Source organism: Xanthomonas sp. CFBP 8443 (assembly GCF_025666195.1).
In the GTDB taxonomy this organism is placed as follows: domain Bacteria; phylum Pseudomonadota; class Gammaproteobacteria; order Xanthomonadales; family Xanthomonadaceae; genus Xanthomonas_A.
Genome location: NZ_CP102592.1, coordinates 1,886,172 through 1,943,259, shown reverse-complemented (window position 1 = coordinate 1,943,259; position 57,088 = coordinate 1,886,172). Strand labels below are relative to the sequence as shown.

General features: G+C 68.8%; 48 protein-coding genes and 3 tRNA genes (1 of these 51 running past the window's edge). 6 read left to right on the top strand and 45 right to left on the bottom strand.

The genetic code is table 11. The annotated features are described in order from the left end of the window. Positions 1-1,203, bottom strand: partial view of a formylglycine-generating enzyme family protein gene (locus NUG20_RS08365; RefSeq protein ID WP_263397893.1) — the 5' portion only. 648 nt of this gene lie to the left of the window's left edge; only the first 1,203 of its 1,851 coding nucleotides appear in the window; its start codon is at positions 1,201-1,203; its stop codon lies off the left edge, out of view. Positions 1,204-1,343: 140 nt separating this feature from the next. Between NUG20_RS08365 and rnd the strand changes: the two genes are divergently transcribed. Next, the gene (gene rnd, locus NUG20_RS08360; RefSeq protein ID WP_263397892.1) at positions 1,344-2,426 is read left to right on the top strand and encodes a ribonuclease D; all 1,083 of its coding nucleotides are present in this window, start codon (positions 1,344-1,346) and stop codon (positions 2,424-2,426) included. Positions 2,427-2,708: 282 nt separating this feature from the next. Here rnd and NUG20_RS08355 read toward each other — a convergent pair whose 3' ends face one another. Continuing rightward, positions 2,709-3,113: an H-NS histone family protein gene (locus NUG20_RS08355; RefSeq protein ID WP_263397891.1), complete on the bottom strand. Its 405-nt coding sequence runs from the start codon at positions 3,111-3,113 to the stop codon at positions 2,709-2,711. A gap of 291 nt (positions 3,114-3,404) precedes the next feature. On the opposite strand from NUG20_RS08355, the gene NUG20_RS08350 reads away from it, so the two are divergent. Next, positions 3,405-3,480: transfer RNA gene (locus NUG20_RS08350), tRNA-Ala, on the top strand. Positions 3,481-3,609: 129 nt separating this feature from the next. Here the strand turns inward: NUG20_RS08350 and NUG20_RS08345 are convergent. The 5 genes from NUG20_RS08345 to NUG20_RS08325 form a co-directional block, all read right to left on the bottom strand. Next, positions 3,610-3,777: a hypothetical protein gene (locus NUG20_RS08345; protein ID WP_263397890.1), complete on the bottom strand. Its 168-nt coding sequence runs from the start codon at positions 3,775-3,777 to the stop codon at positions 3,610-3,612. A gap of 188 nt (positions 3,778-3,965) precedes the next feature. Next, a complete protein-coding gene (locus NUG20_RS08340) occupies positions 3,966-4,496 on the bottom strand; it encodes a chemotaxis protein CheW (protein WP_263397889.1) in 531 nt (176 codons plus the stop codon). A gap of 10 nt (positions 4,497-4,506) precedes the next feature. Beyond that, positions 4,507-6,171, bottom strand: a complete 1,665-nt coding sequence (locus NUG20_RS08335; protein WP_263397888.1) for a methyl-accepting chemotaxis protein — start codon at positions 6,169-6,171, stop codon at positions 4,507-4,509. 465 nt (positions 6,172-6,636) lie between these two features. Next, the gene (locus NUG20_RS08330; RefSeq protein WP_263397887.1) at positions 6,637-10,995 is read right to left on the bottom strand and encodes a DEAD/DEAH box helicase; all 4,359 of its coding nucleotides are present in this window, start codon (positions 10,993-10,995) and stop codon (positions 6,637-6,639) included. A 241-nt stretch (positions 10,996-11,236) separates the two neighbouring features. Then, positions 11,237-11,416: a hypothetical protein gene (locus tag NUG20_RS08325; RefSeq protein WP_263397886.1), complete on the bottom strand. Its 180-nt coding sequence runs from the start codon at positions 11,414-11,416 to the stop codon at positions 11,237-11,239. Between the two features lie 121 nt (positions 11,417-11,537). Here NUG20_RS08325 and NUG20_RS08320 point away from each other — a divergent pair, with 121 nt between their 5' ends. Further along, positions 11,538-11,855: a DUF3175 domain-containing protein gene (locus tag NUG20_RS08320; RefSeq protein WP_263397885.1), complete on the top strand. Its 318-nt coding sequence runs from the start codon at positions 11,538-11,540 to the stop codon at positions 11,853-11,855. 115 nt (positions 11,856-11,970) lie between these two features. After that, positions 11,971-13,341, top strand: a complete 1,371-nt coding sequence (locus NUG20_RS08315) for a sensor domain-containing phosphodiesterase (RefSeq protein WP_263397884.1) — start codon at positions 11,971-11,973, stop codon at positions 13,339-13,341. A 430-nt stretch (positions 13,342-13,771) separates the two neighbouring features. Here NUG20_RS08315 and pnp read toward each other — a convergent pair whose 3' ends face one another. The 25 genes from pnp to tpiA form a co-directional block, all read right to left on the bottom strand. Beyond that, positions 13,772-15,880, bottom strand: coding sequence for a polyribonucleotide nucleotidyltransferase (gene pnp / locus NUG20_RS08310; protein WP_263397883.1), 2,109 nt, complete (start codon positions 15,878-15,880; stop codon positions 13,772-13,774). 164 nt (positions 15,881-16,044) lie between these two features. Beyond that, positions 16,045-16,305: a 30S ribosomal protein S15 gene (gene rpsO, locus NUG20_RS08305; protein ID WP_104558665.1), complete on the bottom strand. Its 261-nt coding sequence runs from the start codon at positions 16,303-16,305 to the stop codon at positions 16,045-16,047. Positions 16,306-16,527: 222 nt separating this feature from the next. Continuing rightward, positions 16,528-17,454, bottom strand: coding sequence for a tRNA pseudouridine(55) synthase TruB (gene truB / locus NUG20_RS08300; RefSeq protein WP_263397882.1), 927 nt, complete (start codon positions 17,452-17,454; stop codon positions 16,528-16,530). A 241-nt stretch (positions 17,455-17,695) separates the two neighbouring features. Next, positions 17,696-18,100 (bottom strand): 30S ribosome-binding factor RbfA, encoded by a 405-nt coding sequence (gene rbfA, locus NUG20_RS08295; RefSeq protein ID WP_263397881.1) that lies wholly within the window; start codon positions 18,098-18,100, stop codon positions 17,696-17,698. Positions 18,101-18,217: 117 nt separating this feature from the next. Next, entirely contained in the window at positions 18,218-20,923 is a 2,706-nt protein-coding gene (gene infB, locus NUG20_RS08290; protein WP_263397880.1) for a translation initiation factor IF-2, read from the bottom strand. Between the two features lie 92 nt (positions 20,924-21,015). Further along, positions 21,016-22,527, bottom strand: a complete 1,512-nt coding sequence (nusA, locus tag NUG20_RS08285) for a transcription termination factor NusA (RefSeq protein ID WP_263397879.1) — start codon at positions 22,525-22,527, stop codon at positions 21,016-21,018. After that, the gene (rimP, locus tag NUG20_RS08280; RefSeq protein ID WP_263397878.1) at positions 22,524-23,177 is read right to left on the bottom strand and encodes a ribosome maturation factor RimP; all 654 of its coding nucleotides are present in this window, start codon (positions 23,175-23,177) and stop codon (positions 22,524-22,526) included. Before rimP ends, nusA begins: the two co-directional genes overlap by 4 nt. 207 nt (positions 23,178-23,384) lie before the next feature. Continuing rightward, positions 23,385-23,461: transfer RNA gene (locus NUG20_RS08275), tRNA-Met, on the bottom strand. A gap of 209 nt (positions 23,462-23,670) precedes the next feature. Then, the gene (nuoN, locus tag NUG20_RS08270) at positions 23,671-25,146 is read right to left on the bottom strand and encodes an NADH-quinone oxidoreductase subunit NuoN (RefSeq protein WP_263398420.1); all 1,476 of its coding nucleotides are present in this window, start codon (positions 25,144-25,146) and stop codon (positions 23,671-23,673) included. A 37-nt stretch (positions 25,147-25,183) separates the two neighbouring features. Beyond that, positions 25,184-26,686, bottom strand: coding sequence for an NADH-quinone oxidoreductase subunit M (locus NUG20_RS08265; protein ID WP_263397877.1), 1,503 nt, complete (start codon positions 26,684-26,686; stop codon positions 25,184-25,186). 20 nt (positions 26,687-26,706) lie between these two features. Then, the gene (gene nuoL, locus NUG20_RS08260; RefSeq protein ID WP_263397876.1) at positions 26,707-28,884 is read right to left on the bottom strand and encodes an NADH-quinone oxidoreductase subunit L; all 2,178 of its coding nucleotides are present in this window, start codon (positions 28,882-28,884) and stop codon (positions 26,707-26,709) included. 7 nt (positions 28,885-28,891) lie between these two features. Further along, entirely contained in the window at positions 28,892-29,197 is a 306-nt protein-coding gene (gene nuoK / locus NUG20_RS08255) for an NADH-quinone oxidoreductase subunit NuoK (protein ID WP_145700751.1), read from the bottom strand. Next, positions 29,194-29,847 carry an NADH-quinone oxidoreductase subunit J gene (locus tag NUG20_RS08250; protein WP_263397875.1) on the bottom strand — a complete coding sequence of 218 codons (654 nt, stop codon included), beginning with the start codon at positions 29,845-29,847 and terminating at the stop codon, positions 29,194-29,196. The genes nuoK and NUG20_RS08250 overlap by 4 nt, the downstream gene beginning before the upstream one ends. A gap of 9 nt (positions 29,848-29,856) precedes the next feature. Next, on the bottom strand, positions 29,857-30,345 hold the full coding sequence (gene nuoI / locus NUG20_RS08245) for an NADH-quinone oxidoreductase subunit NuoI (RefSeq protein ID WP_263397874.1): 489 nt from the start codon (positions 30,343-30,345) through the stop codon (positions 29,857-29,859). A gap of 3 nt (positions 30,346-30,348) precedes the next feature. After that, positions 30,349-31,440, bottom strand: a complete 1,092-nt coding sequence (gene nuoH / locus NUG20_RS08240; RefSeq protein ID WP_263397873.1) for an NADH-quinone oxidoreductase subunit NuoH — start codon at positions 31,438-31,440, stop codon at positions 30,349-30,351. Next, complete coding sequence (gene nuoG, locus NUG20_RS08235; protein WP_263397872.1) at positions 31,437-33,689, bottom strand: NADH-quinone oxidoreductase subunit NuoG; 2,253 nt, start codon at positions 33,687-33,689, stop codon at positions 31,437-31,439. The genes nuoH and nuoG overlap by 4 nt, the downstream gene beginning before the upstream one ends. Further along, entirely contained in the window at positions 33,686-35,029 is a 1,344-nt protein-coding gene (gene nuoF, locus NUG20_RS08230; protein WP_263397871.1) for an NADH-quinone oxidoreductase subunit NuoF, read from the bottom strand. Before nuoF ends, nuoG begins: the two co-directional genes overlap by 4 nt. A 5-nt stretch (positions 35,030-35,034) precedes the next feature. Beyond that, positions 35,035-35,562: an NADH-quinone oxidoreductase subunit NuoE gene (gene nuoE / locus NUG20_RS08225; RefSeq protein ID WP_184411164.1), complete on the bottom strand. Its 528-nt coding sequence runs from the start codon at positions 35,560-35,562 to the stop codon at positions 35,035-35,037. A 157-nt stretch (positions 35,563-35,719) separates the two neighbouring features. Then, a complete protein-coding gene (locus tag NUG20_RS08220) occupies positions 35,720-37,027 on the bottom strand; it encodes an NADH-quinone oxidoreductase subunit D (RefSeq protein WP_263397870.1) in 1,308 nt (435 codons plus the stop codon). After that, positions 37,024-37,773, bottom strand: coding sequence for an NADH-quinone oxidoreductase subunit C (locus NUG20_RS08215; protein WP_263397869.1), 750 nt, complete (start codon positions 37,771-37,773; stop codon positions 37,024-37,026). The genes NUG20_RS08220 and NUG20_RS08215 overlap by 4 nt, the downstream gene beginning before the upstream one ends. A gap of 34 nt (positions 37,774-37,807) precedes the next feature. After that, a complete protein-coding gene (locus tag NUG20_RS08210) occupies positions 37,808-38,362 on the bottom strand; it encodes a NuoB/complex I 20 kDa subunit family protein (protein WP_003467428.1) in 555 nt (184 codons plus the stop codon). Beyond that, the gene (locus NUG20_RS08205; protein ID WP_263397868.1) at positions 38,353-38,709 is read right to left on the bottom strand and encodes an NADH-quinone oxidoreductase subunit A; all 357 of its coding nucleotides are present in this window, start codon (positions 38,707-38,709) and stop codon (positions 38,353-38,355) included. The genes NUG20_RS08210 and NUG20_RS08205 overlap by 10 nt, the downstream gene beginning before the upstream one ends. Before the next feature lie 107 nt (positions 38,710-38,816). Beyond that, a tRNA-Leu gene (locus NUG20_RS08200) sits at positions 38,817-38,901 on the bottom strand. 48 nt (positions 38,902-38,949) lie between these two features. Further along, entirely contained in the window at positions 38,950-39,384 is a 435-nt protein-coding gene (secG, locus tag NUG20_RS08195) for a preprotein translocase subunit SecG (RefSeq protein ID WP_263397867.1), read from the bottom strand. 67 nt (positions 39,385-39,451) lie between these two features. Beyond that, positions 39,452-40,204, bottom strand: a complete 753-nt coding sequence (tpiA, locus tag NUG20_RS08190) for a triose-phosphate isomerase (protein ID WP_263397866.1) — start codon at positions 40,202-40,204, stop codon at positions 39,452-39,454. 111 nt (positions 40,205-40,315) lie between these two features. On the opposite strand from tpiA, the gene NUG20_RS08185 reads away from it, so the two are divergent. Next, positions 40,316-41,113, top strand: a complete 798-nt coding sequence (locus NUG20_RS08185; protein WP_263397865.1) for an SDR family NAD(P)-dependent oxidoreductase — start codon at positions 40,316-40,318, stop codon at positions 41,111-41,113. A 117-nt stretch (positions 41,114-41,230) separates the two neighbouring features. Here NUG20_RS08185 and NUG20_RS08180 read toward each other — a convergent pair whose 3' ends face one another. The 6 genes from NUG20_RS08180 to trpB all read right to left on the bottom strand — a co-directional run bounded on the left by NUG20_RS08180 (position 41,231) and on the right by trpB (position 47,355). Continuing rightward, positions 41,231-42,169, bottom strand: coding sequence for an isopenicillin N synthase family dioxygenase (locus tag NUG20_RS08180; RefSeq protein ID WP_263397864.1), 939 nt, complete (start codon positions 42,167-42,169; stop codon positions 41,231-41,233). A 115-nt stretch (positions 42,170-42,284) separates the two neighbouring features. After that, positions 42,285-43,634, bottom strand: coding sequence for a phosphoglucosamine mutase (gene glmM, locus NUG20_RS08175; protein WP_263397863.1), 1,350 nt, complete (start codon positions 43,632-43,634; stop codon positions 42,285-42,287). A gap of 142 nt (positions 43,635-43,776) precedes the next feature. After that, positions 43,777-44,667: an acetyl-CoA carboxylase, carboxyltransferase subunit beta gene (gene accD, locus NUG20_RS08170; protein WP_263397862.1), complete on the bottom strand. Its 891-nt coding sequence runs from the start codon at positions 44,665-44,667 to the stop codon at positions 43,777-43,779. Positions 44,668-45,072: 405 nt separating this feature from the next. Further along, positions 45,073-45,876: a tryptophan synthase subunit alpha gene (gene trpA / locus NUG20_RS08165; RefSeq protein ID WP_263397861.1), complete on the bottom strand. Its 804-nt coding sequence runs from the start codon at positions 45,874-45,876 to the stop codon at positions 45,073-45,075. 24 nt (positions 45,877-45,900) lie between these two features. Further along, entirely contained in the window at positions 45,901-46,134 is a 234-nt protein-coding gene (locus tag NUG20_RS08160) for a hypothetical protein (RefSeq protein ID WP_263397860.1), read from the bottom strand. Between the two features lie 3 nt (positions 46,135-46,137). Further along, entirely contained in the window at positions 46,138-47,355 is a 1,218-nt protein-coding gene (gene trpB, locus NUG20_RS08155) for a tryptophan synthase subunit beta (protein WP_263397859.1), read from the bottom strand. 95 nt (positions 47,356-47,450) lie between these two features. Here trpB and NUG20_RS08150 point away from each other — a divergent pair, with 95 nt between their 5' ends. Continuing rightward, complete coding sequence (locus tag NUG20_RS08150; protein WP_263397858.1) at positions 47,451-48,341, top strand: LysR family transcriptional regulator; 891 nt, start codon at positions 47,451-47,453, stop codon at positions 48,339-48,341. 464 nt (positions 48,342-48,805) lie between these two features. Here the strand turns inward: NUG20_RS08150 and NUG20_RS08145 are convergent, their stop codons facing one another. From NUG20_RS08145 to prmB, 7 genes are all read right to left on the bottom strand, one after another. Then, entirely contained in the window at positions 48,806-49,468 is a 663-nt protein-coding gene (locus NUG20_RS08145) for a phosphoribosylanthranilate isomerase (protein ID WP_263397857.1), read from the bottom strand. After that, positions 49,465-50,238, bottom strand: a complete 774-nt coding sequence (truA, locus tag NUG20_RS08140) for a tRNA pseudouridine(38-40) synthase TruA (RefSeq protein WP_263397856.1) — start codon at positions 50,236-50,238, stop codon at positions 49,465-49,467. The genes NUG20_RS08145 and truA overlap by 4 nt, the downstream gene beginning before the upstream one ends. 329 nt (positions 50,239-50,567) lie before the next feature. Beyond that, positions 50,568-52,589, bottom strand: a complete 2,022-nt coding sequence (locus tag NUG20_RS08135) for a type IV pilus assembly protein FimV (RefSeq protein WP_263397855.1) — start codon at positions 52,587-52,589, stop codon at positions 50,568-50,570. Positions 52,590-52,830: 241 nt separating this feature from the next. Beyond that, positions 52,831-53,856: an aspartate-semialdehyde dehydrogenase gene (locus tag NUG20_RS08130; RefSeq protein WP_263397854.1), complete on the bottom strand. Its 1,026-nt coding sequence runs from the start codon at positions 53,854-53,856 to the stop codon at positions 52,831-52,833. Positions 53,857-53,956: 100 nt separating this feature from the next. Next, positions 53,957-54,994, bottom strand: a complete 1,038-nt coding sequence (locus NUG20_RS08125) for a 2-hydroxyacid dehydrogenase (protein WP_263397853.1) — start codon at positions 54,992-54,994, stop codon at positions 53,957-53,959. Further along, positions 54,987-56,090: a chorismate synthase gene (aroC, locus tag NUG20_RS08120; RefSeq protein ID WP_263397852.1), complete on the bottom strand. Its 1,104-nt coding sequence runs from the start codon at positions 56,088-56,090 to the stop codon at positions 54,987-54,989. Before aroC ends, NUG20_RS08125 begins: the two co-directional genes overlap by 8 nt. Before the next feature lie 10 nt (positions 56,091-56,100). Continuing rightward, positions 56,101-57,027 (bottom strand): 50S ribosomal protein L3 N(5)-glutamine methyltransferase, encoded by a 927-nt coding sequence (gene prmB / locus NUG20_RS08115; protein ID WP_263397851.1) that lies wholly within the window; start codon positions 57,025-57,027, stop codon positions 56,101-56,103. Positions 57,028-57,088 lie beyond the last annotated feature (61 nt).

The window sequence follows — 57,088 nt, the reverse complement described above, 5'->3', positions numbered from 1 at the left end:
CGGCCGCGCGCCGCTGGCCTCGACGAAACGGCGGAACTCGGCCACGGTGACCTCGGTGATCGACATCGCGAAACCGCGCTCGAAGCGCACGTAGTGTTGCGGCTGCTCCGCCGGCACCGCGCCGGGCTCGGTCGCGCTGGCGCCCATGCGGAAGCCGCCGTGCGGCACCACGATCATCTGCGGCCCGCGCTCGCCGCTGCTCATGCCGTCGGTGAACACCTGGCCGGGGCGGAAGCTGCCGTAGTGGGTGGCCAGGTCGATGCGCTCGCGCAGCATCGCCGCCACCGGATCGCCCGGGTCGGCGATGCGCAACACCTCGCCCAGCTTCTCGCGCGCGGCCTTCAGCCCGGCCGGCGTGGCCAGGTCGCGCAGGCCGGCATCGCGCAGGCCGGCGATGCGCGCGGTGCGCACGCCCTCCACCCGCGCGCGCGCATCGCGCACCGTGGCGGCGCCGTCGCGGATGCGTGCGGCGCGCGCCAGCCAGCTGCCGGCTGCGGCGAAATCGGACACCGCCGCAGCCGCCTCGGCGCGCCGGATCACCGCGCTCTCCACCGCCGCCACGCCCTGCCGCGCGCGCGCATCGTCGGCGTCCAGCTGCAGCGCTTCGCGGAAGTTGGCCAATGCGCCGTTGCCGTCCTCGCCGAGCCTGCCGGCGCGCAGATCCTCCTCGCCGGCACGGTTGTAGGCCAGCACCCGCAGCGCGACCTCCACCCGCTGCTGCAGGCGCCGCACCGCCGGATCGTCGGCATCCAGCGACAGCGCCACCATCGCGATGAGGCCAGCGCGCTCCAGTGCCTGCTCCTGCTGCTCCGACGCGTGCAGCAGCGCATCGCCGAGTTGCAGCAACCGCAACCGCGCCTTGCGCAGGCCGTCGCGCGCCACCTTGTCCTCCGGCGCCAGCGCGCGGATCGCCAGGTACAGCGGGATCGCCGATTGCGGGTCCTCGAACAGGCGGTCTTCGGCCAGTGCGCGCGCGGCATCGCGCCGCGCCTGGGCCAGGCCGCCGCGATCGAGCGTCGGCAGCGGCGGCTGCCAGCGCGCCACCGTCTCCGCCGCATCCTCGCCGCCGATGGTGACGCTGGGCGCCTGCACCGGCTTGGCCGGCGCGGGCCTGGCCTGCGGCGCCGGCTTGGCAGGCGCAGGCGCGGGCGCCTGCCCGGTGCAGCCGCCCAGCAGCGCGGCCAGCAGGGTCCAGGCGATCACAGAACCGCTCGTGCGCACGCATCCTCCAAACGACATTTGCCTTCCGACGACATCCGCGCCATCGACGTCCGTACGGCCGGCGGGCCGACGTTAGGCTATTCTCGCCTGCCTGAGCAAACCCTGCATTCGACGGAAACCACGTGCCCTATTGGATCAAGCAACCCGCCGAGCTGACCGAACGGCTGGCGCAGCGCCCGGCCAGGATCGGCCTGGATACCGAATTCGTCCGCGAACGCACCTACTGGCCGCAGCTGGCGCTGGTGCAGATGGCGGTGGCCGACGAGATCCTGCTGATCGATCCGCTGATCCCCGGCATGCCGCAGGCGCTGGCGCCGTGGTTGTCGGACCCTGCCATCCTCAAGGTCATGCACAGCGCCAGCGAAGACCTGGTCGCGTTCAAGTGCGCCTGCGGCGCGCTGCCGCGGCCGTTGTTCGATACCCAGATCGGCGCCGGCCTGGCCGGCATCGGCGCCGGCATGGGCTACCAGAAGCTGGTGCTGGAGATCACCGGCGTGCACCTGGCCAAGGGCGAGACCCGCTCGGACTGGCTGCGCCGCCCGCTGTCGCCGGCGCAGCTGGAATACGCCGCCGACGACGTGCGCCACCTGTTCGCGATCCACGACGCGTTGCAGCAGCGGCTGCAGGCGCTGGACCGCAGCGCCTGGCTGCACGAGGACGGCGAACGCCTGCTCGGCACCGTGGAGCACGACGAAGGCGAGCGCTGGCCGCACCTGGGCATGCGCGCGGCGCAGTTCATGGATCCGCCGTCGCAACAGCGCCTGCTGCGCCTGCTGCGCTGGCGCGACGTACAGGCCCGGCACAGCGACAAGCCGCGCAGCTGGATCCTGGACAACGAACTGGCCGCCACCCTGGCGCGTTTCCCGCCGGACGACCGCAACGGCCTGCAGGCGCTGCTCGACAAGCATCCCAAGGCGCCGCGCAAGCTCGGCGACGCATTGTGGCAGGCGCTGACCACGCCACTGCCCGACGAAGCCGAGGCACCGCTGGCGCTGGCCGCCAGCGACGACAACAAGGCGGCATTGAAGCGCCTGCAGGACGCGGTATCCGCACGCAGCGCCGAACTGGGCCTGCCCGACGGCCTGCTGGCCTCGCGCAAGCACCTGGAAGCGCTGCTGGAAAGCGGGCAATGGCCGCAACCGCTGGCCGGCTGGCGCCGCCGCGAACTGGAAGCGACGCTGCAGCCGCTGCTGGGCAAGATCTGAAGGCATTTGTAGGAGCGGCTTCAGCCGCGACAGGCGTTACCGGTAACGCCTGTCGCGGCTGAAGCCGCTCCTACAGGGTTGGTTGCCTACGCACATCGCCCCCTGCAGCCGCGACGGTGGAGAAGATGCCGCCATCAGGCTTGGATCATTCCATGCGCCTTCCATGCACCGTTCGATTTCTCCGCCGCGGTTTATCGTGGAGAAACGCAAGCGGCGGCAATGCCGCGCATAAAACCCTCGCCCATAAAAAAGGCCAGGGGATACCTGGCCTTTTTCGCCCGATCAGTATTTGACCAGCGGGAACTTCAGATCCGGGTGGCGCGCCTTCCATTCGTTGTAGGCGGCGGTGCCTTCCCAGGCGGCGAACGCCTTCGGCGTGCGGCCACGGCCGGACCAGGTCTCGCCGGTATGCGGCAGCTGGTACTTCGGCTTGACCTCGCTGCGGCCACCGGCGGACTTGGCGCTGGCGGCCTTCGGCGCGGCGCTGGTCACGTAGGCGGCGATCTCGTTGCGCTGCTTGGCGCTGAAGAACTCGGCGAACTGCTCCAGCAGCGACAGCACGTTGGCATGCGCAGCGCTGGTCTCGCCTTCGCGCGCCTGCTTCTCCTGCTCTTCCAGCTTGCGCATCTCTTCCTGCAGCTTGGCCTTGGCTTCGGCGATTTGTTGCAAGTTGCGAACTTCCGTCATTTTTCAAGGACCCGTGAATAAAAGATTTGGAACGGACGGAATATTTCATCCGGAACGACGAAATCGTCTGACGAGGATTTCGACCTGCGATTATATCGACTCCGTTAGGCGGTTGCCCAAATGCGGCGCCGCATTCCCTACTTCGGCCGCAGCCGGACGCGGCGACGATCGCGCATGCGGCGCCCTGGCTTGCCGCCGCCTCGCGCCGCGCTTGGGACGCAGCGCCGCCGCCGATCCGCATCGCCCTCTTGGCACGCATGCCCCGGGCCAGTTAGACTACGCGTCTGATGTGGGGCGGTAGCTCAGCTGGGAGAGCGTCGCGTTCGCAATGCGAAGGTCGAGGGTTCGATCCCCTTCCGCTCCACCACTTTTCAGACGAAAGCCCCGGAGGCGACTCCGGGGCTTTTTTGTGTCTTCGGGGTGCCGCCTGCGGGATGCCAGCGCACCGTTGCCCTGCGCCGCAGGCTGGCGGACCAGCCGGTCCGCGACGTACGGCTCAGCCGGCCTGGTCGTTGCCGGACTTGGGCCCGCGCTCGTGCGCTTCGCGCAGCTTCTGGTCCTCCAGACCGGGGCGCTGCTTGGCCACCTCGTCCTGCGCCCGGTCCTGTCGGCCCTCCTGGATTCCTTGCTGCTTGCCCTGCTGCTGCTTGTCTTTGTCTGCCATGGTCCGGACCTCGCTGTGGCGGGCGCATGCCCTGTCCCGCAAACACTAGCGAGGCAGCCGTGATGCGCGTATCACGGCGCAGCCTTCGATGCGGATGACGTGCCTTCCTGCAAACAGCCGCGCGACCATGCACCGACTCTCGCGCATCGCGTCGGCGTATGCCACGCGATCGGTGCACTCTTCCGCCCTCAGGCCGCGGCCGGCAGCGCCGTCTCGGCGATGTCGTCCACGCGCAGCAGGCGCGCGCGGTCCAGCAGGATCACCAGGCGGTCCTCCAGCTTGCCCATGCCCTGCAGCAACTCCTGGCGGATGCCGCTGCCGAACGACGGCGCCGCCTCGATCTGCTGCGCCGGGATGTCCAGCACTGCGCTGACCGCATCGACCAGCAGGCCGAACGCTTGGGTGGTGCCGGCGTCCTCTGCGGTCACGATCACGATGCAGCTGCGCCGGGTGACGCGGCTGGGCGCGCGGCCGAGCCGCAGTTGCAGGTCCACCACCGGCACCACCGCGCCGCGCAGGTTGATCACGCCGCGCACGCAGGCAGGCATGGTCGGCACCGCGGTCGGCGGACGGTATTCGATGATCTCGTGGATGCCGTCGATGTTCAGGCCGAACAGTTCCTGTTCCAGTTGGAAGGTCAGGAACTGCGCCGGGACCGACGCCAGCGCCGGATCCGCGTCCAGCGGCACGGCCGCTGCGTTGCCAAGTTGTGCGCGCATGGCGTGCTCCTCAGAAGCTGGCGAACTGCGATTCGTCCGGACCCGCCGTCATCGCGTACGCCGGCTGCGGCGCACGCGGACGCACGCGCTTGGGCTCGATGCGGCTGCTGCCGAGCGCCTTGGCGCTGGGCTTGTCGGCTGCGCGCGGCGGGCGCGGTGCCTCGCCATGGCCCAGGCGGAAGAACGCCATCGACTGCTGCAGGTACTCGGCCTGCGAACTCATTTCCTCGGCGGTCGCGGCCAGTTCCTCGGACGCGGTGGCGTTCTGCTGCGTGGTCTGGCTCAGCTGCACCACCGCCGAGTTGATCTGCGCCACGCCGGAGGACTGCTCCAGCGAGGCCGCGGCGATTTCCTGCACCAGGTCGGAGGTCCGCTTGATGCTGGGCACGATGGTCTCCAGCAGGCGCCCGGCCTTTTCCGCCAGCTCGACGCTGGAACCGGCCACTTCGCCGATCTCCTGTGCGGCGACCTGGCTGCGCTCGGCCAGCTTGCGCACTTCCGCAGCGACGACGGCGAAGCCCTTGCCGTGCTCGCCGGCGCGCGCGGCCTCGATCGCCGCGTTGAGCGCGAGCAGGTTGGTCTGGTAGGCGATGTCGTCGATGATGCCGATCTTCTGCGCGATCTGCTTCATCGCCGCCACGGTGGCGACCACCGCTTCGCCGCCTTCCACGGTTTCCTTGGCGGCCTGCGCGGCCATGCCGTCGGTGATGCGCGCGTTCTCGGTGTTCTGCCCGATCGACGCGGTCATCTGCTCCAGCGATGCACTGGTTTCCTCCACGCCCGCGGCCTGCTCGGTCGAGGCCTGGCTCAGCGACTGCGCGGTGGCGCTGACCTCCTCCGACGCGCCGGCCAGGGTCTGCGCGCTGGCGTTGACCTCGCCGACCACCTGCTGCAGCTTCTCGACCATGCGCCGCATCGCCAGCAGCAACTGGCCCGCCTCGTCCTTCGAAGTGGTTTCGATCACGACGCTCAGGTCGCCGTCGGCCAGCGCATTGGCCACGTCCACCGCCTTGCCGATCGGCTTGGTCACGCTGCGGCTGATGAAGAAGCCCAGGCACACGCCGAGCAACACGCCGCCGATGATGATCGCGGTCAGCATCCTGGCGCCGCTGACATGGATCGCGCCGGTTTCCGCGCTTGCCTCGGCCGCGCGGGCTTCCTTGATGGTGGCCAGTTCGCTCATCAGCACGTCGAGCTCGTCGGAGGCGCTGCGCACCGAGGCCGACAGCGCGATGAGTTCCGGATTGGCTTCCTGCAGCGGCTCCTTGGCGACCTTTTCGATGAACTGGCCGCGATGCAGCAAGTACTGCTTCCATACCTCGTCGAAACGCGCCAGCTTGGCCTTGGACTCCGGGCTGCTGAACGAAACGCGCGCCTTGGCGACGTAATCGACCACGTTCGCGGTGTACTTGTCGATGCTGGCCAGGTGCTTGGCACGGTCCTCTTGCGTGGTCGACAGCTGCAGGTTGGAGCGCGCGCGGCCGGCGTAGATCAGGTTGATGTTGGCTTCCTTGATATTGGACAGGCCGACCAGTTCGCGCTCGTACAACTGCGTGGCGTAGTCGTTGATGCGTCCTGAATTGCGGATGCCGATCGCGCCGATGCAGGCGCCGATGGCGGCCACGATCAGGAACGCGCAGGTAAGCCTGATACCGATCTTCATATTGCCCAACATGATGTCTTCCCCGATTTGTTTGGTAACGACCGCGCCAAGACGACGCGTCCGGATGTCCTTCCCGTTGCACCCTGCTGGGCTCGGAAACGAGCATCAACGTGCGGACTGCAGCGATGCGCTGCGTAGCGCTGCATCGCCCGTTGCCTGAGAGCTATCGGCGCTCCCCGATTCCCCTTTAATCGCCACCACAAGTGCGGAATTGCGCACAGACGCGGGCGACGGCGGACCTTCGCTGAATACGGATAGGACCTTTCTGGGCGAGGCTCTTCGGTCGGCAAAGGTACGCGGCCCATGCCTGCCGCTTAGTGCCGCACTTTTCTCAACGGGAAATTACCGCCCCGGAATCCCGAAAAAAATGGTGATTTGCACCACAATAATTTGTAGACAACACGTGAAGAACCTCAATCGAACGGCATCGCGCTGCTTGTCGAGCGAGAGCGGCGATCGGGTCTCACTGCGGCGTCGTCAGCCCATGCAGGCGAGCATCGCGGCGATGGCGTCGCGCGTGCCGGACGCGACCGGCTCGCTCAGCCGTTGCCGCGCCGCGGCGCTGTCGGCGGCGCTCATGTCCTGCAACGGTTCGAAACGCTCCGCGACCCAAGTCGCCATCGGCAGCCCGTCGCGGTACAGCACGCGCGCGCCGGGCACCCGCGGCACGCGGTTGCCCGGCAGTACGCCGCCGAGCAGGTTCGCCGGGTCGGCGGCGGCGATGCACAGCCAGGCGCCATCGTGCGGCTGGCGCCGCAGCTGGCGCAGCAGGCCGATCGCCTCGGGCAGCGCGAACTGCTCGCCGGACAGCCCGCTGATGAAGCGACCGCCGCGGATCTCGCCGCGCGCCTCCAGCCGGTGATAGACGCGCAGCAGCTCGCGCCACGGCGGCAGCCACGCCGCCTCGCGCTCGAGCAGGCGCCAGCAGACCACGCCGTAGCGGCGCAGCAGGGTCCGCGCCAGGTGTTCGATGGCCTCGCCACGTACGGCCGCATCGCCGCCATCGGCAGCGCCGCGCAACAGCGCCCAGCGGCCCGCATCCTGGATGCCGTACAACGGCACCCGGCGCCGCCGCCGCGACAGCGCCGAGGGCCGCTTGGAGGCAGGCACCAGCAAGGCGCGCAGCCCGGCGTAGCTGTCGCAGTGGATGCGGCCGGCCGCCACCAGGTCCGCCAGCGCCTCTTCCAGTTCGGTGGACAGCAACCGCGTGGCGTCGGCGATCTCGTCGAAGAACGAAGCGCCGTGCGCCTCCAGGTAGTCGGCGACCTTCTGCGCGCGCGAGCCGAGCGCGACCGGCGCAGCCGCCGCCGGCAGCAGCCGCGACCATTGCGCGGCACTGCGCCGCGGCAACAACAGGATCGGGGTGCTGCGCAGCGAGCCGGCGCCGCCGGCGCTGGCCGCGGCCGGGCGCAGCCGCGTCCACAGCGTGCGTCCGGCGCTGCACAGTTCGTCCAGCCAGGCCGGGGCGTAGTCGCGTACGCGCGCCGGCAACAGCTCGCTTTCCCACAGCGCCGCCGGCGCCTCGAAGCCTTCCAGTTGCGCCAGCACGCTGGCCAGCGCTTCGGCCCCGGCGACCCGGCCTTCGCCGTCCAGGTGCTGCCAGCGGAACAGGAAACGCGCGTAGTCGCGCGGCGCGACCGGTTCGATCTCGCGGCGCAACCGGCCCAGGGTGTAGCGATGGATGCGCGCCAGCAGATGGCGCTCGCACCACTCGTCGTCGCCGGCATCGGCATTGAAGCGGCCCGGCAGCACGTAGCCGTCACTCTGCAACGCCAGCAAGGCCGCCTGCACCTCGCGCAGCGGCAGCCGCAGCGGCGCCGCCAGCGCGACCGCGGTCACCGGCCCCAGCGCAGCCAGGCGCAGGCGCAGCAGCTCGCGCAGCGCGCTGTCGCGCTGCCAGTCGTCGATCGCATAGCCGTCGGGCACGGCGATGCGCGGCTGCGCCGCGGCCTGCGGATACAGCGGCGCGACCAGCGCCAGCGACTCGGCCGCGACCCACAGCGCGGCGCCGTCGCTGCCGACGCCCTGCAACCGGGTGGCACGCGCATCGGCCGCCAGTTCCGCCAGCCAGGCCGGCCACGCGTCGTGCGCAGCGGCTTCGGCGGCGTCCAGCGCACCAAGCGCGACCAGCGCCTCGTGCATCTCGTCGCGGCTGCGCGGTTGCGGCCAGGCCTCCTCGCGCACCGCGGCGATCGCCTCCGGATCGAGCCGGCCGAGATCGTCGGCGCTGTCCGGATCCTGGTAGCGGCGGCTGTGCACGGCCTGGGTGCGGCGCTCCTCCAGCGGCGCATCGTCGAGGAACGCGTACGGCCGTGCATCCAGCGCCTCGGCCGCCAGCGGCGACGGCGCGGCAAGATCGCGCGCCAGCACGCGCACGCTGCCGTCCGCGATGCCGCGCAGCAGCTGCAGCCAGCCGTCGCTGTCCATCGCCTCGTGCAGGCAGTCGTGCAGCGTCTGCGCGACCAGCGGGTGCTCGGGAATCTCACGCTCGCCGACCAGGTTCTCGGCGCAGGCCACCTGGTCCGGGAACACTGTGGCCAGCAGATCCTCGGACTTCATCCGCTGCAGCTGCGGGGCGACCTTGCGCCCGCCGGTGAAGCGCGGCAAGGCCAGCGCGTTGGTCGCGTTCCAGCGCCAGCGCACGCCGAACAGCGGCGCCTCCAGCAGCGCCTGCACCAGCACGTCCAGCGCCGACGACGGGTGCAGGTAGCGCGCGACCTCCTCCAGCGCGAAGCTGTGCCGGGTCGACAGCGACAGCACGATCGCGTCCTCGGTGGCGGCCGCCTGCAGTTCGAAATTGAAGGTGCGGCAGAAGCGCTTGCGCAGGGCCAGGCCCCAGGCGCGATTGATGCGGCTGCCGTGCACGCTGTGGATCACCAGCTGGGTGCCGCCGCTGTCGTCGAAGAAGCGCTCCAGCACGATGCAGCGCTGCGTGGGCAGCGCACCCAGCGCGGTACGCGCGCGGCCCAGGTAGTCGACCAGCTGCTGCGCCGCGGCCGCGTCCAGCGCCACTTCCTCGTGCAGCCAGGCCAGCGCCTGCGCCGCGCCGCCCCGCTCCATGCACTGCTCCAACTGCGCGCGCAGCCGCGACACGCCGGCCGACAGTTCGTCGCTGCGCCCCGGCGCCTCGCCGAGCCAGAACGGGATGTTCGGCGGCGCGCCGCGCGCGTCCTCCACCCGCACCCGCCCCGGTTCCACGCGCAGGATGCGGTAGCTGGCGTTGCCGAGCTGGAACACGTCGCCGCTGAGGCTCTCGACCGCGAAGTCCTCGTTGACCGTGCCGATGTTCTCGGCCTGCGGCTCCAGCAGCACGCTGTAGTCGCCGGTCTCGGGAATGGTGCCGCCGGAGGTCAATGCGGCCATGCGCGCGCCGCGGCGCTCGCGCACGCGGCGGTGCACCGCGTCGCGATGCAGATATCCGGCGCGCGGGCCGAGCCGGGTACTGAAGCCGTCGCTGAGCATCCGCAGCACCGCGTCGAAGCGCTCGCGCGGCAGCGTCGCGTATGGCCAGGCGCCGCGCACCAGCGCGTACAGCGCGTCTTCTTCCCATTCCTGGCACGCCACCTCGGCGACCAGCTGTTGCGCCAGCACATCCAGCGGCGCGTCGAGCATGTGCAGCGCATCCAGTTCGCCGCGGCGCACGCAGTCCAGCAGCGCCGCGCATTCGACCAGGTCGTCGCGCGACTGCGGAAACAGCCGCGCCTTCGGGGTGCCGCCGACGGCATGGCCGGAGCGCCCGGCGCGCTGCAGGAAACTGGCGATCGAGCGCGGCGAGCCGAGCTGGCACACCAGGTCCACGTCGCCGATGTCCAGGCCCAGTTCCAGCGATGCGGTGGCGACCAGCACCTGCAACTGGCCGGCCTTGAGGCGCTGCTCGGCGAGCAGCCGCGCCTCGCGCGCCAGGCTGCCGTGATGCGCCGCCACCGCCTCGTTGCCGAGCAACTCGCCGAGATGACGCGCGGTGCGTTCGGCCATGCGCCGGGTGTTGACGAACACCAGCGTGGTGCGATGCGTGCGCACCAGCTCGGCCAGGCGCGCATACACCTGCTGCCACTGGTCGTTGGACATGCTCACGCTCAGCGGCGTCGGCGGCAGTTCCAGCGCCAGGTCGCGGGCGCGCGCATAGCCGATGTCGACGATCTCGCAATCGGGCTGGCCGTCGTGTACCGCCGCGCTGCCGACCAGGAAGCGCGCGACCGCATCGATCGGTTTCTGCGTCGCCGACAGGCCGATGCGCAGCGGCGGCACCGCACACAGCTGCTGCAGGCGCTGCAGCGAAAGCGCCAGGTGGCTGCCGCGCTTGTTCGCCGCCAGCGCATGGATCTCGTCGACGATCACCGTGCGCACGTGGCGCAGCGCGTCGCGACCGGAGACCGAGCCGAGCAGCACGTACAGCGATTCGGGCGTGGTCACCAGCACGTGCGGCGGGCGCCGCCGCGCCTGCGCGCGCTCGCGCTGCGGCGTGTCGCCGGTGCGCACCGCGGTGCGGATCTCCACGTCGGGCAGGCCGAGCGCGGCCAGTTCGGCGCGGATGCCGGCCAATGGCGCGTCGAGATTGAGCTGGATGTCGTTGGACAGCGCTTTCAACGGCGACACGTACAGCACCTGGGTGCGATCGGCGAGCCCGCCCTCGCGCAGGCCTTCACGCACCAGCGCATCGAGCGCGGCGAGGAACGCGGTCAGGGTCTTGCCGGAGCCGGTCGGCGCCGCCACCAGCGTATGCCGCCCGGCCTGGATCGCCGGCCACGCGGCCGCCTGCGCCGGCGTCGGCGCAGGGAAACGGCGCTCGAACCAGCGAGCGACGGCGGGATGGAAGCGTGCTTGCGGCAACGACATGCGGTCTCCTGCGGCGCGGCCATTGCGAGCGAGTGCAAGGCCGGCGGAAGCGGACCCGACCGATTGTCTCACGCGACAATCGCGGCAACGGCGTACCCAGCGATAACTGGTGACGTTACCAGCGCCGATCAAGCGTGCAGGCGCGACGCCGCTGTTTTGCAGGGGTTTCCGGTTAATCGTTCATCGGAAATCGCACTGTCTACCACGAGACCCGAGATGCGCGGTTATGTTGTCGACGTCGTCACGTTTGCGCATCCAGCATCGGCAACGGACATGACACTCGCTCGGGGAGTCCTGCATGCGGCATGGCAGCATGATCGAACAGCAGCGTCGACGTCGGCAGGCATTCGCGCCGGCGTTGTTCGAACGCATCGGCCGCGCCGCCCGTCGCACCCCCGAGCGCGGTGAAGCGTGCGTGCATGCCGCCGGCGTACATGCGCGCAGCGCATATCGCCTTCCCACCCCTGCGCCTACTGTCGGCGCCGCGCAGTTCCTGCGTTAACGCCCTCGTTCCACTTCGTCACCAGCAAGGAGCATCGTCCATGGCACACAGCAGCCCGAACGTTTCCACCGCCCACTGGGTACAGCGCATCAACGACAGCAGCGATGCGCTGGATCTCACGCCCAGCGTGTTCGAACGCGACGACCCGGTGTCCATCGCCCGTTCGCTCAAGCACTCCGCCGACCAGAGCGCGCGCCGCCGCACCGGTCCCTACCGCTCGGCGATGTCGATGCTGACCTTCTACATCAACCGTGCCGGCAAGCAGCTGCCGGCGCAGCGCCGCGAAGTGCTGGAGCAGGCCAAGGACGAACTGCGCAGCCTGTACGGCAAGCCGCGCAAGGACCGCACCGCCGTTTGAATGCCGCGGCCCGGCGCGCGGCGGCGCAGCCCGGCGCATGCGGCGATCCCGCGCCCGGCTGACCGCTCCGGGCGCCCCGTTGCTCTGCGCCGACCCATCGGCGCATGATCCGGACATGACCAAGCAACCCGACGTTTCGGACCGGGTCCAGCGCCCTGCCGATGCCGCTGCCGAGCGCGGCCCCGCCTCGGCGATGAGCGAAGACGCCTTGCTGCTGTCGCGGATCATCCTCGCCCAGGGCGAGATCGCCGCGGCCGGCAGCGACCCGCTGCAGGTGGTCGACGTGGTGACGCGTCGCGCGCAGGAGCTGACCCGCTCCACCGGCGCGGTGGTGGAGATGCGCGACGGCGACGACATGCTGTACTGGTCGGCCAGCGGCGTCGCCGAACAGCACCTGGGCCTGCGCCTGCCCAGCGGCAGCAGCCTGTCCGGGCTGTGTATGCGCAGCGGCCAGGTGCTGCGCTGCGACGATTCGGAAGAAGACCCGCGGGTCAATCGCGAGGCCTGCCGCAAGGTCGGCCTGCGCTCGATGCTGGTGGCGCCGCTGCGCTACGGCGAGCGCGGCATCGGCGTGCTCAAGGTGATGTCGCCCTACCGCTGCAGCTACACCCCGCAGGACGTGCGCACGCTGGAGATGCTGGCGACCCTGGTCGGCGCGACCCTGGCGCTGGCGATGGACCGCGCCGCGCTGCAGACCGATATCGCGCGCCGGCAGGACGCGGAGAAACACGCGTTCCGCGAGAAGGCGGCGATCGCCACGCGGATCCGCGAGACGGTCGCCAACGCGCGCCTGCAGATCGTGACCCAGCCGGTACTGGCGCTGGCCTCGCGGCGCATCGTCGGGGTCGAGGCACTCTCACGGTTCCCGTCCCATCCCGGCCTGCCGCCGCTGCGCTGGTTCGACGACGCGCGCAAGGCCGGGCTGGCGCTGGAGCTGGAACTGGCCGCCGCGCGCAAGGCGCTGAACCTGCTGGCGCAGCTGCCGCCGCCGCTGTACCTGGCGATCAACGTCTCCGCGCAGACCCTGCTGCATCCGCAGCTGGAGGCGCTGCTGCACGGCCACGACCTGTCGCGGGTGGTGCTGGAGATCACCGAGCAGTTGCAGGCGCCGGACTATCCGCGCCTGTCCGAGCATATCGGCGCGCTGCAGCGGCAGGGCCTGCGCATCGCCCTGGACGACGCCGGCACCGGCTTCGCCAGCCTGCGCCACCTGCTGCACCTGGCGCCGGACATCATCAAGCTGGACCTGACCCTGACCCGCGGCATCGACGCCGAACCGCGGCGCCAGCGGCTGGCGCTGGCGATCCTGTCCTTCGCCGCCGAGACCGACGCCAGCGTGATCGTCGAGGGCATCGAGACCGAGAGCGAACTGGCCACGCTGCAGGCGCTGGGCGCGCGCTACGGCCAGGGCTACCAGCTGGCGCATCCGGGACCGCTGTCGGCGCACCTGGCGCGGTATCCGGCGGCCGGCGACGAGCCTGTCTGAGTCGGCTACAAGCTTCGCCGGGGCATGTCGGCCGGGGTATCGCAGCTGGACGGCGTTGTGGGAGCGACTTCAGTCGCGACGGGCATTGCCGGTACAGCCCGTCGCGACTGAAGTCGCTCCCACAATGTTCCTTGCCTCTTGGTGCCTCTAGCGCCGAGCCAGCATGCGTGCTTCGTGCCCACGCCGCCCATAAAACCTAAGCCCGCGGCGAATCTCCAGAGGATCTGGATAGATGTTGTAGGAGCGGCTTCAGCCGCGACCGGGCATTCACCGGGAAGGCCCCGGTCGCGGCTGAAGCCGCTCCTACAGGTACAGGGACCGGTCGTGCCTGCCGCTCCCGACCATTCACGAAGCCCCACTCCACCCAACGCCGCGCCCATAAAAAAAGCGGGCCGAAGCCCGCTTTTTTCGCAGCGATGACGCCGACGGCTTACTCGGCCGACACGCCCTCGCCTTCCTCGACGGCCTTCATCGACAGGCGGATGCGGCCCTGCTTGTCGACTTCCAGCACCTTGACCTTGACCAGATCGCCTTCCTTCAACACGTCGCTGACCTTCTCGACGCGGTCGCTGGAGATCTGCGACACGTGCACCAGACCGTCCTTGCCCGGCAGGATGGTGACGAACGCACCGAAGTCCATGATCTTGGCGACCTTGCCTTCGTAGATGCGGCCCGGCTCCACGTCCGAGGTGATCTGCTCGATGCGCGCCTTGGCGGCCTGCGCAGCGATCGCGTTGACCGAGGCGATGACGATGGTGCCGTCGTCCTGGATGTCGATCTGCGTACCGGTTTCCTTGGTGATCGCCTGGATGGTCGAGCCGCCCTTGCCGATCACTTCGCGGATCTTGTCCGGGTGGATCTTGATCGTCAGCAGGCGCGGCGCGTAGTCGCTCAGCTCCGAACGCGGACCGGTCAGCGCGCTGGCCATCTCGCCGAGGATGTGCAGGCGGCCGGCCTTGGCCTGCGCCAGGGCCTGCTTCATGATCTCTTCGGTGATGCCTTCGATCTTGATGTCCATCTGCAGCGCGGACACGCCTTCGGCGGTACCGGCGACCTTGAAGTCCATGTCGCCCAGGTGATCTTCGTCACCCAGGATGTCCGACAGCACCACGAAATCCTCGCCTTCCTTGACCAGGCCCATCGCGATGCCCGCGACCGGCGCCTTCACCGGCACACCGGCGTCCATCAGCGCCAGCGAGCTGCCGCACACCGAGGCCATCGACGAGGAACCGTTGGACTCGGTGATTTCCGAAACCACGCGGATCGTGTACGGGAACTCTTCCATGCTCGGCATCACCGCCAGCACGCCGCGCTTGGCGAGGCGGCCGTGGCCGATCTCGCGACGCTTCGGCGCGCCGAAGCGGCCGCACTCGCCCACCGAGTAGGGGGGGAAGTTGTAATGGAACAGGAAGTTTTCCTTGTACTCGCCGGAGACCGCGTCGATCACCTGGCCGTCGCGGGCGGTGCCCAGCGTGGTGACCACGATCGCCTGGGTCTCGCCGCGGGTGAACAGCGCCGAGCCATGGGTACGCGGCAGCACGCCGGCCTTGACGCTGATCGGACGCACGGTGTCCAGCGCACGGCCGTCGATGCGTACCTTGGTGCTCAGCACCGAGCCGCGCATGGTCTGGTATTCCAGCTCGCCGAATTCCTTGGACAGGTCGGCCACGACCCAGCCTTCCACCGCGGCGCGCGGCGTCAGCTGCGCCAGCACGTCCTTCTTGATCGCCGAGATCGCGTCGCGGCGCTGCAGCTTGTCGCGAACTTGGAACGCCGACGCCAGCTGATCGCCGACCGCTTCCTTCAGCGCCGCGATCATGCCTTCGTTCTTCGCCGGGGCGACCCAGTCGGACGGCTTGGTGCCGGCTTCGACGGTCAGCTCGTTGATGATGTTGATGACCTTCTGCATCTCGCGATGGCCGAAGGTGACCGCGCCGAGCATCACTTCCTCAGACAGCAGCGCCGCTTCGGACTCGACCATCAGCACCGCGTTGGCGGTACCGGCCACGACCAGCTCCAGCTGCGATTCCTTCAACTCCGACACGGTCGGGTTGAGGATGTACTCGCCGTTCTTGTAGCCGACCTTGGCGGCGGCGATCGGACCGTTGAACGGGGTGCCGGCCAGCGACAGCGCGGCCGAGGCGCCGATCAGCGCGGCGATGTCGCCGTCGATGTCCGGGTTCATCGACATCACCGTGGCGATGATCTGCACTTCGTTCTTGTAGTCCTCCGGGAACAGCGGACGGATCGGACGGTCGATCAGACGCGAAATCAGCGTCTCCTTCTCGGTCGCACGTCCCTCGCGCTTGAAGAAGCCGCCGGGGATGCGGCCGCCGGCGTAGAACTTCTCCTGATAGTCGACCGTCAGCGGGAAGAAGTCCTGACCTTCGCGCGCGCTCTTGGCGGCGACGGCGGTGACCAGCAGTACGGTGTCGTCCATCTTGACGATGACGGCGCCGCCGGCCTGGCGGGCGATCTCGCCGGTTTCGAGGGTGACGGTGTGCTTGCCGTACTGGAAGGTTTTGGTGATTTTTGCCACGGGGTTTCCTTGGATGATGCTGTCTTCGAATGGACCGCTGACGGCCCATGCCGCTGGCGGGTGGCCGGGAGGATCCGGCCGGCGGCGCGGAGCATTCCCCGGGCCACGGTACTACCCAAAACAAAACCGCGGCGCATCACTGCGCCGCGGTGGGGTTCGTTGCCTCAGCGACGCAGGCCGAGCTTCTCGATCAGCGCCTTGTAGCGCTCGCCATCCTTCTTCTTCAGGTAGTCGAGCAGGCTGCGGCGGCGGTTGACCATCTGCAGCAGGCCGCGGCGGCTGTGATGATCCTTCTTGTGGGTCTTGAAGTGGCCGGTCAGCAGCTCGATGCGGGCGGTCAGCAGGGCCACCTGCACTTCCGGGGAGCCGGTATCGGCGGCGCCGCGCTTGTTTTCTTCGATGACTTTCTGGGTGTCGACGGACATGGTGTGTTTTCTCTGAGATGCGGGGCCGGCAGGAACGTGCTGATGACGCACCGCCTGGCTCGCCGATTGCGAAGGATTGCGCCGGAGCGCAGGGATGCCGTAAAGGCCGCGGAATTGTACCGGTCCCAGCCCTGGCGGACAAGGTGTTAACGCTGCGTCACGATTCGACCGCGCGCCCGACCGCCCTTCCGGGACCCGCCGGTGCGCCCTGCGCGCGCCGGATCACAGGTTGAACATGCGCTGCGGCGCCAGCAGCCCGCTGGAGTCGACCTGGCCCAGCCCCAGCGGCAGGTCGTCGGCGCCGAACACCGCGACCGCGCCCGGCGCCCAGGCGGCATCGCGCAGGCGCTGGCCCATGCGGAAGCGCTGCGCCGCAGCATGGTCCAGGCACAGCGGCGGGAAATCGGCCAGGCCGGCGGCCAGCGGCAGCAGCAGCGCGTCCAGCGCCGCCGGGTCCTGCGTGGCGAGCCGCTGCAGCTGCTCCAGGGTCACCATCCGCGGCTCCCGGAACGGCTCCACCCACAACCGCCGCAGCCCGGCGATATGCGCGCCGCAGCCCAGCGTCTCGCCCAGGTCGCGGGCCAGGCTGCGGATATAGGTGCCGGAGCCGCAAGCCACGTGCAGGTGCAGGCGCTCGCCCTCGTGGGCGAGTACGTCGATGGCGTGCACCTCGACCTCGCGCTCCGGCGCCTCGATCGCCTCGCCGCGGCGCGCCTTCGCGTACAGCGGCTCGCCGCCCTGCTTGAGCGCCGAATAGATCGGCGCGCGCTGGCGGATGCGACCGCGCAGCGGCGCCAGCGCCGCCTGCAGGGCCGCCGCATCGATCGGCGGCACCGGCCGGGTGCGCAGCACCGCGCCGTCGGCATCGTCGCTGTCGGTGGTGACGCCCAGCACGATCTGCGCCTCGTAGGCCTTGGCCGAGCCCAACAGCAGCCCGGCCAGCTTGGTCGCTTCGCCGAAGCACAACGGCAACAGGCCGGTGGCCAGCGGATCCAGGCTGCCGGTATGGCCGCCCTTCTCCGCGCGGAACAGGCGCCGCGCCGCCTGCAGCGCGGCGTTGGAGCTCATGCCGGCCGGCTTGTCGAGCAGCACGATGCCGTCGAGGCGACGAAAGGAAATGCGGGGCAGTCGGGGGCCGAAGACGGGCATGGGGTTCGGGACCGGGGACTCGGGACTCGGGACTCGGGAAAGCGCAATCGGGAGTCGGACGGTGAAAGCCTGCGATGGCGCAGGCTGGACTTGGTGATAGCTGCCGAATGGTCAGCGGACAGCGGGTACGACTATCGCAGGCGACGACGCTGGAAAAGCACGGCCATCGATGCAAAAACCTGCTTGCCGTTCGCCAATGCGGCTTGCGTACGGCATCGATGCTTTCGCATCGTGCGACCGTTCACTCCTTGGACGGAGCCGGCTCGCTATCGCTGTCGCTTTCGTCTTCGGACTGCTGCAGTTCGGGCATGTCGCGCAGCAGGTTGTCGATGCGCTCGCCGCGGTCGACCGAATCGTCGTAGTGGAAATGCAGTTCGGGCACGTGGCGCAGCTTCATCGCCCGCGCCAGCTCGCTGCGCAACTGCGGCGCCAGCTCTTTCAGGCCCTTGACCGCTTCGGCGGAACGCTCCGGCAGCAACGCGGTGACGAACACCTTGGCATGGGCCAGGTCGCGGCTGATCTCGACATCGGACACGCTGACCGACGGCAGGCCGTGATCGCGCACGGCCGAATGCACGATCGTGCCCAGGTCGCGGCGGACCTGCGCGGACACGCGATCGGTGCGGTGGAAGGATTTTGTTGCCATGGTCCGGGATCTCTTTTAATGCGGGACTCGGGACTCGGGACTCGGGACTCGGAGGAGCAAAAGCGATAGCTCCTGCTTTTCCGAGTCCCGAGTCCCGGGACCCGAGTCCCGGCTACATCACAGCGTGCGCTGCACTTCGATGCGCTCGAAGCACTCGATCTGGTCGCCCGGCTTGACGTCGTTGTACGCCTTCACGCCGATGCCGCATTCGGTGCCGTTGCGCACCTCGTCGACGTTCTCCTTGAAGCGACGCAGCGATTCCAGCTCGCCTTCGAACACCACGGTGTTGTCGCGCAGCACGCGGATCGGCTTGTTGCGCTTGACCACGCCCTCCACGACCATGCAGCCGGCGACCGCGCCGAACTTGGAGCTGCGGAACACGTCGCGCACCTCGGCGGTACCGATGATCTCTTCGCGGATTTCCACGCCGAGCAGACCGGAGGCCACCTGCTTCACCTGGTCGATCACGTCGTAGATGATCGAGAAGTAGCGCAGGTCGATGCCGTTGGTTTCGATGATGCGACGCGCCGAGGCGTCCGCACGCACGTTGAAGCCGATCACCGTGGCCTTGGAAGCCAGCGCCGAGTTCGCATCGGACTCGGTGATGCCGCCCACGCCGGAGTGGATCACGTTGATGCGGATCTGCTCGTTGGACAACGCCACCAGCGACTGCTTGAGCGCTTCCACCGAACCCTGCACGTCGGCCTTGATCACCAAGTTCAGCGACAGCTGGCCTTCGCCCTTGCCGAGCTGCGACATGATGTCTTCCATGCGGCTGCCCGCCGAGGACACCAGGCGCGATTCGCGGCGCTTGGTCTCGCGCTGCTGCGCCACGTCCTTGGCCAGGCGCTCGTCGTCGACCACGACGAAGTCGTCGCCCGCATCCGGGACGCCGGACAGACCCAGCACCTGCACCGGGATCGACGGACCCGCCTCGGACGGCTGGCCGCCGGTCTCGTCGAACAGCGCACGCACGCGGCCGTACTGCACGCCGCACACCAGGTAGTCGCCCTTCTTCAGGCTGCCCTGCTGCACCAGCACCGTCGCCACCGGGCCGCGGCCCTTGTCCAGCGAGGATTCGATCACCACGCCGCTGGCGCGGCCATCGAACACCGCCTTCAGTTCCAGCACTTCGGCCTGCAGCGAGATCGCGTCGAGCAGCGTATCGATGCCCGCGCCGGTCTTGGCCGAGACTTCGACGAACTGGGTGTCGCCGCCGAATTCCTCGGCGACCACGTCCTGCGAGAGCAGTTCGTTCTTGACCCGCAGCGGATCGGCGCCGGACTTGTCGATCTTGTTGACCGCCACGATCAGCGGCACGCCGGCCGCCTTGGCGTGCTTGACCGCCTCGATCGTCTGCGGCATCACGCCGTCGTCGGCCGCCACCACCAGCACCACGATGTCGGTCAGCTTGGCGCCGCGCGCGCGCATCGAGGTGAAGGCCGCGTGGCCCGGGGTGTCCAGGAAGCTGATGACGCCACGGTCGGTTTCGACGTGGTAGGCACCGATGTGCTGGGTGATGCCGCCGGCTTCGCCGGAGGCGACCTTGGTGCGGCGGATGTAGTCCAGCAGCGAAGTCTTGCCGTGGTCGACGTGGCCCATGATGGTGACAACCGGCGGCCGCGGCAGCTTCTCGCCCTGCTCGTCCTCGGTGTGCGCCAGCAGCGCGTCCTCGGCGTCGGCACTGCCCGCGCGCACCGGCTTGTGGCCGAGCTCTTCGGTGATCAGCGCCGCGGTGTCGTGGTCGATGGACTGGGTGATGGTGGCCATCACGCCCATCTTGAACAGCGCCTTGACCACGTCGCCGCCCTTCAGCGCGAGCTTCTGTGCCAGGTCGGCCACGGTGATCGTCTCGCCGATCGCCACTTCGCGCACCACCGGTGCGGTCGGACGCTCGAAGCCGTGCGCGCCGCCGCCGCTGCGCGAGACCTCGGGCTGGCGACGGCCGCCGCTGTTGCCGCCGCGCGGCTTGCCGCGCACGTTGGAACGGCGCGCGCGATCGGCGGCGGACAGGTGCAACTGGCCGGCGAAGCGGCTGGTGCTGTCGTCGTCCTCGACGCCGGCGACCATCACGTGCGAGCCGCGGGTCTTGTGCTTGTTGCCGGCGTTGCGGTCGTCGCTGCGCGGCGCGGCCGGCTTCGGCGGATGGTGCGGCGCGGTGGCCGGACGCGGCGCGCGCGGCGCGGCGGCGGCGCCGCCAGTGGCGGCACCGGCATTCGGCGTCGCAGCGGCGACAGGCGCAGCCGCCGGCGGCGCCGACTCGGCTTCCGCAGCGGCCTGCGCGGCCTTGCGCTCGGCTTCCACGCGGTCGCGCGCGTCCTGCTCGGCCTGGCGCTTGCGCTCGATTTCCTCGGCGCGCGCGCGGTCCTGCTCGGCGAGCTTCTGCTGTTCGGCCAGATTGCGCTGCTTGGAGGCTTCCAGCTTGCGCAGGATCTCGGCGCGCTCGTCATCCACCCGCCCGCCCGACGACATGCCCGCGCGCTCGGCGGCCAGGTCCTCGGCGGTCTTGACGTAGGTCCGCTTCTGCCGGACCTCGACGTTGACCGTGGTCTTGCTGCGCCCGGCGCTGACCGTCACTTCCTGCAGCTTGCGCCGGTTCAGGGTGATCTTCTTCGGCGCGGCCTGGGCTTCTTCCTCGACCGGCTTGTCGGTCTTGCCGTGGGTACGGCGCAGGAAGCCGAGCAGCTTCATCTTTTCGGTGCTGGTCACGACCTGGTCGGGACCGCTGAACTTCATCCCGGCCTCGGCCAGTTGAACCAGCAGTTTATCGACCGGCGTGTTCACCAGTTCGGCCAGCTTGCGGATGGTGGTTTGCTGCGACATTCGGATCCTATGATCTGGTTGGCGCCCCCTCGCGTGCGAAGGTAGCGCGGATTCTAAGCCCTGATCGGTTCAGGGCGGCATTCATCGCTGACTCATTCGCCGCGTTCCAATCGGGCGATCTCCTCGGCACGGGCGGCCAGGATGAGCGCGGCGGCGCGCTCCTGGTCCAGGTCCTCGATGCCGAACTCGAGGATTTCGTCGGCGGCCAGATCCGACAGGTCCTCGCTGGTCCGCACGCCATGGCTGGCCAGCGCATAGGCGGTGGCTTCGTCCATGCCTTCCAGGGCCAACAGGTCCGCCGTCGGCACGCCGCTGTCGTCGCTTTCCTCGGCGGCCAGCGCCTCGTTGAGCAGCGCATCGCGCGCGCGGGCCCGCAGTTCCTCGACGATGTCCTCGTCGAAGCCTTCCACCGCCAGCAGTTCGCCGACCGGCACGTAGGCGATTTCCTCGACCGAGTTGAAGCCCTCGGCGACCAGGATCGCGGCGATTTCCTCGTCCACTTCCAGCTTGTCCATGAACAGCTGGCGGGCGACGGCCTGCTCGGCCTCGGACTTGGCCGCGACCTGCTCGGCGGTCATCACGTTGAGCTGCCACCCAGTCAGGCGGCTGGCCAGACGCACGTTCTGGCCGCCCTTGCCGATCGCCTGGGCCAGGCGGTCCTCGGCCACGGCCAGGTCCATCGAGTGCTTCTCTTCGTCGACGATGATCGACTGCACTTCCGCCGGCGCCATCGCGTTGATGACGAAGTTGGCCGGGTTGTCGTTCCACAGCACGATGTCCACGCGCTCGCCGTTGAGCTCATTGGACACCGCCTGCACGCGCGAACCGCGCATGCCGATGCAGGCGCCGATCGGGTCGGTGCGGGTGTCGTGCGCCAGCACCGCGATCTTGGCGCGGTCGCCGGGATCGCGCGCGCAGGCCTTGATCTCGACCAGGCCCTGGCCCACTTCCGGCACTTCCAGCTTGAACAGCTCGATCATGAATTCCGGCGCGGCGCGGCTGATGAACAGCTGCGGGCCGCGCGGCTCCGAACGCACCTCGGCCAGGTAGCCGCGGACGCGGTCGCCGGCGCGCAGCACGTCGCGCGGGATGCCCTTGTCCTTGGGGATGAAGGCCTCGGCGTTGCCGCCCAGGTCGACATAGATGTTGCCGCGCTCGGCGCGCTTAACCACGCCGGTGATCAGTTCGCCGACGCGATCCTTCCACGCGTCCACCACCTGCTGGCGCTCGGCCTCGCGCACGCGCTGCACGATCACCTGCTTGGCGGCCTGCGCGGCGATGCGCCCGAAATCCGGGTTCTCGATCTGCTCTTCGATGTAGTCGCCGACGTCCACGCCCTCGGCCTCGTCGACCGCGTCCATCAGGCGGATCTGCCGGTCCGGCGATTCCATCACCACGTCGTCGGCCACCACTTCCCAGCGGCGGTAGGTTTCGTAATTGCCGTCCTTGTGATCGATGGTGACGCGCGTCAGCACGTCCTGATCGGGGTAGCGCTTCTTCGCCGCCGACGCCAGTGCGGCCTCGATCGCGTCGAAGATCACTTCGCGCGGCACGCCCTTTTCGTTGGCCACCGCGTCGACTACCAGCAACAGTTCCTTGCTCATTCTTTCACTCCGCGCGCAGCCTTGTCGGCCGCCGGTTCGTTGGATGGTTTCTTATTGGATTTTGCGGTCTTGCCAGCCGGCTTGCGCTTGGGCAAGGGCTTGGGCTTGGGAGCCATCTTGCCCGGCTGCTTGGGCGCCTTGCCCGGCTTGGTCGGAGCCAGGCCCAGCGCCGCCCAGTCGGGCAGGATCCGCGCCTTGTCGATATTGTCGAAGTCCACCGCCAGTTCGGCGCCATCGACTTCGAACACGATGCGGCCGGCGTCCACGTCGACCTGGGCGATACGCCCCTGCAGGCGGCGACGGCCCTGCAGCGGCAGCTTCAGCACCACCTTGGCCGATTCGCCCTGGTGGCGCGCGAACTGCGCCGCGGTGAACAGCGGGCGGTCCACGCCGGGCGAGGACACTTCCAGCGTGTAGTTGCCGCTGATCGGATCTTCCACGTCCAGCTGCGCCGACACTTCGCGGCTGACCCGCTCGCAATCGTCGATGTTGACGGTGCGCTCGGGCTGTTCGGCCAGCGGCACGTCGATATACAGGCGCAGCGTGGCGCCGCCCGAGGCCGGCAGGTATTCCGCCCCCAGCAACTCCAGGCCCAACGCGTCCACGGTCGGGCCCAGCAGATTCGCGATTTCGTTTGCCTTGTCGCTCACAGCCTGCCTTGCATCAGAATGAATGGAGAATCGGTCCTGGCGGTTTTCCCGGACCCCGGAAACGACAAAGGGCCCGTTGGGCCCCTTATCCGGTACGACTCCGGTAACGCTGGATTCCGGTTGCAAAGACGGGAACATGCGTCTTCGCGAAGCCCAGATTTCCCTACCGCAGGCAACCGATGCACTGGTTGCCGCTGTAGACAAATATGGTAGCGGGGGCAGGATTTGAACCTGCGACCTTCGGGTTATGAGCCCGACGAGCTGCCAGACTGCTCCACCCCGCAGCAGAAGCGGAATTATGAAGAATCAGCGCGATGATTGCAAGCCCTGATTTTCCATCCGACCCGGTGGCGATGCCGCCGGTCTTCGAGCGACATGATACCCGCAAGCGACCGATTGCGGAATAGCGATAGCGTCGCTCGATGCCCAAACGACAACGCCGCCAAAACGGCGGCGTTGTCGCAAACGGCTTGAAAACAGCGCTTTCGCGCGATCAGGCCAGGTGCGCGAAGGCGCGCTGGCACCACGCCATCAGCGGGCTCCAGGCCAGGCCCAGCGCCAGCAGGCCGATCGAATTGACCCCCAGCACCACGCCGAGCACGCGGTCGTCGTTGGCCGGCAACGGCTCGCCGACCGGCTCGTCGAAATACATCACCTTGATCACGCGCAGGTAGTAGAACGCGCCGATCACCGCGCACAGCACCGACAGGATCGCCAGGCCGGTCCACCACAGGTTGTCGGTCGGCACCGCGACCACCGCGCCTAGCACCGCCAGCTTGGCCCAGAAGCCCAGGAACGGCGGCACGCCGGCCAGCGAGGCCATGATGCACAGCACCAGCAGCGCCATCCACGGGTTGCGCGCGTTCAGGCCCTTGAAGTCGTCGATGTGCTCGGCTTCGAAGCCCTTGCGCGACATCGCGATGATCGCGCCGAACGAGGCGGTGGACATCACCGCGTAGCAGATCGCGTAGAACAGCGCCGCCGCATAGCCGCGCTCGCCGCCGCCGGCCACGCCGAGCAGCAGGAAGCCGATGTGCGAGACGGTCGAATACGCCAGCATGCGCTTGAGGTTGCTCTGCGCCAGCGCCATCAGGTTGCCGACCAGCAGCGACAGCGCGGCCAGCCCGCCGATCACCCAGTGCCACTGCTCGGCCAGCGGGCCGACGCCCACTTCCAGCAGCCGGTAGGCCATGCCGAACGCGGCCAGCTTGGACGCCGAGCTGATGAACAGCGCGATCGGCGCCGGCGCGCCCTGGTACACGTCGGGCAGCCACATGTGGAACGGCGCCGCGCCGAGCTTGAACGCCACGCCGGCGATCATGAAGATGGTGCCGGTCAGCAACAGGGTGCGTTCCTGGCTGGACCCGATCGCCTCGTGGATGCCGGTCAGGCTCAGCGTGCCGGTGGCGCCGTAGATCAGCGACATGCCGTACAGCAGCAGGCCCGAAGCCAGCGAGCCGAGCACGATGTACTTCATCGCCGCCTCGGTGGCCATGCCGTTGTCGCGGTTCGACGCGACCAGCGCGTACGAGCACAGCGCCAGCAGTTCCAGGCCCAGGTAGACCATCAGCAGGCTGCCGGCCGAGACCAGGATCATCATGCCGACCGTGGCGAACAGCACCAGCACCGGAATCTCGCCCTGGTACAGCTTGCGCTCGCGCAGGTAGCTCCAGCCGTAGATCAGGGTCAGCGCGCTGAGCCCGACGATCACCGTCTTCATCACGTCGGCTGCGGCGTCGCGCACGAACATGCCGTTGAACACCTCGCCCTGCCCGCCCACGCCGGCGAGCAGCATCGCGAACACCGCGACCAAAATCGCGACCGAGACGATGTGGGTCCAGACCTTGTTGCGCTCGCTGATGAACAGATCGAGCATCAGCAGGGCGAAGGCGCCGGCGGTCAGCACCAGCTCGGGGAGCAGGGGCGGCAGGTCGACGGCGGTCAGGGGCAGTAGCGCAGGGGTGGTCATCATCAAATCTCTGGAATCATTTCGCTCGACGGCCCGATTACAGCTTGCTGGTGGCGATCTGCGCCGCCAGCTTTGCGATCGAGGGTTCCATCAGGTCGGTCAGCGGCTTCGGATACAGGCCCAGGGCCAGCACGCCCACCGCGAACACGCCCAGCACCAGCGCCTCGCGGCCGTTGATGTCCTTCAGCTCGGCCACGTGCGCGTTGGCCACTTCGCCGAAGAACACGCGGCGGTACAGCCACAGGGTATAGGCGGCGGTGATCACCAGGGTGGTCGCCGCGGCGAAGGCGAGCAGCGGGTGCGCCTGGAAGCTGGCCATGATCACCATGAACTCGCCGACGAAGCCGCTGGTCCCCGGCAGGCCGGCGTTGGCCATGAAGAACAGCATCGCGAACGCGGCGAACCACGGCATCACGTTGGCCACGCCGCCGTAGTCGGCGATGCGGCGGGTGTGCATGCGGTCGTAGAGCACGCCGACGCAGGAGAACATCGCGCCGGACACGAAGCCGTGCGAGATCATCTGCACCATTGCGCCCTGCAGGCCCAGACGCGCCGCGTCGGTGCTGCCGAAGCCGACCAGGGCGAAGGCGACGAAGGTGCCGAGGGTGACGAAGCCCATGTGCGCGATCGACGAATAGGCGATCAGCTTCTTCATGTCCTCCTGCACCAGCGCGACCAGGCCGACGTAGATCACCGCGATCAGCGACAGCGCGATCACCAGCCAGGCCCACTCGTTGCTGGCGTCGGGCAGGATCGGCAGGTTGAAGCGCAGGAAGCCGTAGCCACCGATCTTCAGCGCGATCGCGGCCAGGATCACCGAACCGGCGGTCGGCGCCTCGACGTGCGCGTCCGGCAGCCAGGTATGCACCGGGAACATCGGCACCTTGACCGCGAACGCGATCAGGAACGCGAAGAACAGCCAGGTCTGCTCCTTGGCGGTCAGCGACAGCTGGTACAGGTCGGCGAGCTGGAAGCTGCCGCCCTTCAGGTACAGGTAGATCAACCCGACCAGCATCAGCACCGAGCCGAGGAAGGTGTACAGGAAGAACTTGACCGCGGCGTAGATGCGGCGTGGGCCGCCCCAGATGCCGATGATCAGGAACATCGGGATCAGCATCGCCTCGAAGAACACGTAGAACAGCATCGCGTCGGTGGCGGCGAAGATGCCGACGGTGACGCCTTCCAGGATCAGGAACGCGGCCACGTACTGGTTGACCCGCTTCTCGATCGAGGTCCAGGCGCCGATCAGCGCCAGCACCGTGACCAGCGTGGTCAGCACGATCAGCGCGACCGCGATGCCGTCGGCACCGAGGTTGTAGCCGATGTCGTACGCCGGGATCCACGCATGGGTCTCGACGAACTGCAGCGCATCGCTGGCGTAGTCGAAGCCGGTGAGCAGCGGCAGGCTCAACGCGAAGGTCAGCAACGCGACCAGCAGCGACGCCCAGCGTGCCGCCTTGGCGTCGCGCAACGCGAGGATCAGCGCGCCGCCGAGGATCGGCAGCCAGATCAGGATAGTAAGTAGGGGCCAGTTCGACACGTGTTCTTATTCCGTACAGGTCAACGCCAGAAATGCATCAGCACGCCCAACAGGGCAATGAGACCGATGATCATCGCGAAGGCGTAGTGATAGAGGAAACCGGATTGCGTGCGACGCAGCAGGTTGGCCGCCAGGTCGATCACGCGCGCGGTGCCGTTGACCATGACGCCGTCCACGACATGCGTATCCACCGCACGCGACACCTTGCCCAGGCCGAGACCGCCGCCGGCGAAGCCGTTGATCCAGAGCTTGTCGAAACCGTACTTGTTCTCCAGCACCCACACCGGCAGCGAGAAAGTCTTGCGCGCCTTGGCCGCCAGTTCGGGCTTCCACAGGTACAGAATCCAGGCCAGGGCGAAACCGGCCACGGTCAGGAAGAACGGCGGCTGGGTCAGGCCGTGCAGCGCGAACGCGACCGGACCGTGGAACTCCTCGGCCAGCGCGCCGACGCTGTCGCGCGCCGGGTTGTAGAAGTCGACGATGCCGCTGAAGAAGCCCAGCGCCTGGCCCTTGATCGCCACCGCGGCGTGATGCCCGGCCCAGTCGGTGCCGAACAGCATCGGGCCGATGGTGAAGAAGCCGATCGCGATCGACGGGATCGCCAGCAGCACCAGCGGCACCGTCACCACCCACGGCGACTCGTGCGGTTCGTGCGCGCCGTGGCCATGACCGTGGTCGTCGTGCGCATGGTCGTCATGGGCATGCGCGTCGTGCGCATGGGCCTGCACCTCGGCGTCGGTGTGCGCGCTGTCGTGGTGCGCGTGCACCGCGTGCGCATCCGCGTCGCGGAAGCGTTCCTTGCCGTGGAAGGTCAGGAACAGCAGGCGGAAGCTGTAGAAGCTGGTGACCAGCACGCCGCCGAGCACCGCCCAGTAGCCGTAGGTCGCGATCCAGTTGTGCGATTCGTGCGCATGGTGCGCGGCCGCCTCGATGATCGTGTCCTTGGAATAGAAGCCGGCGAAGAACGGGGTGCCGACCAGGGCCAGGGTACCGATCACGCTGGTCCAGTAGGTGACCGGCATGTACTTGCGCAGGCCGCCCATCTTGCGCATGTCCTGCTCATGGTGCATGCCGATGATCACCGAGCCGGCGGCCAGGAACAGCAGTGCCTTGAAGAAGGCGTGGGTCATCAGATGGAACACCGCCGCCGAGTACGCCGACACGCCCAGCGCCACGGTCATGTAGCCCAGCTGCGACAGCGTCGAGTAGGCGACCACGCGCTTGATGTCGTTCTGCACGATGCCGATCAGGCCGGTGAAGAACGCGGTGGTGGCGCCGATGAACAGCACGAAGTTCAGCGCGGTCTCGGACAGTTCGAACAGCGGCGACATGCGCGCCACCATGAAGATGCCGGCGGTGACCATGGTCGCGGCATGGATCAGCGCCGAGATCGGGGTCGGGCCTTCCATCGAGTCGGGCAGCCACACGTGCAGCGGCACCTGCGCCGACTTGCCCATGGCGCCGATGAACAGGCAGATGCAGATGATCGTCGCCACGTTCCACGGGTGGCCCTGGAACAGCTGCACCTGGGCCAGGCCGCCGGCGGCTTCGCTGCCGAGCACCGCGGTGGCGTTGGCGAACACGGTGGCGTAGTCGAGCGTGCCGAACCACAGCAGCACGCCGGCGATGCCGAGGATGAAGCCGAAGTCGCCAACGCGGTTGACCAGGAACGCCTTCATGTTGGCGAACACCGCGCTCGGGCGCTTGAACCAGAAGCCGATCAGCAGGTACGAAACCAGGCCCACCGCTTCCCAGCCGAAGAACAGCTGCAGGAAGTTGTTGCTCATCACCAGGCTCAGCATCGAGAAGGTGAACAGCGAGATGTAGCTGAAGAAGCGCTGGTAGCCCGGATCGTCGGCCATGTAGCCGATGGTGTAGACGTGCACCAGCAGCGACACGAAGGTCACCACCACCATCATCATCGCGGTCAGCCGGTCGACCATGAAGCCGACGTGGGCCGAATAGTGGCCGACCTCGAAGAAGGTGTAGACGTTCTGGTTGAACGGCGCGGCGCCCTGCCCGACCAGCTGGTACAGCGTCCAGCACGACAGCGCGCAGCTGACCGCCACGCCGAGGATGGTGACCAGCTGGGCGCCCTTGCGGCCGACCTGGCGGCCGAACAGGCCGGCGATGATGCTGCCGAGCAGCGGCGCGAGCACCACGGCGATCAGCAGACTCTTGGAGAGAGTGATTTCCATCTACGGGTCAGCCCTTCAGCGAATCGACTTCGGCCACGTTGATCGTGTGGCGGGTACGGAACAGCGTCACCAGGATCGCGAGGCCGATGGCGGCCTCGGCCGCGGCCACGGTCAGGATGAAGAACACGAACAGCTGACCGGCGGCGTCGCCGAGTTCGCGCGAGAACGCCACGAAGTTGATGTTGACCGACAGCAGCATCAGCTCGATCGACATCAGCAGCACGATGACGTTTTTGCGGTTGAGGAAGATGCCGGCCATGCTGATGCAGAACAGCACCGCGCCGAGCGCCAACAGGTGGCCTAGGGTGATCATGGCTGGCCCTCCTGCGGTGCCGCGGCCGGGGGGGTGTACAGCGTGGGTTTCTCGGCATCCATCTTGACGATGCGCAAGCGGTCGCCGGCCTTGACCCGCGCCTGGTCGCCGGGATTCTGGGTCTTGATGCCGGTGCGCTTGCGCAGGGTCAGCATCACCGCCGCCACCACCGCCACGGTCAGGATGATCGCGGCGAACTCGAACGGCAGCAGGAACTCGGTGAACAGGACCTTGGCCAGCCACGCGATGTTGGAGGTGTCGGCGGCCTGCGCGGCGGCGTTGTCGGCCGGGAACGGGGTGGCGGTGCGCGCCTTGACCCCGATCAGGGTGACCATCTGCACCAGCATCGCCACCGCCACGATCAGCCCGACCGGCAGGTAGCGTACCCAGCCCTGGCGCAGCCGCGCGGTATCGATGTCGAGCATCATCACCACGAACAGGAACAACACCATCACCGCGCCGACGTAGACCAGCACCAGGGTCACGCCGAGGAACTCGGCGCCCACCAGCAGCCACACGCAGGCGATGGAGAAGAAGGTCAGGATCAGGCACAGCACCGCGTACACGGAGTTGCGCACGCTGATCACCGCGCCGGCGGAGACCGCGGCGATGGTGGCGAAGATCCAGAAAGCGATATTTACCCAATCCATTTCAGGACCTCAGCGGAAGGGAGCGTCGGCGGCGCGGCGCTCGGCGATCTCGGCTTCGAGCCGGTCGCCGATCGCCAGCAGCTGCGGCTTGGTGACGATGTTCTCGCCGCGCTTCTCGAAGTGGTACTCGAGCACGTGGGTCTCCACGATCGAATCGACCGGGCAGCTCTCCTCGCAGAAACCGCAGTAGATGCACTTGAACAGGTCGATGTCGTAGCGGGTGGTGCGGCGGGTGCCGTCCTCGCGCTTGGTCGAATCGATGGTGATCGCCAGCGCCGGGCACACCGCCTCGCACAGCTTGCAGGCGATGCAGCGTTCCTCGCCGTTGGGATAGCGGCGCAGCGCATGCAGGCCGCGGAAGCGCACCGACTGCGGGAACTTCTCCATCGGGTACAGCACGGTGTACTTGGGACGGAACGTGTACTTCAGGGTCAGCCACAGGCCGCCGAGCAGCTCCAGCAGCAGCAGGCTCTTGAAGTAATGGGTGACTTTATTCATCGCTTACACGCCCTTCTGGATCACGCCGTAGAACACCATCAATGCCGTCACCGCGATCCACACGATCGTCAGCGGGATGAACACCTTCCAGCCCAGCCGCATGATCTGGTCGTAGCGGTAGCGCGGGAAGCTGGCGCGGAACCAGATGTAGGCGCTGGCGAAGAACAACACCTTCATCAGCAGCCACGGCCAGCCGCCGGTCCAGATCCAGTTGACCCACGGCGAGATGTCCGCCGTGACCCAGCCTTGGATCGGGCTCAGCCAGCCGCCCAGGAAGAAGATCGAGACCAGGAAGCTGACCAGGATCATGCTGGCGTATTCGGCCAGGAAGAACAGCGCGAACGCGCCGCCGGAATACTCGACCATGTGCCCGGCGACGATTTCCGACTCGCCCTCGACCACGTCGAACGGCGCGCGGTTGGTCTCGGCCACGCCGGACACCCAGTACACGATGAACAGCGGGAACAGCGGCACCAGGAACCAGTCGAAGAAGCCGGAGTTGCCGGCCTGCGCGGCCACGATCGTGCTCAGGTTGAGGCTGCCGGCGGCGATCATCACCCCGACCAGGGCGAAGCCCATCGCGATCTCGTAGCTGACCACCTGCGCGGCCGAGCGCATCGCGCCCAGGAACGCGTACTTGGAGTTGGACGCCCAGCCGGCCAGGATGATGCCGTACACGCCCAGCGAGGTCATCGCCAGCAGGTACAGCAGGCCGGCATTGGCGTTGGACAGCACCAGCTTGGCGTCGAACGGCACCACCGCCCAGGCCGCGAACGCCGGCGCCAGGGTGATCAGCGGCGCGATCACGAACATCGCCTTGTGCGAGCTGCTGGGCTGGATGATCTCCTTGAACAGCAGCTTGAACACATCGGCGAAGGCCTGGAAGATGCCCATGCCCACGTACATCGGCCCGTGGCGCACGTGCATCCAGCCGATCAGCTTGCGCTCCCAGACCACGTAGAACGCCACCGAGATGATCACCGGCATGGCGATCAGCAGGATCTTCAGCACGATCCACAGGATCACGCCGATCGCGCCCAGGCCGACGAACCACTGGTGCAGCGGGTCGACCACGTTCAACAGCATCTCGTTCATGCAGCCACCACCGTCACCCGACCGGCACCCAGCGGCGCGGTCGCGCCGTGGCCCGTTTCAACCCAGGCCGCGCCCGGCGCGACCCGCTTGTCCGTCACCAGCGGCAGCGTCGCGCTGCCCGCCGCGGTACCGACCTTGACCACCTGCCCTGCGGCCAGGCCGAGCCGGGCGGCGTCGTCCGGGTGCAGCGCCAGGCTCGGCGCCTGGTTCAGCGGATGCTGCTGCAGCGCTTGGGCGCGCCGCACCACCGCATCGGTGCGGTAGATCGCCGGGCTCGCCGCCAGTTCCAGACCGTCGTCCTGCCGCGCCGGCTGCGCCGACGCCGCCGCGGCGACCTCGACCGGCTGCAGCCCGGCGCGCAGCCCGGCCAGGTCGATGAATTCGAAACCGCCCAGGCCCAGTTCGCCGCCGAGCGCGCGCAGCACGCGCCAGCCCTCACGGGCCTCGCCCGGCAGCTTGCCGCCGGCACGGGTGCGCTGCTCGCTGCCGCTGAGGTTGGTCAGCGTCGCCTCGATCTCCGGCAATGCGCCGATCGGCAGGATTACGTCGGCCACGTCGCGGGTGGAGGCGCAGGCGAAATGGCTGAACGCCACCACCTTGGCCCCGGCCAGCGCGGTGCGCGCCGCGGCGGCGTCGGCGAAGTCCAGGCCCGGCTCGACGCCGTACAGCAGATACGCGCTGCGCGGCTCGGCCAGCATCGCCGCGGCGTTGCGCGCACGCGGCAGCACGCCGTAGCGCACCAGGCCCAGCGCGTTGGCGCCTTGCGGGATGCGGCACAGCGCCGCGCCGGTGGCCGCGGCGAAGTCGCGCGCGGCGGCACGCAGTTCGGCCGCCTGCGGATGGTTCTCGGCCAGCGCACCGACGATCAGCACCGTGCGCCCCGTCGCACCCTGCACCGCCTCGCGCAGCGCGCCATCGGCCAGGGCCTCGGCGAACCTGGACGGCGCCACGATCTGGCGGCCGGCCTGGTTGAAGGCGAAATCGAAATCGACCGGGTTGATCGAATACACCTTGGTCTGGCGCTGCATCTGCGCCTTGCGGATGCGGGCGTGCAGCAGCGGCAGTTCGTGGCGCAGGTTGCTGCCCAGGATCACCACCACGTCGGCCTGTTCGATCTCCGCCAGCGGCAGGGCGAACGGTTCGGCCAGCGCGGCGTCGGAGAAGTCGCGGTTGTGCAGGCGATGGTCGATGTTGCCGCTGTCCAGGCCGTCGGCCAGACGCGCCAGCAGCGCCCCTTCCTCGTTCGAGGTGGCCGGATGCGCGAGCACGCCGAGCGCGTCGCCACGGTTGGCCTTGAGGATCTCGGCGGCGGCGGCGAGCGCCTCGGCCCACGGCACTTCGCGCCACTGCCCGTCGATCTTGCGCAGCGGGCGCAACGCGCGGTCCTCGGCGTACAGGCCCTGGTGCGAATAGCGGTCGCGGTCGGACAGCCAGCATTCGTTGACCGCGTCGTTCTCGCGCGGCACGGTGCGCAGCACTTCGCCGCGGCGCACGTGCAGGAACAGGTTGGAGCCCATCGCGTCGTGGTAGCCCACCGACTCACGCGCCACCAGCTCCCACGGACGGGCGCGAAACTGGAACACCTTGTTGGTCAGCGCGCCGACCGGGCACACGTCGACCACGTTGCCGGACAGCTCGGTGGTCAGCGGCTTGCCGTCGTAGGTGCCGATCTGCAGGTTCTCGCCGCGGTACATGCCGCCCAGTTCGTAGGTCCCGGCGATGTCGGCGGTGAAGCGCACGCAGCGGGTGCACTGGATGCAGCGGGTCATCTCGGTGGCGACCAGCGGACCGATGTCCTCGTCCGGCACCACGCGCTTGCGCTCGTTGAAGCGGCTGACCGAGCGGCCGTAGCCCAGCGATACGTCCTGCAGTTCGCACTCGCCACCCTGATCGCAGATCGGGCAATCCAGCGGGTGGTTGATCAGCAGGAATTCCATCACGCTGCGCTGGTACTTCAGCGCCTTCTCGCTGCGCGTGGCGACCTTCATGCCGTCCATCACCGGCGTGGCGCACGCGGGCGACGGCTTCGGCGACTTCTCCACGTCGACCAGGCACATGCGGCAGTTGGCCGCGATCGGCAGCTTCTCGTGGTAGCAGAAGCGCGGGATCGGGATCCCGGCCTTGTCGGCGGCCTGGATGATCATCGAGCCCTTGGGCACCACCAGGGACTGGCCGTCGATCTCGACGGTCACGTGTCCCTCCGGCACCACGGCCGGGGTCGCGCCAGGATTGTTGGGTTGCGCGCTCATGCGGCGGCTGCCTCCAGCTTCTTGCCGTCAACCATCGAATGACCGTTGACGATGTAGTACTCGAATTCGTCCCAGAACTGGCGCAGGAAGCCCTGGATGGGCCATGCCGCCGCTTCGCCGAACGCGCAGATGGTGTGGCCTTCGATCTGGCCGGCCACCGTCCTCAGCTGGTGCAGGTCTTCCATCGTGGCCTTGCCGGCGACGATGCGCTCCAGCACGCGGTGCATCCAGCCGGTGCCCTCGCGGCACGGGGTGCACTGGCCGCAGGATTCCTTGTGGAAGAACTGCGAGATGCGGCAGGCGAACTTGACGCAGCACACGCTGTCGTCGAGCACCACGATGGCGCCCGAGCCCAGGCCGGTGCCCAGCGCGCGCAGGGTGTCGTAGTCCATCTGCAGGCCCTTGAGCTGCTCGGCCTTGAGCACCGGCATCGACACGCCGCCGGGCACTGCGCCCTTGAGCGTGCGGCCCGGCTTCAGGCCGCCGGCCATCTCCAGCAGTTCGTCGAAGGTGGTGCCCAGCGGCACCTCGAAGTTGCCGCCCTTCTGCACGCAGCCGGACACCGAGAAGATCTTCGGTCCGCCGTTCTTGGTCTTGCTCAGGCCCAGGAACCATTCCGGGCCGTTGCGGATGATCGCCGGCACCGAGGCGTAGGTCTCGGTGTTGTTGATCGTCGACGGCTTGCCGTACAGGCCGAAGTTGGCCGGGAACGGCGGCTTGTAGCGCGGCTGGCCCTTCTTGCCTTCCAGCGACTCCATCAGCGCGGTCTCTTCGCCGCAGATGTAGGCGCCGGCGCCGAGCGCGCCGTAGATGTCGATGTCCACGCCGCTGCCGAGCACGTTCTTGCCCAGCCAGCCGTTGGCGTAGGCATCGGCCAGGGCCTGCTCGAAATGTTCGAACGGCTCGTGGTGGAACTCGCCGCGCAGGTAGTTGTAGGCCACCGTGCTGCCGGTGGCGTAGCAGGCGATGGCCATGCCCTCGACCACCGAATGCGGGTTGTAGCGCAGGATGTCGCGGTCCTTGCAGGTGCCGGGCTCGGACTCGTCCGAGTTGCACAGGATGTACTTCTGCGGCGCGCCCTTGGGCATGAACGACCACTTCAGGCCGGTCGGGAAGCCTGCGCCGCCGCGGCCGCGCAGGTTCGACTGCTTGACCATCTCGATCACCTGCTCCGGCGCGATCTTCTCTTCGAGGATCTTGCGCAGGGCGGCGTAGCCACCGGTCTTCAGGTAGCTCTCGTACGACCACGGAATGTCGTAGTGCAGCGTGGTGTACACCACCTGGTGCGGCAGCGGCGCGGGGCCGACCGGACCGGTGGGAGCGTGGGGATGCTGTGCCATTGCCGTTACTCCAACCCGTCCAGCAGCGCGTCGACCTTGTCCTTGGTCAAGTGCTCGTGATAGTGGCCGTTGATCACCATCATCGGCGCGCCGGCGCAACCGGCCAGGCATTCTTCTTCGCGCTTGAGGTAGACGCGACCGTCGGCGGTGGACTGGCCCAGCTTGCAGCCGAGCTTCTTCTCCGCATGCGCGACCAGGTCCTCGGCGCCGTTGAGCCAGCAGCTGATGTTGGTGCAGAAGGCGACGTTGTTGCGGCCGACCTTCTCGGTCTCGAACATCGAGTAGAAGCTGGCGACCTCGTAGGCCCACACCGGCGGCAGCTCCAGGTACTTGGCCACGCCGGCGATCAGCTCGTCGGTCAGCCAGCCCTGGTTCTGCTCCTGCGCGGCGTGCAGGCCCTGCAGCACGGCCGAGCGCTTGCGGTCCGGCGGGAACTTGGCCAGCCAGTGATCGATGTGCGCGCGCGTCTTGTCGCTCAGCACCACCATCGGATCGACGTCGCGCGCCGCTTCGAAATTACCTGTCGCTTTCATGCGTGGAACTCCGGGACTCGGGACTGGGGACCGGGGACTCGCAAGAGCCCGCGTCCGGCAGTGTCCGAACCATGAGAAAGAACAACCGCGTTTACAGAAAAGACCAGCGCAGACCCGGCTTCGCCGAGTCCCGAGTCCCGAGTCCCGAGTCCCGGCTTCATCGATCCACCTCGCCGAACACCAGGTCGTAGGTGCCGATCATCGCCACCACGTCGGCCAGCATGTGCCCGCGCACGATCGCGTCCATCGACGACAGATGGGCGAAGCCCGGCGCACGCAGGTGCACGCGGAACGGTTTGTTGGCGCCGTCGGAAGACAAGTAGCAACCGAACTCGCCCTTCGGCGCTTCGACCGCGCAGTAGGTCTCGCCGGCCGGCACGCAATAGCCTTCGCTGAACAGCTTGAAGTGATGGATCAACGCTTCCATGTCGTCCTTCATGTCGGCGCGCTTGGGCGGCGCCACCTTGAAGTTCTCGACCATCACCGGCCCGGGGTTGGCCCTCAGCCACTTCACGCACTGCTGGATGATGCGGTTGGATTCGCGCATCTCGGCCACGCGCACCAGGTAGCGGTCGTAGCAGTCGCCGTTGGTGCCGACCGGGATGTCGAAATCCACCGCGTCGTACTTGGCGTACGGCTGCTTCTTGCGCAGGTCCCATTCGATGCCCGAGCCGCGCAGCATCGCGCCGGTCATGCCCCAGCCATAGGCCTGCTCCGGGGTGACCACGCCGATGCCGACGGTGCGCTGCTTCCAGATGCGGTTGTCGGTGAGCAGGGTTTCGTACTCGTCGACCCGACCCGGAAACGTGCTGGTGAAGTCTTCCAGGAAGTCGAGCATCGACCCTTCGCGCGCGGCATTGAGCCGCTTCAGCGCGTTGCCCTTGTGCCAGCGCGATTCCTTGTACTTGGGCATGCGGTCCGGCAGGTCGCGGTAGACGCCGCCGGGCCGGTAGTAGGTCGCGTGCATGCGCGCGCCGGAGACCGCTTCGTAGCAGTCCATCAGCTCTTCGCGCTCGCGGAACGCGTACAGCATCACCGCCATCGCGCCCAGGTCCAGGCCGTTGGAGCCGACCCACATCAGGTGGTTCAGGATGCGGGTGATCTCGTCGAACAGGGTGCGGATGTACTGCGCGCGCTCCGGCGCCTCGATCCCCATCAGGGTCTCGATCGCGCGCACGTAGGCGTGCTCGTTGCACATCATCGACACGTAGTCGAGGCGGTCCATATAGCCGATCGACTGGTTGAACGGCTTGGACTCGGCCAGCTTCTCGGTGCCACGGTGCAGCAGGCCGATATGCGGATCGGCGCGGACCACGGTCTCGCCGTCCATTTCCAGGATCAGGCGCAACACGCCATGCGCGGCCGGATGCTGCGGGCCGAAGTTCATCGTGTAGTTGCGGATCTCCTGCTTGCTCTCGGCAGGACTGCTGGCGAACCCATCGTGCGCCTGCTGGTACTCGCTCACTTGGCGGGCTCCTTCTGTGCTTCGCCTGCGGCGGTCTGGTAGCGCGCATCGTCGCGGATCACCCGCGGCACGCCGACGCGCGGCTCCACCGAGGTCACCGGTTCGTAGATCACACGCTGCTTCTCTTCGTCGTAGCGCACTTCGACGTTGCCGATCAGCGGGAAGTCCTTGCGGAACGGATGGCCGACGAAGCCGTAGTCGGTGAGGATGCGGCGCAGGTCCGGATGGCCGGCGAAGACCACGCCGAACAGGTCGAACGCCTCGCGCTCGAACCAGTTCGCGCCCGGCCAGATGTCGGTGACCGAGGCCACCACCGGCAGATCTTCGTTCGGCGCATAGCAGCGCACGCGCAGGCGCTGGTTGTGGCGGTAGGACATCAGCTGCGCCAGCACCGCATAGCGCTGCAGCGGCACCGGCAACGGCTGGATGTCGCCGGCGGTCTCGCCGCTGGGGAACTCGCCCCAACCGAAACGGCCCATGCCCTTGCCTTCGACGCCACGGCTGAAGCCTTGCGACGACACGTCGGCGGTATCCCACTCGTCGCTGCCGTAGCCCAGGTAGTCCACGCCGCACAGGTCGGACAACTGTTCGAAACCGAACTCGTCGCGCAGCGCCAGGCAGGTGGCGTGCCAGGCGTCGGCCGGCACTTCCAGGGTGACTTCGCCACGCGGGAGGACCACGAACACCTGGCTGCCGGGAAAACGGGCGCCGAGTCGGTCGCTAAAGGAAGATGCTTGCTCTGCCATGGGGGCTTGGCGTGCTCTTAAGAAGTAAGAGGAATCAGCGCGCGATGGTCTGGGTTCGCCAGATCTTCTTCTGCAGCTGCAAGATGCCGTAGACCAGCGCTTCGGCGGTCGGCGGGCAGCCCGGGACGTAGATGTCCACCGGCACGATGCGGTCGCAACCGCGCACCACCGAGTACGAATAGTGGTAGTAGCCGCCGCCGTTGGCGCAGCTGCCCATCGAGATCACCCACTTCGGGTCGGGCATCTGGTCGTAGACCTTGCGCAGCGCCGGGGCCATCTTGTTGACCAGGGTGCCGGCGACGATCATCACGTCGGACTGGCGCGGCGACGGACGGAACACCACGCCGTAGCGGTCCAGGTCCAGGCGCGCGGCGCCGGCGTGCATCATCTCGACCGCGCAGCAGGCCAGGCCGAAGGTCATCGGCCACATCGAGCCGGTGCGTGCCCAGTTCAGCAGCGCATCGACGCTGGTGGTCACGTAGCCCTTCTCGAGCAACGGGTTCTCGCCTTCGGGACGCAGGATGTCGTCGACCCGCCCTTCCGGGATCGGGTTGGTCATCAGGCGATCCAGGGTCTGAATCACTCCCATTCCAGCGCTCCCTTCTTCCACACGTAGATAAAACCGAGGAACAGCATGCCGACGAACAGGCCCATGGTGACCAGGGAGCGAGCGCCCAGGTCCATGAACACCTGCGTCCACGGCACGATGAAGATGATTTCCAGATCGAAGACGATGAACTGGATCGCGATCAGGTAGTAGCGCACGTCGAACTTCATGCGCGCGTCTTCGAACGCCTCGAAGCCGCACTCGTAGGGCGAGAGCTTCTTCAGGTCCGGGCGCCGGGGAGCGAGGAACCGTCCCACCAGCATCAGCGCGACGCCGATTCCGGTGGCCACGATCAGAAACAGCAGGGTCGGCAAATATTCGGCCAGCACTCGCAATTCTCTCTTGCCTGTGCCCGCGCGCGTGCCGCGCAGGCATGGGATAGACGATTCTCCAGGCAGGGACGTGACGTTCCCGCGTAGAAACCGTAGCCAAACAATGGTGCCCAAGAGGGGACTCGAACCCCTACGACCTAAGTCGCTACCACCTCAAGGTAGTGCGTCTACCAATTCCGCCACCTGGGCTTGCGTATCGCGCGCGGCATCCCGCCGCGCAACATATTGTAACCGTCTTCAGTCTTTCTGCGACGGGGCAGGCGACTTTTGTTGTGCATTTTCCGGCGCCTGCGGCGCGGGCGGCGCAACGGCGGGTGCGGCGGCCGGCGCGGTCGACGCCGGCGCCTGCGGGATCTGCAGCTCGCCGGCCGGCGCGGCCGGGGCCGGGGTCGCGGCCTGCGACATCACGCCGAGGTTGGCCTCGGCCGCCGGGCGCGCGCTGTGGCCGGCATACCAGGCCATGAACAGGCTGATGGCGAAGAACACCACCGCCAGCCACTTGGTCGACTTGGACAGGAAGTTGGACGCGCCGCGCGATCCGAACACGGTGCCGGACGCGCCCGCGCCGAACCCCGAACCCGCCGCCGCGCCGGAACCGCGCTGCATCAGGATCAGCGCGATCATCGCGATCGCCACCAGCACGTAGACCACATTGAGGATGACCATCAGCATTTCGAAATCCGTCCGGACTTAAGTACGACTTGAGTAGCGAGCGGCCGCCACCGCGGCGACCGTTCGGTTAACGGGCCGCCGCGCGCGCGATGGCCAGGAATTCCTCGGCGACCAACGATGCGCCGCCGACCAGCCCTCCATCGACATCCGGCTGTGCGAACAGCTCCGCGGCGTTGTCGGGCTTGACGCTGCCCCCATACAGGAGCGGCAGCGAATCAGCGATTCTAGCATCGTGGGCGGCGACTTCGCCACGGATGAACGCGTGCACCGCCTGCGCCTGGGCCGGGCTGGCGGTGCGCCCGGTGCCGATCGCCCAGACCGGCTCGTAGGCGACCACGGCCTTGGCGAAGCCCTGCACGCCGACCAGCGCCAGCACCGGCGCCAGCTGCGCGGCGATGACCGATTCAGTCTGGCCGGCCTCGCGCTGCTCCAGGGTCTCGCCCACGCACAGGATCGGAATCAACCCGGCGTGCAGCGCGGCGGCGAACTTGCGCGCAACCAGTTCGCTGCTCTCGGCGTGGTACTGGCGCCGCTCCGAATGCCCGACCAAGCCGTATTCGGCACCGACGTCGACCAGCATCGCCGCCGACACCTCACCGGTGTAGGCGCCCTTCTCGTTGCTGCTCACGTCCTGCGCGCCGAAGCGCAGCGCATGGCCCTCGAAATCCTCGATCAGGTCGCCCAGGTAGGGCAGCGGCGGCAGGATCACCACCTCCACGCCGGCGGCAGGCAGGCCCGCGGCCACCTCCTGCACCAGCGCGGTGGCGAAATGGCGGTTGCCGTGCAGCTTCCAGTTTCCGGCTACGATCTTGCGTCGCATCGGCGCGTTCTCCGGCGAAAAAGTGCCGAAAGGATAGCCGATGCGCGGTTAGACCCGGCTCCGCCGGCTGCCCACCCTCCCCGCCCGCCGCCGATCCCCTGCGAGACCGCCATGCCCCAGCCCTCCGGCCATGCCCTGATCACCGGCGCCTCCAGCGGCATCGGCCGCGAGATCGCCCGCGAATACGCCCGCCGCGGCGTGCCGCTGATCCTCAGCGCGCGGCGCGAGGCGCTATTGCAGGCGCTGGCCGAGGAACTGCGCGCGCAGGTGCCGGTGCAGATTGTGGTCGCCGACTTGGCCGACCCGGCGGCACCGGCCGCGCTGGTGGCCGAACTGGAACGGCGCGGCCTGGCGGTGCGGATCCTGGTCAACAACGCCGGCTATGGCGTGCCGGGGCGCTTTCCCGACAGCGACTGGGCCACCCACGCCGCGTTCCTGCAGGTGATGGTCGGCGCGGTCTGCGAGCTGACCTGGCGCCTGCTGCCGGCACTGCGCGCCAGCGGCCACGGCCGCATCCTCAACGTCGCCTCGTTCGCCGCGCTGGTGCCCGGCGCCGACGGGCAGACCCTGTACGCGGCGGCGAAGAGCTTCATGCTGCGCTTCAGCGAATCGCTGGCGCTGGAGAACGCCGACCGCGGGGTCAAGGTCTGCGCGCTGTGCCCAGGCTTCACCTGGTCCGAATTCCACGACGTGACCGGCACCCGCGCGCAGATGGACAAGCTGCCACGCTGGGCCTGGCTACACGCCGACGCGGTCGCGCGCGCCGGCATCGACGGCGCCGAACACGGCCGCGTGCGGGTGGTGCCGGGGCTGTTCTACCGCGCCCTGCTGAGCCTGGTCGCGCTGCTGCCGAACGCCCTGCTGCTGCGGCTGATGCGCCGCGGCTCGCAGCGGATCAGGCCGTTGTGAAGCCGGGATTGGGGATTCGGAATTGGGGGTTCGCAAAGGCGGGACGTACGCGCCGGACACAAATGCAACGCGGGAACCCGCTCTTGCGAATCCCCAATCCCGAATCCCCAATCCCTGCTATTTCAGCTTGATCTCGCGCAACCGCTCTTCCAGATAGCCCTGCGCGGTGATCGGCTCGGGATAGCGGCTGGGGTTGTCGGCGCTGACGCAAGACGGCAGCACGTCGATCAGGAAATCCGGGTTCGGATGCAGGAAGAACGGCACCGAGTAGCGCGGCTGGCGCGCCTGTTCGCCCGGCGGGTTGACCACGCGGTGGGTGGTCGAGGGATACACGTGGTTGGTCAAGCGCTGCAGCATGTCGCCGATGTTGACCACGATGGTGTCGGCGTCGGAGGTGAACGGCACCCACTCGCCCTGCTGCGACTTGACCTCCAGCCCGGCGGCGCTGGCGCCGACCAGCAGGGTGATCAGGTTGATGTCCTCGTGCGCGCCGGCGCGCACGTTGGGGATGTCGTCGGCGGTGATCGGCGGGTAGTGGATCGGGCGCAGGATCGAATTACCCGAGTCGGTCTTGTCGGCGAAGTAGTGCTCGGGCAGGCCGATGTGCAGCGCCAGCGCGGCCAGCACGCGCGCGCCGAGCTGGTCCAGCGCCTGGTACAGGCCGTAGCCGTGCTCGCGGAAGCCCGGCACCTCGCTCGGCCACAGGTTCGGCGGCATGGCGTCGCGGTACCTGGAATCGTCGGGGATCTCGCGGCCGATGTGCCAGAACTCCTTCAGGTCGAAGTGCTTGGAGTCCTTGGCGGTTTCCACGCCGAAGGCGGTGTAGCCGCGCGCGCCGCCGCTGCCCGGCAGGTGGTACTTGCGCTTGACGTCCTCGGGCAGCGCGAAGAACGCCTTGAACACGCCGTAGGCCGCATCGATCTGCGCCTGCGCGATGCCGTGGTTGCGGATGCCGGCGAAGCCCCACTCGCGGTAGGCCGCGCCCAGTTCGGCGACGAAGGCGTCGCGGTCTGTGTCGAAGCGGGTGATGTCCAGGGTGGGGATGCGCGCAGTCATGGCGGAAACCGTAGTCGTCGTGAAAGGGAAACGCCGCGATCAGATCAGCAGGCGGTACAGCAGGTAGAAGGTGGCCATCTTGGCGATGACCACCGCAACGGCGATGGCGAGCGACTCACGCCGCGTCACGGACCGCCTCGGCGAGTCGTTCCAGCGTGTCCTGCATCAGCGTGGCGTCGTCGGCCTCGACCGTGACCCGCACCACCGGCTCGGTGCCGGACGGGCGCAGGAACGCGCGCCCGCGCCCCCGCACCGCCGCCTGCGCCGCGGCCAGCGCGGCCTGCACGCTCGCCGCCTCGGCCGGGCGCGCGCCCTGCTGCAGGCGCACGTTGACGGTCTTCTGCGGCACCTTGTCCAGGCCCTGCAGCGCCTCGCGCAGGCTCTGCCGCGAGCGCTTGAGCACTTCCAGCACCTGCAGCGCGCTGACGATAGCGTCGCCGGTAGTGGCGCGATCCAGGCACAGCATGTGCCCGGAGGTCTCGCCGCCGAGCACGCCGCCCTGCTCGACCAGCGCCTGGTGCACGTAGCGGTCGCCGACCTTGACCCGCAGGAACGGCAACTGCAGCGCGGCCAGGGCCTTTTCCAGCCCGTAGTTGGTCATCAGCGTGCCGACCACCGGCCCGCGCAGGCGGCCGCTGGCCTGCCAGCCGCGCGCCAGCACGTACAGCAGGTCGTCGCCGTCGACCGGATTGCCCTGGTCGTCGGCCATCAGCACGCGGTCGCCATCGCCGTCGAAGGCGATGCCCAGCTGCGCGCCATGCTGGCGCACGTTGCTGGCGAGGTTGTCGATGTGCATCGAGCCGACCCCGGCGTTGATGTTGAGCCCGTCCGGCGCGGCGCCGATCGCGATCACCTCGGCGCCCAGTTCGCGGAACAGCAGCGGCGCGATGTGGTAGGTCGCGCCGTGCGCGCAGTCCAGCACCACTTTCAGCCCGCGCAGGTCGAAGCCGCGCGGCACGCTGGCCTTGCAGAACTCGATGTAGCGGCCGATCGCATCGCGCGCGCGCATCGCCTTGCCCAGGCGCTCGGATTCCACGGTGGCGAACGGCGCATCGAGCGCCGCCTCGATCGCGCTTTCGGTGGTGTCGTCGAGCTTCTCGCCCTCGGCGGAGAAGAACTTGATGCCATTGTCGTAGTGCGGATTGTGCGAGGCGCTGATCACGATGCCGGCGTCGGCGCCGAGCGTGCGGGTCAGGAACGCCACCGCCGGCGTCGGCATCGGCCCGAGCAATTGCACGTCGGCACCGGCGGCGACCAGTCCGGCCTCCAGCGCCGATTCGAACATGTAGCCGGAAATCCGCGTGTCCTTGCCGATCACCACCGTCGGCCGCGCATTGCCTGCGCTGCCGGCGCCGAGCACGCGGCCCAGCGCATTGCCCAGGCGCATCACGAAATCGGCGGAAATCGCGCCCTGCCCGACCCGGCCGCGAATGCCGTCGGTACCGAAGTATTTGCGGGGGCTCATCGCTGCGGGACTCGGGACTCGGGACCCGGGACTCGGTCAAAGCCGGAGACATCCAGGGATCCAGAGAAATGAGCACCTGCCGCGCAATACGTCCGTTGCGCCGGGCCACGAGTCCCGAGTCCCGAGTCCCGGGTCCCGACCGTCATACCACCACCTCGGTCTTCGCCGGTGCCGGCTGCCGCATCATCATCGCCAGCAGTTCGGACAGGCGGTCGCGCAGTTCGCGGCGGTCGCAGATCTGGTCGATGGCGCCGTGCTCGAGCAGAAACTCCGAGCGCTGGAAGCCTTCCGGCAGGGTCTCGCGCACGGTCTGTTCGATCACCCGCGGGCCGGCGAAGCCGATCAGCGCGTGCGGTTCGGCGATGTTGATGTCGCCGAGCATGGCGAAGCTGGCCGAGACGCCGCCGGTGGTCGGGTGGGTCAGCACCGACACGTACGGCAGGCCGGCCTCGCGCAGGCGCCCGAGCGCGGCCGAGGTCTTGGCCATCTGCATCAGCGACAACAGGCCTTCCTGCATGCGCGCGCCGCCGCTGGCGGAGAAGCACACGAACGGCGCGCCGATCTGCAGCGCGGTCTCCGCGGCCAGCGCGAAGCGCTCGCCGACCACCGAACCCATCGATCCGCCCATGAAGGCGAAGTCGAACGAGGCGGCGACCAGCGGCTGCGCCTTGAGCAGGCCCTGCATCGCGATCAGCGCGTCGTACTCGCCGGTGCTCTTCTGCGAGATCTTGATGCGTTCGCTGTACTTCTTCTGGTCCTTGAACTTCAGCGCGTCGGTCGGGCCCAGGCGCGCGCCGATCTCGGTCGGCGTGGTGTCCGGGTCGAACAGCGCCGCCAGCCGCGCGCGCGCGCGGATCGCCATGTGGTGGCCGCACTTCGGGCACACCTCCAGGTTCTCCTCCAGCTCCGGCCGGTACAGCACGGCGCTGCAGTTGGGGCATTTCTCCCACAGGCCTTCGGGGACGCTGCGCTTCTTGCTGGGCGTGCTATCGGTGCGGATGCCGGAGGGCATCAATTTGCTGAGCCAACTCATGCGGAATGACGATCCAGTCGCGCGGCCCACCGGGCCGCCAAGGGGCGACAGTCTAGCGCGGTGCTAGATATCGCGCCGCAACGAGATTACGCGAGCCGCAGCACCACACCGGTTGATGCGCCGCAACATCCCTGCCCGTTGCCGGCGCGCAATCGCCTCGCATGTCAGAGGAGCCGTGCCTCCCCGCTCCGGGCGGAGCGGGGAGGCACGACATGCGCGCCATTGGCGCGCGTGCCGTGAAGCGTCCGGCCATGGATGCTGGCCAAGCCGAGATGCCGGCGCAACGGCGAAGAACGGGCCAAGCCACGCAGCCCACCCTTGTCCCTAAAAATCCGCAGCCGAGCCGCTACCGCAAACAGCTGATCTTCCCGCCAGGCAGCACCAACCGCCGGCAGATACGCGCCCTCAGCCCTGGTCCAGCGCCTGCCGCAGCGGCGTCAGGAAGGCCAGCACGCGTTCGCGCACCGCCTCCGTGGTGGTCGCCTCGGCCAATGCCGCGACCAACGCGCTGCCGACCACCACCCCGTCGGCGTCCACCGCCATGGCCTTGGCGCTGGCGGCGTCCTTGATCCCGAACCCGGCCACCACCGGCACCGTCGAGCGCGCGCGCAGCTGGCGCAGGCGATCGCCGGCGGCGCGGGTGTCGAGGTGGTCGGCGCCGGTCACGCCGGCGAAGCTGACGTAGTACAGGTAACCGCGCGCCGCATCGCACAGCAGGCCGATGCGCGCGTCGCTGGTGGTCGGCGAGGCCAGCACGATCAGGTCCAGGCCGGCCGCGGTGAAGATCGCCAGGGTCTCGGCCGATTCTTCCGGCGGCAGGTCGACCAGCAGCACGCCGTCCACGCCGGCGGCCACCGCTTCGTCGGCGAAACGCGCGGTGCCGTGGATCTCGACCGGGTTGAGGTAGCCCATCAGCACCACCGGCGTGGTTGCGTCGTCGCGGCGGAACGCGCTGACCGTTTCCAGCACGTAGGCCAGGCCGGCACCGCGCGCCAGCGCGCGCTCGGAACTGCGCTGGATGGTGGGGCCGTCGGCCATCGGATCGGAGAACGGCACGCCGAGCTCGATCACGTCGGCGCCGGCCTCGACCAGCGCATGCATCGCCGGCACCGTCGCCTCCAGCGACGGATCGCCGGCGGTGAGAAAGGGAATCAGCGCCTTGCGCGATTGCGTGCGCAGGCGGGCGAAGGTTTGGTCGATGCGGCGCATGAGGAGTCCAGGCAATGATGAGGATCAATCGGTTGGCGGCGAATCGGGCCATGCGCTGCAGACCAGCATGTGCCGCGGCAGCTCCGCCAGCGCCTGCTCTGGCGCTTCCACATCGAAGCTATCCACGCAGCAACCGCAACCGGTGTTTTCGGAACAGGTACGCAGGTCGCCGCGCCAGCGATCCAGCCAGTCGAGCAGCAGGTCCTGCTCGCCCGGCGCGTCGATCTCGGCAATCAGCGTCGCGCGTACCCAGCGCATCGCTCAGATCTGCATGCCGTCGCGCGCGGCGATGGTGTGCACGTCCTTGTCGCCGCGGCCGGACAGGTTGCACAGCACCAGCGCGTCCTTCGGCAGGTCGCGCGCCAGCTTGATCGACTGCGCCACCGCGTGGCTGGATTCCAGCGCGGCCAGGATGCCCTCGGTGTGCGCCAGCAGGTGGAACGCGGCCAGCGCCTCGTCGTCGGTGATGCCCTGGTAGACCGCGCGGCCGCTGTCGGACAGGAACGCGTGCTCGGGGCCGACGCCGGGATAGTCCAGGCCGGCGGACACCGAATGGGTCTCGGTGATCTGGCCGTCGTCGTCGCAGATCACGTAGGTGCGGTTGCCGTGCAGCACGCCCGGGCGGCCGGCGGCGATCGAGGCGGCGTGGCGGCCGGTGGCGATGCCGTCGCCGGCGGCTTCGGCGCCGTAGATCTTCACCCCGGCATCGTTGAGGAAGGCATGGAACAGGCCGATGGCGTTGCTGCCGCCGCCGACGCAGGCGCTGATCGCGTCCGGCAGGCGGCCGTAGTCTTCCAGCATCTGCGCGCGCGCTTCGCGGCCGACGATGGCGTTGAAGTCGCGCACCATGCGCGGATACGGATCCGGGCCGGCGACGGTGCCGATGATGTAGAAGGTGTCCTGCACATTGGTCACCCAGTCGCGCATCGCCTCGTTCAGCGCGTCCTTGAGCGTGGCCGAGCCGGAGGTCACCGGCACCACCCTGGCGCCGAGCAACTGCATCCGGTAGACGTTGATCTTCTGCCGCTCGATGTCGGTGGCGCCCATGTACACCACGCACTCCAGGCCCAGCCGCGCGGCCACCGTGGCGCTGGCCACGCCGTGCTGGCCGGCGCCGGTCTCGGCGATGATGCGGGTCTTGCCCATGCGGCTGGCCAGCAGCGCCTGGCCGATGGTGTTGTTGATCTTGTGCGCGCCGGTGTGATTCAGGTCCTCGCGCTTGAGCAGGATCTGCGCCCCGCCCACTTCGCGGCTGAGCCGCTCGGCGTGGTAGATCGGGCTGGGGCGGCCGACGTAGTGCTTGAGGTCCTTGTCGTACTCGGCGATGAAGGCCGGATCCTGGCGCGCCTGGTCGTAGGCGGCGGCCAGTTCCTGCAGCGGCCCGATCAGGGTCTCGGCGACGAAGCGGCCGCCGTAGCGGCCGAAGTGGCCGCTGGCGTCGGGATAGGCGTGGAAGTCGCTGATGGGGACGGAGGACATGGCGATCGCAGGCAGCAGGACAGGCCCGCACTTTAGCGCACGCGTCGCCCGGCAAAAACCGATAAAGTCTGAGCCTATACGTCAGGAAATCTCACATGTCCAACCTGCGCCGCCTGCCCTCGCTGAACGCGCTGCGCGCATTCGAGGCCGCCGCGCGGCTGCGCAGCGTCGGCGCCGCGGCGGCCGAGCTGCACGTCACCCACGGCGCTGTCAGCCGCCAGATCCGGCTGCTGGAGGAGGAACTGGGGCTGGCGCTGCTGCAGCGCGAAGGACGCGGCATCCGCCCGACCGTGGCCGGCGAGCGGCTGCGCGACGCGGCCGGCGGCGCCTTCGCGCAACTGCAGGACGCGGTGGCCGAACTGCGCCGCCCCGCGCGCGCCAGCGCCCTGGTGCTGGGCTGCCCGGGCAGCATCCTGGCGCGCTGGATGATCCCGCGGTTGCAGGCGTTGCAGCGCGACCTGCCCGAGCTGACCCTGCACCTGTCCGCGCACGAGGGCGACTTCGCCGCCGACCTGGACGGGCTGGACGCCGCCCTGCTGCTCGGCCAGGCGCCATGGCCGGACGGCTGGCAGGTGCACGTGCTGGCGCCGGAGCGGATCGGCCCGGTACTCAGCCCCGCCCTGCCGCAGGCGCAGGCATTAGCGGCGAGCCCGCCGTCGGCGTTGCTGCAGCAGCCGCTGCTGCACACCGCCTCGCGCCCGCAGGCGTGGCCGGCGTGGGCGCAGGCGCATGGCGTGGACGCCACCGCACTGCACTACGGCACCGGATTCGAGCACCTGTACTACCTGCTCGAAGCCGCGCTGGCCGGCATCGGCGTGGCGATCGCACCGCAGCCGCTGGTCGCCGACGACCTGGCCAACGGACGCCTGCTGGCACCGTGGGGCTTCGCCGAGACTGGCGGGCAATGGGCGCTGTGTGCGCCGAGCGGACGCGAGGATCCGCGCATCGTCGCGCTGGCCGCGTGGCTGCGCATGCAGTTGCGTTGATCCACACGCGGTTCCCTCTACCCGCAACGAACGGCCAGATCCGGCCATGGTGCTCGCACCGTTTGAGCGTCAACCATGCCACGGAAAATCAAGTGGGAACCTGTGCATGTCGTCGCGCCGACTGCATGTGCCACGCAAGTGGCGCGACATCGCCGGCCAAGGCAACCAAGTGCCTGGCGGCGTGCAATGCAACCGTGTCATCGCAGCACGACAAGCGGCATCACATCGCGTGCCGTAGCGTTGTCGATGGACATGAAGGCGATTGCGCGAACGCGCAAACAGCCGTGAAGACCGCTTCGACGCTCCGCGCTGCGCCCAAACTCCGCACTACACAGCCACGACCGGGCTGTAGCGGGAACGCATCTCAGCTGAAGCGTTTCCTACAGCGTGCAAGAACCTACGGCTTGCCACCAAAGTTTCAGCGGCCGCGCGCGTAAAAAACTCCAAGACCCACGCGCATCCATTCAACAGTTGGTGTTCAACTCATGGCAGTCGGCGCGGCGCACTTCCTCGACGAACTTGCGCATCTTGTGGCCGTCCTTGATGCCTGGCTGGCTCTCGATGCCGCTGGAGACGTCGATGCCCCATGGCAGCGTCGCCACGATCGCGTCGAACACGTTGTCGGCGGTGATGCCGCCGGCAAGCAGAAACGGCCGGTGCAGGCCGGTCGGCAGGCGTGTCCAGTCGAAGGTCTTGCCGGAGCCGCCGCCCTCGCCCGGGGCATGGCTGTCGAACAGGAAGCCGGCCGCGTTCGGGTACTGCAGCTGCAGGGTGCGTGCATTGACGTCGCTGCCGCCCATCGGCACCGCCTTCAGGTACGGCAGGTTGAAGCCGCGGCAGAAGCCGTCGTCCTCGTCGCCATGGAACTGCAGCAGGGTCGGCCGCACCGTGCGCAGCACTTCGCGCACTTCGTCCTTGGGGTTGTCGCGGAACAGCGCGACCACGTCCACCATCGGCGAGGCGGCCTGGCGCATCGCGCGGGCTTCGGCCGGGGCGACCCGCCGCGGGCTGCCGTGCGCGAATATGAATCCCACCGAATCCACCCCAAGTTCGCCCGCCAGGCGGATGTCGCCGGCGCGGGTCATGCCGCAGAACTTGATGCGGGTGCGATACAGGGTTCGATTCATAGGGTGACCTCGGCCGGTAGCTTCCAGATGTCGGGGTAGAGGGGACCGACGAACACCAGTCCCTGGGGCGGCGCGGTCGGGCCGGCGACGCTGCGGTCGCGCCCGGCAAGCAGTTCGCCGATCCAGGAAACCGGCTTGTCGCCTGTTCCTACCAAGATTAAGGACCCCACGATATTGCGCACCATGTGATGAAGGAATGCATTGGCCTGGACCTGGACCTCGACGACCTCGCCGATCCGGGTCACCGCGATCGACTGCAGCTCGCGGCGCGCATGCAGCGCCTGGCACTGGATGCTGCGGAACGCGCTGAAGTCCTGCTCGCCCAGCAGCGCCTGCGCCGCAGCGTGCATCGCCTCGGCCTGCAGCGGCCGCCGTTCCCAGCTCAGCGTCTGCCGGTACAGCGCCGGGCGCACCTGGCGGTTGAGCAGGCGGTAGCGGTAGCGCCGCGCGCGCGCGGAGAAGCGCGCGTGGAAATCGTCCGCCGCCGGCACGCACCAGCGCACGCACACCGAGGCCGGCAGCCGTGCGGTGGCGCCGAGCATCCAGCCGCGCGGCGCACGCGGCGCATCGCAATCGAAATGCACGACCTGGCATTCGCCGTGCACGCCGGCGTCGGTGCGTCCGGCGCAGACCACGCTCACCGGCGTATCGGCCACCGACGACAACGCCGCCTGCAGCGCCGCCTGCACGCTCGGCCCACCCGATTCGCCGAGCTGCTGCCAGCCCTGGAACTCGCTGCCATCGTATTCCACGCCCAACGCATAGCGCATGGCGACCTACTCCGACACTACGTGCGGCGCGGATGCGAGCGGCCAGGGCGCTGCGCTGTGGCGTGCGCGATGCCGCTGCGGCATGCGCTGCCGAGCGGCGGGAGCGCTGGCCGTTCGCAGGTGCGGCAGCGGCATGGAGATGCCAGCCGGTCGGCCGGCAGCGCCGACATCGCGCATGCGACCGGCTTTGGCCCGGCAACGCGCCGCCGGCCGGGAGCTTGCGCTGCGTGCCACCGGCAGCGTCCTGTCGAGGAGGTGTTCGCGCATCGTCGCATTCCCTGTCGAAGCAGGACGGCGGCGGCGCAGCCGCCGCACGCCGTCCGCGGGTCTCAGCCCAGGCGACCCAGCAGTTGCAGGGCCTCGGCACGTGCCGCCGGATCGCCGCCGGCCGCCACTTCGGTCAGCAGGGTGCGCGCGGTCTCGTTGTCGCCCAGGTCCATGTAGGCCACTGCCAGTTCCAGGCGTTCGCGGCCGATCGGCGGATAGGCCGGCGCCGGCTCGGCGATCGGTTCGGCGGTCGCCGGCAACTCCTCTTGGTGCCAGGTCGGTTCGTGGCGTGCCGCCGCGGCGGCGACCGGCGTCGGCGCCAGCACCGGCGGCGGCTGCCGCCATGGTTCGTCGGCGTCGGGCGATGCCTGCGGCGCAGGCGCGGCCTCGAGGTCGGAATGCGGCGCGACGTAAGGACGCTGCGCTGCCGGCATGTCGTCCGCGTCGTCGTGGCGCGGCGCATGGCCGGCCAGTTCGCGTTCGAACGCCTGGTCCTGATAGGCCGGATCCTGGTAGGTCCGGTCCGCGTCCGCGTCGTCTTCGACCGCGTCGCGCGTGTGCTCGTCCAGCGGCGGCAGGTCCGGCGCGTCCACCTCGCGATGCGCGACCACCGGCACCGCCGCGGCCAGTTCCGCCGTGTCGTAGCCATGCCGCGGCAGCGGCGGCAACGGCGAGGGCTTGCGCCGGCGCGACAGCAGCAGCGCACCGATGCCCAGCACCAGCAGCGCCAGCCCGCCCCACAGCCACAGCGGCCAGCCGTTGGACGCCGGCGTCGGCGCGGGTTGCGCCTGGGCCTGGGTCTGCCCGGCCTGGCCCAGGCGCTTCTGCGCCGCGGCCAAGTCGCTGTCCTTCAGCGCGATCAGTTGCTGCTGCTGGGCCTTGAGCTTTTCCAGCTGCTCGACCCGCGAGCGCAGTTCCTGGACCTCGGCATCGCGTGCCGCGAGGTCTTCGCGCGCCTGCTGCAATTGTTGAGTCGCCACCATGTCTCCCTCGTCGCCGGCACCGGTGCCGGACTTGGTTCCCGCGTTGTCGCGTTGCGCCGGCACCGCCGGCGCGATTTCCAGGCGTGCGCCCGATGCCCCAGTGGCGGTCGCGGCGGCCACCGGCTTGGCGGCGGCCGGCGCAGCGGCATCGGCCTGTTGTGCTTGCGCCGGTTGCGGCACCGGCGCGCGCGCCTGGCGCCACTGCGCGGCCTGCTCGCGGACGATGGCCGTGGCGGCGGCGGCATCGAGGCCGGCCAATTCCTCCTGGCGCGGCGTACGCAGCACCGCGCCCTGCTTGAGCAGGTTGACGTTGCCGCGGATGAACGCATCCGGATTGGCGCGCAGCAGCGCGACCATGGTCTGGTCCAGCGAATGGCCGCTGCCGCGCACCAACTGCCCGGCGATCTGCGACAAGGTCTGTCCGCGCTGCACCGGGGCCAGCGCGTCGCCGGGTGCGGCGACCGGGGCCGGCGCGCTGCGCACCGGCGCGGCGGGTGCGGCCGGCAGCGCCGGTGGCGGCGTCGGCGTGCTGGCGGCCGGCGTCGGCGCCGGCAACGGTTCGCTGCGGACGATGCGGTCGGACGGCACCGCGGCCGCCGGCGCGTCGATCGCCGGCGCATCGATCGCCGCGGCGGTGTTGGGCGCGTCGACCAGCGCCGAATATTCGCGGATCAACCGACCCTGGCCCCAATCGACTTCGATCAGGAAGCTCAGCGACGGCACCTCGACCGGCATCCGGCTGCTGACGCGGATCACCGCGCGGCCCTGGTTGGTCTGGGCGAAGCGGAACTGCAGATCGCCGACCAGGCCATCCGGCCGCTGCAGCCCGACCCGGGCGAAGGTCGCCGGCGAGGCCAGCGCCACGCGCGCGTTCTCCAGTTCGCCGGGCTCGTTGGAAATCACCGGGATCTCGGCCAGGAACGGCTCGCCCGGCTTGGACAGCACGCGGATGTCGCCGAGCCCCAGTGCCAGCGCGGCCTGGCTGCAGGCCAGCAACAGCAGCGCGCACGCGGCACGCCAGCCGCGGCGCGGTCCGAATGCAATGGAAGTGCCGTCGCCGCCATGGCGGCGGCGGCGGAAGAAGCGTGGTTGTAGGCGCATCACGCCCCTGCCCTTGGTTTCATGGCGAGCAATATATCCGAAGCCGGGACCGGGGACCGGGGACCAGGGACCCGGAAGAGCAAAAGCTAACCGCAAGAGCTGCCGCCAAGGCCGGGACCCGGAAAAAACAAACGGCAAGAGCTGCCGCTCTTGCCGTTGCATAACTCTTTCGCCAGCTAACCCCCCAATCACCGAGCCAGCGCCCACGGGTCCCCGGTCCCCGGTCCCTGGTCCCGGCTTTTTAGCCTTCCTGCGCTACCAACTCGGCCAGCTGCACCGCGTTGAGTGCGGCGCCCTTGCGGATGTTGTCGGAGACGATCCACAGGTTGAGGCCGCGCGGATGCGAGATGTCCTCGCGGATGCGGCCGACGTAGACCGCGTCGTTGCCGGACGCGTGGGTCACCGGGGTCGGATAACCGCCGGGCTTGCGCTCGTCGACCACTTCCACGCCCGGCGCTGCTTCCAGCAGCGCGCGCGCCTGCTCGGCGCTGACCTTGCGCGTGGTCTCGATCGCCACCGCTTCGGAGTGGCCGTAGAACACCGGCACGCGCACCGCGGTCGGGTTCACCTGGATGGTGTCGTCGCCGAGGATCTTGCGCGTCTCCCAGACCAGCTTCATCTCTTCCTTGGTGAAGCCGTTTTCGAGGAAATCGTCGATGTGCGGGATCAGGTTGAACGCAATCTGCACCGGGAAGCGCTGCGGATCGATGGCCTGGAAGTTGAGCAACTGGCCGGTCTGCTTGCCCAGTTCCTCCAGCGCCGAACGGCCGCCGCCGGACACCGACTGGTAGGTCGCCACGTTGATCCGCTCGATGTTGTATTCGCGGTGCAGCGGCGCCAGCGCCACCAGCATCTGCATGGTCGAGCAGTTGGGATTGGCGACGATGCCGCGCGGGCGCTGCTTCAGCGCTTCCGGGTTCACTTCCGACACCACCAGCGGCACGTCGTCGTCGTAGCGGAACGCCGAGGAGTTGTCGATCACCACCGCGCCGGCGGCGGCGAACTTCGGCGCGTATTCCTTGGAGATGCCGCCGCCGGCGGAGAACAGCGCGATGTCCACGCCGGTCGGGTCGAAGGTCGCCAGGTCGAGCACGGTGACCTTCTGGCCCTTGAACTCGACCTGGCCGCCGGCCGAGCGCTCGGAGGCCAGCGGATACAGGGTGGCGATGGGGAAGTCGCGCTCGGCGAGGATGTTCAGCATGGTTTCGCCGACGGCGCCGGTGGCGCCGACGACGGCGACGTTGAAACGACGGGATTCGTTGCTCATGGGAGATTGTTCGATCGAGTAGGAGAAAGGGGGGAACAGCCGCAGTGCCAGCTGGATTCGGGGAACCTCCCGAGCGCGCGCTCAGGTCGCCGGAGGTTCCCTATCGTTTTTTGCTCGCGATCTTGCCGTCGCCAGTGCCGGTGCCAGCGATCGCCTCCAGGTTCAACGCATTCGGCGGGCGCTCGGCGTCGGCGCCGAAGCCCAGCGCGGCCAGCAGGTTGTCCACCGCCAGCGCCACCATCGCGCGGCGGGTAGCCGCGCTGGCACTGCCGATGTGCGGGGTCAGCACCACGTTGCGCAGCGCCAACAGTTCCGGACGCACCGCCGGCTCGCCTTCGTACACGTCCAGCCCGGCCGCGGCCAGGCGCCCGTGCGCGAGCGCGTCGGCCAGCGCCAGTTCGTCGATCAGGCCGCCGCGGGCGATGTTGACCAGCGTCGCGGTCGGCTTCATCTGCGCCAGCGCAGCGGCGTCGAGGAGGTGGTGCGACTGCGGGGAATACGGCAACACCAGCAGCAGGTGATCGGCGCGCGCCAGCAGTTCGTCGAAGCCGACGTACTCGGCGGCGTGCGCATGCTCCACCTCGGCCGGCAGTCGGCTGCGGTTGTGGTACAGCACGCGCATCGAGAAGCCGGCGGCACGGCGCGCGATGGCCTGGCCGATGCGGCCCATGCCGAGGATGCCCAGGGTGCTGCCGTGTACGTCGGCGCCGAGCATGGTCTGGAACGACCACTGCCGCCACTGCCCGTCGCGCAGCCAGCGCTCGGATTCGGTGACGCGCCGCGCCGCGGCCATCAGCAGGGCGAAGCCGAGATCGGCGGTGGTCTCGGTGAGCACGTCGGGGGTGTTGCTGGCGACGATGCCGGCCGCGCTGAGCGCGTCCAGGTCGAGGTTGTTGTAGCCGACGCCGACGTTGGCGATCGCCCGCAGTCGCGGTGCACCGGCAATTTCGGCCGCGCCGATACGCTCGTTGAGCGTCACCAGCGCGCCGTCCAGCGGCGCCAGCGCCGCGGCCAGCTCCTGCTGCGAATACTTGGTCACGTCCGCGGTGGTGGTCAGCACGCAATGTTCGCCGAGCCGTGCGACGACATCGTCGAACAGCGGCTGGCTGACCCACACCCGCGGCCGCGACTCAGCCATCGCCACCGCCCGGAATGCGCGGGATGACGCTGCCGACATCGCCGCACTGCGCTCGATGGCGCAGCGCCTGATCCATCAGCACCAGCGCCACCATCGCCTCGGCGATCGGGGTGGCGCGGATGCCCACGCAGGGGTCGTGGCGACCGGTGGTGATCACGTCCACCGCCTGACCGTCCACGTCCACCGTGGCGCCGGGCAGGCGCAGGCTGGAGGTGGGCTTGAACGCCAGCGAAGCGACGATCGGCTGGCCGGTGGCGATGCCGCCGAGCACGCCGCCGGCGTGGTTGGACTGGAAGCCGTCCGGCGCGATCAGGTCGCGATGCTCGGTGCCCTTCTGGGTCACCGCGGCGAAGCCGTCGCCGATCTCCACGCCCTTGACCGCGTTGATGCTCATCAGCGCCGCGGCCAGTTCGCCGTCGAGCTTGCCGTAGATCGGCTCACCCCAGCCCGGCGGCACGCCGTCGGCGACCACGGTGACCTTGGCGCCGATCGAATCGCCGGACTTGCGCAGCGCGTCCATGTAGCGTTCCAGCTCCGGCACCTGCGCCGCGTGCGGCCAGAAGAACGCGTTGTCTTCCACCGCGTCCCAGGCGAAGCCCTGCGGCAGGACCGGCCCGAGCTGCGACAGGTAGCCGCGCACGCGCACGCCGTAGCGCTGCGCCAGCCACTTCTTGGCGATCACCCCGGCGGCCACGCGCATCGTGGTTTCACGCGCCGAGGAGCGGCCACCGCCACGCGGATCGCGGATGCCGTACTTCTGCCAGTAGCTGTAGTCGGCATGGCCCGGACGGAACTGGCGGGCGATGTCGGTGTAATCCTTGCTGCGCTGGTCGGTGTTGCGGATCAGCAGGCCGATCGGGGTGCCGGTGGTGCGGCCTTCGTAGACGCCGGACAGGATCTCGATCTCGTCGGCCTCGCGCCGCGCCGAAGTGTGGCGGCTCTTGCCGGTGGCGCGGCGCTGCAGGTCGTGGGCGAATTCGGCGGCGTCGAGCTCCAGCCCCGGCGGGCAGCCGTCGACCACGCAGCCGATCGCCGGCCCGTGCGATTCGCCGAAGGTGGTGACGGTCAGCAGGGTGCCGAAGCTGTTCGCGCTCATGGCCGCCGGCTCACCGGCCCGCGGCCAGTTCGGCGATGCGCGCGTGGTGCGCGACCAGTTCGCTGGCTTCCACCGCGAAGATGCCCATCTGCCCGACCTTGAACTCGACCCAGGCGAAATCCACCTCGGGCAGCAACTGCACCAGCGCGCGTTCGGATTCGCCGACTTCGCAGATCAGCAGGCCGTCCTCGCTCAGGTGCGCCGGCGCATCGCGCAGGATCTTCAGCGCCAGGTCCAGGCCATCGTCGCCGGCGCGCAGGCCCAGTTCCGGCTCGTGCGCGTATTCGGGCGGCAGCGCGTCGGTCTCGGCATGGGTGACGTAGGGCGGATTGGTGACGATCAGCTCGTAGCGGCGCCCGCCCAGCCCGGCGAACAGGTCGGACTTGACCAGCTCGACGTTGTCGGCCAGCAGCCGCGCCTTGTTCTCGGCGGCCAGCGCCAGCGCGTCGTCGCTGATGTCGACCGCGTCCACCTGCCAGTTCGGGTTGTAGTGGCCCATCGCGATGGCGATGCAGCCGGAACCGGTGCACAGGTCCAGCGCGCGAGTCACCTCGCGCCCGGCCAGCCACGGCTCGAAGCCGGCTTCGATCAGTTCGGCGATCGGCGAGCGCGGCACCAGCGCACGCGCGTCGCTCTTGAAGCTGAGCCCGGCGAACCAGGCCTCGCCGGTCAGGTAGGCGGCGGGGATGCGCTCGGCGATGCGGCGCTCGAACAGCGCCAGCACCTGCGCCTTCTCCGGCGTGGTCACCCGCGCGCCGCCATAGGCCGGGCCCAGGTCGTGCGGAAGATGCAACGCGTGCAACACCAGCTGCGTGGCCTCGTCCAGGGCGTTGTCGTAGCTGTGGCCGAAGCTCAGCCCGGCGGCGTTGAAACGGCTGGTGCCGTAGCGGATCAGGTCGATGATCGTGTGGAGTTCGGCGGCCGCGTCGGCAGTCATGGCAACAGGCAAGGCAATTCGGCCCCCGATTATAGAGGCCCGACCGCTATCATGAGCGTTC

What these genes read in the sequence shown, in the direction of transcription:
- truB (WP_263397882.1), bottom strand. Translation starts at nt 17,454, where the DNA reads ATGCCCGTCTTCGGCCCCCGACTGCCCCGCATTTCCTTTCGTCGCCTC.
- NUG20_RS08180 (WP_263397864.1), bottom strand. Translation starts at nt 42,169, where the DNA reads ATGACTGCGCGCATCCCCACCCTGGACATCACCCGCTTCGACACAGAC.
- nuoI (WP_263397874.1), bottom strand. Translation starts at nt 30,345, where the DNA reads ATGAATAAAGTCACCCATTACTTCAAGAGCCTGCTGCTGCTGGAGCTG.
- NUG20_RS08125 (WP_263397853.1), bottom strand. Translation starts at nt 54,994, where the DNA reads ATGGCTGAGTCGCGGCCGCGGGTGTGGGTCAGCCAGCCGCTGTTCGAC.
- aroC (WP_263397852.1), bottom strand. Translation starts at nt 56,090, where the DNA reads ATGAGCGCGAACAGCTTCGGCACCCTGCTGACCGTCACCACCTTCGGC.
- infB (WP_263397880.1), bottom strand. Translation starts at nt 20,923, where the DNA reads ATGTCGCAGCAAACCACCATCCGCAAGCTGGCCGAACTGGTGAACACG.
- nuoN (WP_263398420.1), bottom strand. Translation starts at nt 25,146, where the DNA reads ATGACCACCCCTGCGCTACTGCCCCTGACCGCCGTCGACCTGCCGCCC.
- accD (WP_263397862.1), bottom strand. Translation starts at nt 44,667, where the DNA reads ATGAGTTGGCTCAGCAAATTGATGCCCTCCGGCATCCGCACCGATAGC.
- NUG20_RS08335 (WP_263397888.1), bottom strand. Translation starts at nt 6,171, where the DNA reads ATGTTGGGCAATATGAAGATCGGTATCAGGCTTACCTGCGCGTTCCTG.
- NUG20_RS08355 (WP_263397891.1), bottom strand. Translation starts at nt 3,113, where the DNA reads ATGACGGAAGTTCGCAACTTGCAACAAATCGCCGAAGCCAAGGCCAAG.
- NUG20_RS08345 (WP_263397890.1), bottom strand. Translation starts at nt 3,777, where the DNA reads ATGGCAGACAAAGACAAGCAGCAGCAGGGCAAGCAGCAAGGAATCCAG.
- NUG20_RS08135 (WP_263397855.1), bottom strand. Translation starts at nt 52,589, where the DNA reads ATGCGCCTACAACCACGCTTCTTCCGCCGCCGCCGCCATGGCGGCGAC.
- trpA (WP_263397861.1), bottom strand. Translation starts at nt 45,876, where the DNA reads ATGCGCCGCATCGACCAAACCTTCGCCCGCCTGCGCACGCAATCGCGC.
- NUG20_RS08150 (WP_263397858.1), top strand. Translation starts at nt 47,451, where the DNA reads ATGTCCAACCTGCGCCGCCTGCCCTCGCTGAACGCGCTGCGCGCATTC.
- nuoF (WP_263397871.1), bottom strand. Translation starts at nt 35,029, where the DNA reads ATGGCACAGCATCCCCACGCTCCCACCGGTCCGGTCGGCCCCGCGCCG.
- NUG20_RS08215 (WP_263397869.1), bottom strand. Translation starts at nt 37,773, where the DNA reads ATGGCAGAGCAAGCATCTTCCTTTAGCGACCGACTCGGCGCCCGTTTT.
- prmB (WP_263397851.1), bottom strand. Translation starts at nt 57,027, where the DNA reads ATGACTGCCGACGCGGCCGCCGAACTCCACACGATCATCGACCTGATC.
- nuoL (WP_263397876.1), bottom strand. Translation starts at nt 28,884, where the DNA reads ATGGAAATCACTCTCTCCAAGAGTCTGCTGATCGCCGTGGTGCTCGCG.
- rbfA (WP_263397881.1), bottom strand. Translation starts at nt 18,100, where the DNA reads ATGGCAACAAAATCCTTCCACCGCACCGATCGCGTGTCCGCGCAGGTC.
- nuoH (WP_263397873.1), bottom strand. Translation starts at nt 31,440, where the DNA reads ATGAACGAGATGCTGTTGAACGTGGTCGACCCGCTGCACCAGTGGTTC.
- tpiA (WP_263397866.1), bottom strand. Translation starts at nt 40,204, where the DNA reads ATGCGACGCAAGATCGTAGCCGGAAACTGGAAGCTGCACGGCAACCGC.
- NUG20_RS08320 (WP_263397885.1), top strand. Translation starts at nt 11,538, where the DNA reads ATGGCACACAGCAGCCCGAACGTTTCCACCGCCCACTGGGTACAGCGC.
- NUG20_RS08185 (WP_263397865.1), top strand. Translation starts at nt 40,316, where the DNA reads ATGCCCCAGCCCTCCGGCCATGCCCTGATCACCGGCGCCTCCAGCGGC.
- nuoE (WP_184411164.1), bottom strand. Translation starts at nt 35,562, where the DNA reads ATGAAAGCGACAGGTAATTTCGAAGCGGCGCGCGACGTCGATCCGATG.
- NUG20_RS08330 (WP_263397887.1), bottom strand. Translation starts at nt 10,995, where the DNA reads ATGTCGTTGCCGCAAGCACGCTTCCATCCCGCCGTCGCTCGCTGGTTC.
- nuoK (WP_145700751.1), bottom strand. Translation starts at nt 29,197, where the DNA reads ATGATCACCCTAGGCCACCTGTTGGCGCTCGGCGCGGTGCTGTTCTGC.
- rpsO (WP_104558665.1), bottom strand. Translation starts at nt 16,305, where the DNA reads ATGTCCGTCGACACCCAGAAAGTCATCGAAGAAAACAAGCGCGGCGCC.
- NUG20_RS08130 (WP_263397854.1), bottom strand. Translation starts at nt 53,856, where the DNA reads ATGAGCAACGAATCCCGTCGTTTCAACGTCGCCGTCGTCGGCGCCACC.
- NUG20_RS08145 (WP_263397857.1), bottom strand. Translation starts at nt 49,468, where the DNA reads ATGAATCGAACCCTGTATCGCACCCGCATCAAGTTCTGCGGCATGACC.
- NUG20_RS08160 (WP_263397860.1), bottom strand. Translation starts at nt 46,134, where the DNA reads ATGCGCTGGGTACGCGCGACGCTGATTGCCGAGATCGACGCGCCGGGC.
- glmM (WP_263397863.1), bottom strand. Translation starts at nt 43,634, where the DNA reads ATGAGCCCCCGCAAATACTTCGGTACCGACGGCATTCGCGGCCGGGTC.
- truA (WP_263397856.1), bottom strand. Translation starts at nt 50,238, where the DNA reads ATGCGCTATGCGTTGGGCGTGGAATACGATGGCAGCGAGTTCCAGGGC.
- trpB (WP_263397859.1), bottom strand. Translation starts at nt 47,355, where the DNA reads ATGTCCTCCGTCCCCATCAGCGACTTCCACGCCTATCCCGACGCCAGC.
- NUG20_RS08315 (WP_263397884.1), top strand. Translation starts at nt 11,971, where the DNA reads ATGACCAAGCAACCCGACGTTTCGGACCGGGTCCAGCGCCCTGCCGAT.
- secG (WP_263397867.1), bottom strand. Translation starts at nt 39,384, where the DNA reads ATGCTGATGGTCATCCTCAATGTGGTCTACGTGCTGGTGGCGATCGCG.
- nusA (WP_263397879.1), bottom strand. Translation starts at nt 22,527, where the DNA reads ATGAGCAAGGAACTGTTGCTGGTAGTCGACGCGGTGGCCAACGAAAAG.
- NUG20_RS08340 (WP_263397889.1), bottom strand. Translation starts at nt 4,496, where the DNA reads ATGCGCGCACAACTTGGCAACGCAGCGGCCGTGCCGCTGGACGCGGAT.
- nuoG (WP_263397872.1), bottom strand. Translation starts at nt 33,689, where the DNA reads ATGAGCGCGCAACCCAACAATCCTGGCGCGACCCCGGCCGTGGTGCCG.
- NUG20_RS08325 (WP_263397886.1), bottom strand. Translation starts at nt 11,416, where the DNA reads ATGCACGCACGCTTCACCGCGCTCGGGGGTGCGACGGGCGGCGCGGCC.
- NUG20_RS08210 (WP_003467428.1), bottom strand. Translation starts at nt 38,362, where the DNA reads ATGGGAGTGATTCAGACCCTGGATCGCCTGATGACCAACCCGATCCCG.
- NUG20_RS08250 (WP_263397875.1), bottom strand. Translation starts at nt 29,847, where the DNA reads ATGGATTGGGTAAATATCGCTTTCTGGATCTTCGCCACCATCGCCGCG.